We start from the raw sequence: 57428 nt of genomic DNA, 5'->3' as shown, positions 1-57428 counted from the left end.
GTGCTGCAGGACGTGCTCGACAAGATCGCGGCGCGGTCGGGCAACCGGATCAAGACGGGCGTCAATCCGGGTGAGGGCACGTTCTACGGGCCGAAGTTCGAATATGTGCTGAAGGACGCCATCGGCCGCGACTGGCAATGCGGCACGACGCAGGTTGATTTCAACCTGCCGGAACGGTTCGGCGCCTTTTATATCGGCTCGGATTCGGAAAAGAAGCAGCCGGTGATGGTGCATCGCGCCATCTGCGGCTCAATGGAGCGTTTTCTCGGCATCCTGATCGAGAATTATTCCGGCCATTTCCCGCTCTGGTTCGCACCGCTGCAGGTGGTGGTGGCGACGATCACTTCCGATGCCGACGATTACGCGCGAAAGGTCGTCGCGCAATTGAAAGCGGCCGGGCTGATCGCCGAAGCCGACCTGCGCAACGAGAAGATCAACTACAAGGTCCGTGAGCACAGCCTGGCCAAGGTCCCGGTCATCCTTGTCTGTGGCAAGCGCGAGGCCGAGGAAGAAACGGTCAATGTCCGCCGTCTCGGGTCGCGCGACCAGGAATCGCTCGGCCTCGCAGCCGCCGTAAAGCTGCTTGCCGACGAGGCGGTGACACCCGACCGCAAGCGCCGCGCGGCCTGAACCAGCCGACCTGCAATGAATGGCGGTGGAGCGATCCACCGCCATTTTTCATGTGCCCGTCACGCCGCGCGCAGTTGTTGGCGCAACGCATGCGCAAGGCAGCTTAGACAGGCAGCGCTCAGTCGGCGCTTTCCTCGGAATCGATGGCCGAAGCCTCGGTGGCCAGGACCTCGATATCCTGGTTGTGCCCGGCCACCACCGTAAAATCCTTCTGGTAGATGCGGTCGCGGTTCTTGGCGATGATGGTGTAGTCGCCCTCGGCCAGCACCATCGAGGCAAAGGCGCCGACGGTTTCCTTGATCGGATCGCCGGATTCGTTGAGCAGCGACCAGGAGGTGTCGGCGATTGCCTCGCCGCCAGGCTCGCGCACCAGCTTCATGGTCATCTCGGCGGCACGGTGCTCGACCGTCGCTTCGGTGAGCTTGCCGGCCTCGACGCGGATGTCGGAGCGGATGACCGCGTTCACCGCACCATAGGTCGACACGACATGGTAGGTGCCGGCATTGAGCCGCACGACGCTGTTCGGCTCGACATCGGGTATGATCAGGGCGCGATCGCCATCGGCCGCGGCGTGGCTCTCATAGATCGAAAAGCGCAGCTTCTTCGGCGGTATGCGCACCCCGCCCGACAGCACGGCATCGAGCTTGAGGCCGCCGGCATCGAGCACGAGGCTCTCACGCTTGGCTTCCTTGCCGACGGTGATGCGCTTGGTGGCGCCGGCACGCCCGTAGGAGGCGTGGACCAGATACGAACCCGGCTCGAGCTGGAATACGGCGGTGCCGCCATGAGCCGAGGCGACCATCGGCAGCTTGCCGTCGCTGGCCGATTCGGGCTTGAAGACGCGCCAGACGATGCCGCGCGTGATGTCGGCGCCTTTGTCGGTCAATTGCGCCGACAGCGTGATTGGCCCGCTGCTCCCCAACGCCAGCGATGTCTCGCTTTTCGGAGGCGCATAGCCCGAAATTCCGGGAAGTTTCAGCTCGCCGAGGCCGTCCACATCCTGGGCGACGGCGAGCGAAACCGGCACCATCAACAGTGCGGCAGCGAGCGATATCAGGAAAAGACGCAATGTCCCCTCAAACATGCCTTGCGTTGAAGCCCAAGGCGGTGGCAATTTCAAGGCTTAAGAGTCCGGTTGGCTTCTGCTACAGGGCTCTTTGTCCGGCGCGCCGCGCCAATGCCCAAGCCGCCCGATGTCCCGATGGTGCGCTTCAGCTCAAATTCCAGGAGACTTGCGCCCATGGCGTCGCCGATCATCGATCTTCTGCTGACCCGAAATTCCGCGCCGATCCCGGATTTGAAAGAACCGGCACCGAGCGATGCGGAGATCGCGACGATGATCGCCGCAGCCTCGCGGGTGCCGGACCATGGCCGGCTGGAGCCCTGGCGTTTCATCCTGTATCGCGGCAAGGCTCGCATCGAGATCGGCAAGAAGCTGGCGGCACTTGCCGAACAGCGCGAAGGGCCTCTGCCGGAAGGCCGCCGCAACCAGGAATTGGCGCGCTTTTCACGCGCGCCGCTGGTCATCGGCGTGATCTCGATCCCCAGGGAAAATCCAAAGATCCCGCAATGGGAGATGTTCCTGTCCGGCGGCATGGCAGCGATGAACCTGATGCTTGCCGCCAGTGCGCTGGGCTACGGCACCAACATGATCAGCAACTGGTATTCCGACGTGCCCGAGGGCAGGGCGATCCTCGGTCTGGCGCCGCATGAGCGGGTCGTCGGCTTCGTCCATATCGGCTCCTACCGCGGGCCGGCACCGGAGCGGCCACGGCCCGATCCGGCAAAGCTCTATGCCGATTATTCGGGGCCGTGGGCGGGATAGTTTTCGGCGCGGAACAGGCTTAAGCGCCAAGCCCAGCCACCCCGGCCCGCGCCAGGAGCCGCTCGGCGAGCTTGAGATGCGGCCGGTCGTACATCTTGCCGTTGATGCCGACGACGCCCGGATTCCCTGCCGCCTTAAACGCCTCGACGATCGCCAGCGCGCTTCTCACCGCTTGCGCCGAAGGCGTGAAAGCAGCGTTGATGACCGGCACCTGCACCGGATGGATCGCCATCTTGCCGGTGAAGCCGTCGCGCTCGGCCTCCGCGCATTCGGCCTCGAAGCCTGCCATGTCACGAAAGTCCGGAAAGACTGTGTCGATCGCCGCGACCTCCGCGGCACTTGCGGCGAGGATGGTCATGGTGCGGGCGAGGCGGAACACATCCGTGTAGCGGCCGTTCGCGTCGCGCGCGGCGCGCGCGCCGATTGCCGCCGACAGATCTTCCGCGCCCCAGGTGACGCCGACAAGCCGCGCGCTTGCATGGGCGTAGGTCGCTGCGGCCAGAACGCCGGCGGCGGTTTCAGTGATGATCGGCAGGATCTTTATAGCTCCATCCGGCAGGCCGCTTTCAGCTTCGTGCACCCTGAGCTTGGCCGAGAGATGCTGGACATCCAGTCCGCTGTTCGACTTAGGCAGCATGATGCCGTCTGGTTTTGCTGGCACGAGCGCCGCCAGATCGTCGTCGGTCAGTCCGGTCGAAAGATCGTTGACGCGAACATAGATCGCGGGGCTGGTCCGGTGCCTGTGCCCGGCGATGAAACGCGCCGCTGTGTCGCGCGCCAGATCCTTGTCTTGCGCGGCAATCGAATCCTCGAGATCGACGATGACCACGTCGGCGCCCACGCCAAAGCCCTTCTCCAGCTTCTTTTCCGAATCGCCGGGAACGAAGAGAAGAGAACGCATCGGCTATCCCTTTTTCATCATCATGGCTTGCCTCGTGCATTTGGCAACCAGCACGTCGTTCTGGTTATAGGCGCGATGCTCGAGCTCGACGATGCCGCGGTCCGGCTTCGACCTGGATTCACGCACCGAGACGACAGTGGTCTCGACGCGAATTGTGTCGCCATGGAAGACAGGATGCGGAAATACCGTCTCCTTCATGCCGAGATTGGCGATGGTGGTGCCGACGGTGATGTCGTTGACTGAAATGCCGATCATCAGGCCAAGCGTGAACAGCGAATTGACCAGCGGCTTGCCCCATTCGCTCTTCGCCGCGAAGTCGAAGTCAATGTGCAGCGGCTGCGGGTTCAGCGTCATCACCGAAAACAGCATGTTGTCGCTTTCGGTCACGGTTTTGCGCAGCGTGTGCTTGAACACATGGCCGACGACGAACTCGTCCAAATAAAGTCCGGCCATTGTCGATCTCCTCCGCCGCTTAAGGGTTGATAGGCGTTGCATACCGGGCTCGCAAGCCAGTTAACGAACATGGTGAACCGTTCGTAAACCATTTGTGCCTACGGTCTCGACAGGGGCCAGAAGCGTTCTGGCAAAGGGCGTAAGCAGGCGACATGGTCGTTTCGCATTTCCTGAAATGGATCCACACGGCGAAGGTGTCGGAGCGCGCTGCGGCGGCAAGCGCGCTGGCTCGCGCCTATGTCGACTCGGACTTGCCTTTCGAGGACCGCTGCGCTGCCGAGGCGGCGCTGACATTGCTGCTCGATGACGCGTCGTCGAAGGTGCGGCTGGCAATCGCCGACGCGCTTTCCATGAGCCACCACGCGCCGCCGCAGATCGTCAGCGCGCTGGCTTCGGACCAGCCCGAGGTGGCCGCTTTGGTATTGGCGCGGTCGCCGCTGCTTACCGATGCCGACCTGATCGACCGGGTTGCCGGCGGCCAGAAGGCGACGCAGAAGGTGATCGCCAACCGGCCACGCGTCTCGATGTCGGTTGCGGCGGCGATCGCCGAGATCGGCGAGCCGGAAGCCTGCGCCACGCTGCTCGCCAACAGCGGCGCCGACATCGCATCGATCAGCTTTCGCCGCATGGCCGAGCGGCACGGCCATCTGCCTCTGGTGCGCGAGGCGCTGATTGCCGACGCACGCCTGCCCGCCGATTGCCGGCATTTGCTGCTGGTCAAAGTGGGCGAGACGCTCAAAGGTTCGCCGCTGGTGCTGGCGTTGATGGGCGCCGCCAGGGCCGAGCGCGTCACCCGCGATGCCTGCGTCAAAGCTTCCGTGACATTGATCGAAGGCACGCGTGCCGAGGAACATACAGCGCTTGTCGAACATCTGCGCCTGCGCGGCGACCTGACCGCAAGCTTCGTCATCCGCACCATCGCCCACGGCAAGGTCGACTTCTTTGGTTCGGCGCTGGTCGCGCTCAGCCAGCAGTCCGAACAACGGGTGAGCGCACTGCTGGCCGGGGGGCATGACATAGCGTTGCAGGCACTGTTCCGCAGCGCCGGGCTTACCGCCGCCACCCACGCAATCATCCTGCGCGCGCTGAAGGTCTGGCGCGAGGTCGCCAATGGCAAACGCCTCGCCGGCGTCCAGGAAGTCAGCTGGCTGATGCTGAAGGAATTGGGCGGGCAGTCCGCCGAAGGCGATCTCGCCGGGCTGGTCAAATCGATCCACCTCGATGCGCTGCGCGTGAACGCGCGCGGCCACGCGCTGGCGATCGCCGCTGCTTAAACCCGGTCCTTCGCGAAAAAATCCGGAAAATCCTCGATAGCGGCGGCGATGATGCGCAGCGAGGCGGCGATCTGCAGCATTTCGGCTGCTTCGCTTCGCTCCGCGATGCCTGCTGCATATTGCCTGGCGACGGCGACGGTCGCCGTCGGCGGCTCGCCGGGCCGCCTGAACAGCAGTTCGCGCGCCACACCGCGCAGGAAATTGGCGATGGAAAGTGCTGTTTCAGGCGGGATCGCGGAACTCTGTTGCGCGTTGCGCAGCCGCAGGATTTCGAGGCCGACAGTAACGGCAGCAATGCCGCCGGCGAGAACGGCGTCGCCTTTCTCGCCGGCGTTCTGCAGCAGCGGCATCAACTGATTGACCCGATCATAGGCAAGGCTCTCGAAAGCCAGCCGCCGCGGCATACGCTCATGTAGACAGAGGCGGGCAAGATCTTCGCGCATGGCTTGCAGGATGCGATTGACGGTGACCCAGGGGTCGGCGGGCAGCACGATGGCGAAGACGCCGATCGCCAGAAGAATGCCGACCAGGACCGATGCCGAATTGGCGAAGAACGGAAACGGATCGTAGGTCATCGCCTGATGTGGGCTGAGGAAGGCGAGGAAATTGATGGCAAAGGCCGTTGCCACGCCGACATAGCGCGGATTGGCCATGCCCAGTGCCGCTGGTACCAGGATCGGGACGACAAAGACCATGAACCATCCGAAGCCTGGCAAAGCCGGAAGCGCCAACTGGCCGATGAGAAACGCAAAGGGCAGGGCGAGCAACGTGCCCTCGAAGAAGTTCCATGCCGACCGGATCGGATCGGGGCGAGCGGCAAACAGGCTGGAGACGACGGCGACCAGAATGACCGTGCCCGTCGCGTCCGACCATTTCGTAGCCAGCCAGAAGCCGGCGACCAGGAGCGTGGCGATTGCTGCGCGCACGGCATTGCGCGATGCCGCACGGTAATCGCGGTGCACCACCAGCGCCGGCTGCCGCCGTTCGCGACTGGCACGAGACGGGGGAGAGCGGAGTGCATCCAGGCCGCGCAGCACTTGCTGCATGGCCTCGGCGAAGTCGGCGGCAATGGTTAGGCGGGTGACAGTGCCAGCCCAGTCAGTGTCTTGCCCGGCCGCGATGTCAGGCATCTGCCGCGCCTTGCCGGCGATTGCGTCGAGCCGCGCCACCCAGGGCGCCGTATCGTCCAGCGCGCCCGACTTGGCTACCAGTTCGCCGACAACGGCCTGCAACTCGGCGCGAACGGGGATGAGGGCTGCATTCTTCGGAGCGGCATGGGCATGCAGCGCACGCGCCGCTGACAGGGCCGACAGAAGCTGACCGATGGTACGCCGGACCGGATAGGCGCGGGTGGCGAGGCTGGGCCCCTCCAGCCTTGCGTAGGTGCGCATCTCGCCGAGCGTCTGGACATCGCCGATCAGCTTGCTGTGCAGCCCGGCAAGCTTTTCCGTATCGCCGCCGGAAAAAGCGCCGTCCGCGTAGGCCGCCAGGTCGAGAATGCTGCGTTTCAGTCTTGAAATGATGGCGTCGGCGGCCAGTTTCGGCAGGATCAGCCGGCTGGTAAGCGCAGCGCAGAAGATACCAAGCACGATTTCCGCGCAGCGCGCCACGGCGAGATCGATGACGAGGTGCGGCTGGCCGAAAGCCGGCAGGCCGATGATCATCGCGGTGTAGCCGGCAAGCGCCGCGCCATAGGCCTCCGGATTGCGTAGCAGCGACGAGACCAGCGTGCAGATGCCGATCCAGACGGCAAGAACTGCAACCAGCAACCACGAGTTGGCACCGAAGACAGTGGTAATGCCGATCGCCGCCAGCGCGCCGGCAAGCGTGCCGAGGAGACGATAAAACCCCTTCGCCAGCACCATGCCGGCGACCGGCTGTGCGACGATGAACACCGTCATCATCGCCCATTGCGGGTGGTCGAGCTTCAGCGCATAGGCGGCCAAAAGCGCGATGAGGCCGGCCGAAACGGTGCGCAGGGCAAAGATCCAGTCCGAGCGCGTCGGCCGCGTCAGGCCAGCGATCCGCGTGCCGATATCGTCCTTCAGCCGCGCCCAGGTCAAGTGCTCGTCTCCAGCTCAGAAGGCCAAGCTAGCGGCGGGAGCTCAGATATCCAGCACTTCCGTCTCGGCGAATTCCGCGCGTTCCTGGATGAAGCGGAAGCGGGCCTCGGGCTTGGTGCCCATCAGGGCGTCGACAGCATCCTTTGTCGCCGCCTCGGCGTCGATCACATCGACCCGCAGCAGCGTGCGCTTTTTCGGGTCCATGGTGGTTTCCTTGAGCTGAGCAGCCATCATTTCGCCCAGCCCCTTGAAGCGGCCGATTTCGACCTTGCCGCGCCCGGTGAATTCGGTGCGCAGGAGTTCGTCCTTATGCGCATCGTTGCGGGCATAGGCGACCTTGCCGCCTTGCCGGATCGAATACAGCGGCGGCACCGCCAGATAGAGATGGCCGCCGCGGACCAGGCTTGGCATCTCCTGGTAGAAGAAGGTGATCAGCAGCGAGGCGATATGGGCGCCGTCGACGTCGGCATCGGTCATGATGATAACCCGATCGTAACGCAGGTCCTCGTCGCGATATCTCGAGCGCGTACCGCAGCCAAGCGCCTGGATGAGGTCGGATATCTGCTGGTTGCCGGCCAGCTTGTCGCTGCCGGCGCTGGCGACGTTGAGGATCTTGCCGCGCAGCGGCAGCACCGCCTGGCTGGCGCGGTCGCGCGCCTGCTTTGCCGAACCGCCGGCCGAATCGCCCTCGACGATGAAGAGCTCGGCACCGGCGGCGGCATTCTGCGTGCAGTCGGCGAGCTTGCCGGGCAGGCGCAGCTTGCGCACCGCACTCTTGCGCGACACTTCCTTTTCCTGGCGGCGGCGCACCCGCTCGTCGGCGCGCGCGATCACCCATTCGAGCAGTTTCGACGCTTCCTGCGGATTATCGGCCAGCCAGTGGTCGAACGGGTCGCGGATAGCGCTTTCGACGATGCGGATCGCCTCGATCGTCGCCAGCCTGTCCTTGGTCTGGCCGACGAATTCCGGCTCGCGGATGAACACCGATAGCATGCCCGCTGCAGAGATCATCACATCCTCGGAAGTGACGATCGAGGCGCGCTTGTTGCCGACTAGATCGGCGTAGGCGCGCAAGCCGCGCGTCAGGACGTTGCGGAAGCCGGCCTCATGCGTGCCGCCTTCGGCGGTCGGAATGGTGTTGCAATAGGAATTGATAAAACCGTCGCCGCCGAACCAGGTCACGGCCCATTCGAGCGAGCCGTGACCGCCCTGCTTCTCGCTCTTGCCGGCGAACATTTCACGGGTCACCTGGAATTCGTCGCCGAGCGAGGCTTTCAGATAGTCCTTGAGGCCGCCCGGAAAATGGAATTCTGCCTTGGCCGGCGTCGTGTCCTTTTCCTTGATCAGCGAGGGATCGCAGGTCCAGCGGATTTCGACACCGCCGAACAGGTAGGCCTTTGACCGCGCCATGCGGTAGAGCCGGGCCGGCTCGAACGCAGCACCCTTGCCGAAAATCTGCTCGTCTGGATGGAAGCGGATCTTCGTGCCGCGGCGATTGTGCACCTCGCCGAGCTGCTCAAGGCCGGTCACCGGAACGCCTCGCGAGAAGCGCTGGCGATAGAGCTTGCGCCCAATCGCGACCTCGACCTCGAGATGGTCGGACAGTGCGTTGACCACGGAAACGCCGACACCGTGCAGACCTCCCGAAGTTTCGTAGACCTTGCTGTCGAACTTGCCGCCTGAATGCAGCGTCGTCATGATGAGTTCGAGCGCCGGCTTCTTGAATTTCGGGTGCGGATCGACCGGAATGCCGCGGCCATTGTCGGTAACGGACAGGTATCCATCGGCGGAAAGCTCGACATCGATGAAGGTCGCATGGCCGGCGACCGCCTCGTCCATCGAATTGTCGATGACCTCGGCAAACAGATGGTGCATCGCCTTGTCGTCGGTGCCGCCAATGTACATGCCCGGGCGCCGTCGCACCGGCTCCAGCCCCTCCAGCACCTCGATGTCGGCGGCACTGTAGCTCTCGCTGGCGTCGCGGGGCGCCGGCCGCTTCGCCGCCTGCACCAGCGGGTCGGCCGGGCGCGCGGCGGCGCGAGCCGGTTGCGGCTGCTTGTCCAATTTGGCGAAAAGATCGTTGTTGTCGTCCATGCCGGTCCTGGATTCCGATGCTGCGAATCACCACCCGATACTGCCACGCTTTTCGCGGGCAGGCGACGGAGGTTCCTGTTACGTTCGAGGATAGAGCCTCTTACTGCAAAACCATTCGACAACCAAGCGGCGGAAATGGGGTCGAAGCCTAGAGCATCGACGCTTTATAAACCTTGTCCGAAGGTTACGCCGCAAGGTTGGCTGAAAAACGAGATCCGCGAACTGTCGCTGACCTAGAATGCAGCGGAACCCTCAAGAGGCTGTCGCTTAAGCATGTTGGATTACAGTTCGCTCCTGCTCGCGGCGGCGCTGTCGGGCACGTGCCTCAGCATCACCATGTTTGCGATCTGGTTCACCGCGCCACAGGCACGCTTTGTGCTGACGGTGGCGTGCGGCATTCTCGTGCTCGTCGCACATGTAGTGTTGTTCTGGCATTACACCAGGGATCCAAGCGCCTGGCTTTGCCAGATCGTGCTTGCGCTTCTCAGCCTCGGTTTTCTGATTATCTGCCTGTCGGCCATGCAATATCTCGGCATGCGCGACTACAGGCGCGCCATCTTGCCGACCTTGCTTGCGATGGCTGTTTGCGCGGGCGCGACATATCTTGGGTTTGATGGCGTCGGATTTATTGTCACCTACGCGACGGTAACGGCGCTGCTCTCGCTCATCGGAGCGATGTTCTGGATTGAGGGTGGTCACGATCGCCGGATATTGCTGGTCGTCTCGTTCCTGAGCGGCGTCTGTGCCCTGTCGTTCGGACTTTGCGGCGCGGTCTTGTTGGTCAAGGGCCAATGGGTGCTCGGTGTAGCACCGGACAATTGGGCCGAGCGGGTGAATTCCGTCGTAGCCGTCGCCTGCATGACCGGGCTCGGCGCATTGACGCTCTCCCTGCACCATTTGCAGGCGCAGATCGAATTGAAGGCCGAAACGATGACCGATCCATTGACCGGGCTGATGAACCGGCGGGCGTTGACGGCACTCTACGGCGAGCGGGTCTTCGGTCCGTTCATGTCCGTCGCCATGTTCGACCTCGACCATTTCAAGAGGACGAACGACGTATTCGGTCACCCGGTCGGCGACCAGGTTCTGCGCCGCTTTGCCGCCGTCATCAGGAAATACGCCAGAACCGGCGTCGACGCCTTCCGGTTGGGCGGCGAGGAATTCGTCCTCGTCATGTCGCGGATGACGGAAGAGAAGGCCTATGATGTTGCGAGCAAGATCAGCGTCGCCTTCGGCACGGAAGTCGTGGCCACCCAACTTGGTCCGTTGCGAAGCACAGTCAGCGGCGGCATCGGCTTTGGCGGAACAAGCGGCACCGGTCTCGACGATGTGCTGGCCGAAGCCGACGCAGCACTCTATGCGGCAAAGCGCGCCGGGCGAAATCGCGTCGTCGCCCGGGACCGCGCGAGCAAGGCCGACGAGCCGGCCTTGCGTTCTGCCTGATTGGGATTTCTATCTTCTTGTTAGACCCATGATCTTGTCCGAAAACCGGATTGCCTTTTCGGAATCATGATCTACTCCGCTGCGCCCAGATATTCCGACAGCGGCGGACAGGAGCAGACAAGGTTGCGGTCGCCGGCGACGTTGTCGATGCGTGACACCGGCGGCCAGTATTTTGCCGCCGTATCGGCATCGCCGGCGGGGTAGGCCGCTTCCAGACGGGAATAGGGATGGGTCCACTGGCCGGCCAATGCCTCGGCGGCGGTGTGCGGGGCGTTGACCAGAGGATTGTCGGCCAACGGCCATTCGCCCCTCGCCACCTTGGCTGCCTCGCCGGCTATGGCGATCATCGCCTCGCAGAAGCGATCCAGCTCGCGCTTGGGCTCGGACTCGGTCGGCTCGACCATCAGCGTGCCGGCCACCGGGAATGACATGGTCGGCGCGTGGAAGCCATAGTCGATCAGCCGCTTGGCGATGTCGTCGACGCTGATGCCGGCGCTGTCCTTGAGCACGCGGGTGTCGAGGATGCATTCATGCGCGACGCGTCCGTTGCGCCCCTTGTAAAGCAGGGGGAAATACTCGCCAAGCCGGGTCGCCACATAGTTGGCGGAGATGATCGCCGTCTCGGTCGCTTGCTTCAGGCCGGAAGCGCCCATCATGCGAATATACATCCAGGTGATCGGCAGGATGCAGGCACTGCCGAACGGTGCCGCCGCCACGGCATGGGCCGAGCCTTCGGTGACGTGGCCGGGCAGATATGGCTTCAGGTGCGCCTTGACGCCGATCGGTCCGACGCCAGGGCCGCCGCCGCCATGCGGGATGCAGAAAGTCTTGTGCAGGTTCATGTGGCAGACGTCGGCGCCGATATCGCCGGGACGGGCGAGACCGACCAGCGCGTTCAGGTTGGCGCCGTCGAAATAGACCTGGCCGCCATGGCTGTGGACGAGGGCACAAAGGTCGCGCGCGCCTTCCTCGAAGACGCCATGCGTCGAAGGATAGGTGAACATCAGCGCCGCAAGGTTGTGCGCATGCTCGGCCGCTTTGGCTTGCAGGTCGGCCATGTCGATATTGCCGTCTTCGGTGCAGCGCACGACGACGACGCTCATGCCGGCCATGGCCGCGCTTGCCGGATTGGTGCCATGCGCCGAGGACGGGATCAGGCAGACGGTGCGATGGCCTTCGCCGCGCGACAGATGATAGCCGCGAATGGCGAGCAGCCCGGCATATTCGCCCTGGCTGCCGGCATTGGGCTGCAGGGTCACCGCGTCGAAGCCAGTGATCTCCGCCAGCCAGCCTTCCAGCTCCTCGATCATGGCGCGATAGCCTATCGAATGGTTTGCCGGGGCGAAGGGATGCAGGTTGGCGACATCAGGCCAACTCACCGGCATCATTTCGGCGGCGGCGTTGAGCTTCATGGTGCAGGAGCCGAGCGGGATCATGGCGCGGTCAAGCGCCAGGTCCTTGTCGGCCAGCCGGCGCAGGAAGCGCATCATGTCGGTTTCCGAGTGGTTTTCGCGGAAGACGGGCTGGGTGAGGAACTCCTTGCCACGCGGTTTTCCTGGCATGGAACTGCCGGCGGCAACGCCGGCCTTGGCGCCGAAAAGTGCTGCGATTGCCTCCAGATCGGCTTCGGTGGAGGTCTCGTCAAAGCTGATGCCGACATGGTCGGCGTCGATGACGCGCAGCAGCCGGCCCGTCTTTTCTGCGGCGGCGGCAATCGCGCCGGCTCTGCCCTCCACTTCCACGGTCACCGTGTCGAAGCGGCTGTCGCCGAGCACCGAAACGCCCGCTGCCTTGAGGCCGGCAGCCAGGCGGTTGGCCAGCGTGTGGACGCGGCCGGCAATCGCCTGCAGCCCGGCAGGGCCGTGCCAGATCGCATAGGCCGTCGCCATATTGGCGAGCAGCGCCTGTGCGGTGCAGATGTTGGAGGTCGCCCTGTCGCGGCGGATATGCTGTTCGCGTGTCTGCAAAGCGAGGCGGTAACCGGGACGGCCCTTGCTATCCGTCGACTGGCCAACGAGCCGGCCGGGCATCAGCCGAGTCAGCCTGTCGGAGACGGCGCAATAGGCGGCGTGCGGCCCGCCAAAGCCCATCGGCACGCCAAAACGCTGCATCGGGCCGACGGCGATGTCGGCGCCAAGCCTGGCCGGCGCATCGGTCAGCGTCAGGCCGAGCGGGTCGGCGATGAAGACGACCAGCGCGCCGGCAGCACGGGCCTTGTCGATCGCTGCCTTGTGATTGCCGTACACGCCGAATGTATCGGGCCAGGAGACCAGCAGGGCGGCGGTGTTGTCGTCGATCACCTCGCCGTCCACCTCGATGCCAAGCGGCTCGGCACGGGTGCGCACGACGTCCAGCGTCTGCGGGTGCGGCGTGCCGGCCAGTGCCACCTTGGTGCGCTTGTCGCGATGATGGCGCAGCGCGATGCCGACAGCTTCGGCCACCGCCGTCGCCTCGTCGAGCAGCGAGGCCGACGCCACCGGCAGGCCGGTCAGTTCCGTCACCAGCGTCTGGAAATTGAACAGCATTTCCAGCCGGCCCTGGCTGATCTCGGCCTGGTAAGGCGTGTAAGCGGTATACCAGGCCGGGTTCTCGAACAGGTTGCGCTGGATCACCGGCGGCACATGGACGCCATGATAGCCGGTACCGATGAAGCTCTTCAGCACCGTGTTCTTTGCCATCGTCGCCGCGAGCTCGGTCAGCGCTTCCGCTTCGCTTGCGGGCGCGGGCAGGGCCAGCGGCCGGTCGAGCCGGATCGACTTCGGCACTGCCTGGCTGATCAGCGTCTCGACCGAAGGAACGCCGATCGTCGCCAGCATGGCTCTGACGTCATGGAGGCCCGGGCCGATATGGCGAGCCGAGAAGGGATAGGGTGCTGCGGTCATCTTCCTGGTCCTGCTATCAACCAATATGGGCTTTGTAAGCGGCTTCATCGAGGAGCCCGTCGAGCTGGCTTTCATTGGCCAGCTTCATCTTCCACAGCCAGCCGTCGCCGGTTGCCGCCGAATTGACGAGCGAAGGATCCGATGACAGCGCGGTGTTGGCCTCGGTGATCTCGCCGTCGACCGGCGCGTAGACATCCGATGCGGCCTTGACCGATTCGACCACTACGGCGGTGTCACCCTTGGCCAGTTTTCTGCCCAATTCCGGCAGCTCGACAAAGACGAGGTCGCCGAGCTGCTGCTGTGCGTAGTCGGTGATACCGACCGTGGCGATGCCGCCCTCGACGCGCAGCCATTCGTGATCTTCGGTGAAATAGGTCTTTGCCATTGAAATCATCCTTTGCGGTAGCGATGGGGCGTGAAGGGCAAGGGGTGGATGTCGACCGGGATTTTCGTCCCGCGGACATCGGCGAACAGTTTTGCGCCGGATTTGGCAAGCGGCGTCTGGACGTAGCCCATTGCGACCGGATGACCGGCCGAGGGGCCGAAGCCGCCTGAGGTGACATGGCCGGCAGGGTTGCCGTCAGTATCGAAAAGGGCAGCGCCGGCGCGCACCGGCTGGCGGCCTTCCGGCTTCAGGCCGACGCGTTTTTGCGCCGGGCCGCGCTCCAGGATGGCGCGCAGCGCATCGGCGCCGATGAAGGCGCCAGAGGCGCGCACCTCCTTGGGAATGGCCCACATCAGCCCGGCGCTGGCCGGATCGATCTCCGGCGTAATGTCCAGCCCATGCAGGCACAGTCCGGCTTCCAGCCGCAGGCTGTCGCGGGCGGCAAGGCCGACCCATATCACGCGCTCGTCCTCGAGCAGCTTGGCGACGAGGTTTCTTGCATCTGCTTCCGGCAGGCCGATCTCGAAGCCGTCTTCGCCGGTATAGCCGGACCGGCTCATGAACCATTTTTCGCGCGGCTCGATGCCGTGCATGAACACCAGCGAACCGGTCTCGATGCCGGCGCGGGAAAGGGCAGCCCACGCCTCGGGGCCCTGGATAGCCAGGAAGACGCGGTCGAGTGCGTCCACCTTCACGTCGAAATCGCCCTCTGCATCGAAATCCCCGGCCAGTGCGCGCAGATGTTTTTCGTCGGCGGCGGCGTTGCCGGCATTGGCGACCATCATGAAGCGCTCGGCGCCGAGCCTGGTGACGATCAGATCGTCGAGTATCCCGGCCGCCTCATTGAGGAAGAACGTGTATTTGGACTGGGAAACCTCAAGCGCGCCGGCGTCGAACGGGCAGGCGCGGTTCAGAAGCGCTGCTGCCCCCGGACCGCTGATTTCGAACAGCTTCATGTGCGAGATGTCGAACAGGCCGGCATGCTCGCGGCTGTGCAGATGCTCTTTCATCACACCGGCCGGATAGGTCAGCGGCATCGACCAGCCGGCGAAGGCGCCAAAGCGCGCACCGGCTGCCATGTGCAGATCTTCGAGGGGAAGGTGTTTGGTGTCGTCGCCCGTCATGTCATCTCCAGAGTCGCACGCAAGCGGCCGCGAATAGCGACCAGTCCGTGCCCCTCTGTCTGAAGCCTGAGAGACTCGCGCCCCGTAACTCTGTCGGCAGCGCTTACACCTTCGGCGCGGGGGCAAGCCCCGACTTTCCAGAGTGTCTTTCCCGTCTACGGTTCTTTTGCCTGAGAGATTTCGGGCGATTTCCCCTTCGGCGGCAGCTCTCGCTGCTCTCTCCCGCAAACAGGTAGGACTCGATCAAGAGCCCTCGACTCGTCATCCATAGCCCGTGGACGACACCTTGTCACCTGCCAGCGACGTTTTTACTGGCAAGTCTTCTGCGGGCCTTCTTTAGAGGCAAGACAGGCAAGCCTTCGCTAACCACGCCGCTTGCCGGTTTCTCAAGACCTTGCCGATATACCGGATAGGGGCCGGCAATTACCGGCGGCGGGCGGGGAAGAAAATGGGCGAATTGATCATGAGCGCGCCGGTGGCCGGGCTGACTTCGAAAAATCGGATCACGGCGGAAGACGTGGTCATGCTGCGCCGCGAAGTGTTCGGCGACGGCGTGGTAACGCGCGGCGAGGCCGAGGCGCTGTTTGCGCTGGATGCAACGGCGAGGGACAAATGCGCGGAATGGCTCGAGTTTTTCGTCGAGGCCGTCACCGATTTCATCGTCCACCAGGAAAAGCCGGCGGGCTATGTTTCGCAGGACAATGCCGACTGGCTGATCCGGACGATTTCGCGCGACGGCATGGTCGACAGCCAGACCGAACTCGAGCTGCTGGTGCATGTGCTGGAAGTTGCCAAATCATCGCCGAGCACGCTTTCCGGCTATGCGCTGGAGCAGGTCGCTCATGCGGTCGTGGACGGCAAGGGGCCGCTAATGGCCGGCGGCAGGCTTATCCCTGGGTCGATTGCCAAGGCTGAGGTCGAGCTGTTGCGCCGCATTCTTTACGCCTATGGCGGCGATGGCAACATCGCCATCAGCCGCGCCGAGGCCGAAGTGCTGTTCGAGATCAACGAGCGGACAGCGGCGGGTGACAACGATCCGTCCTGGAACGATCTGTTCGTCAAGGCGATCGCCAATTTCGTCATGTGTTCGGCCGGCTACGAACCGCCGGTGCGCGACGTGGCGCTGCGCCGGGATTCGTTCTTCGAGCAGGCCGATCCGGAGATCGGCGGTTTCTTCAGCCGTATGGTGTCGGGCGGCCTGTCCGGCATCATGGAGGCCTATCGTTCACCGGGCGACGTCGAGGCCGAATGGGAATCGAGGAACAAGGCAGCCGAGGCTCTGGCCCGCCGCGCCGAGACGGTCGACGCCGGCGAGGCCAAATGGCTCGCTGAACACATCGGCGACCGGCCGCTGCATGAGAACGAGCGCGCGTTGCTGACGCTGATCAAGCACGCCTCGCCGGAAATCCATCCGGCGCTCAAACCGCTGATCGACAAGGTCGCCTGAACAAAAGCCACTAATTCGTCGGTCGTCAGATGCCGCCGTACCAGTCGTAGCCATTGTCCTCCCAATAGCCGCCTCTGCCGCCGCCGATATTGGCAAAGCCGTCGACCAGCTCGATCTTGTAGAGATATTTCGGCATCTTGTAGCCGAGTTGGCGCTCGACGCGGACGCGCAGCGGCGCGCCGTTCTCGACCGGCAACGGCTTGCCGTTGAGGCCATAGGCAAGGATCGTCTGCGGATGACGGGCATCGATCAGGTCGATCGAGCCGTAATATTTGATATCGCCGGCAAGGCTGCGGTCGATCGTATCGAGGCAGTGGAACATGACATAGCGCGCCTGCGGCTTGACCACGGCCTGGTCGAGCACCAGCGACAGCGGCGTGCCGGTCCATTTGGCAATGCAGCTCCAGCCTTCGACGCAGTCGTGGCGGGTGATCTGCGTGCGGCTCGGCATGGCCATCAGCTGCTCGCGGCTCAGCGACAGCGGTTTTTCGACGAGGCCTGAAACCTCCAGCCGCCAGTCGGCGAAATCGCTGGCGAGGAGGCCCTTGTAGTAGTCGTCGTCCGGTGCGGTGACACCGTTCGGCCGCTGCGGCTGGCGAATGTCGGCCTCGGTGAACTCCGGCGCCAGCGCATCACGGCCGGCAAGCAACCGCTGCGCCCGCCAGGTCAGGCCATTGGCGCTTTCGAGGCAGCTACGCAGGCTGTCGCCGACGCCAAGCTGGCCGTCGAAGGCGTCGCAGCCCGACAGCATGATGCCGGAAAGGCCGAGGCTGGCCGAAGTCAGGAATTTTCTTCGGCTTATCTGTAGCTTGGGGCTGATCTCGAATTTCGCCATGTCAGGCACTCCTCTCTGGCGCATTGTCGCCATGTGCCGGCGGGTCGGTTCGGTACCAGCCGGTGATGATGGAGCGCAGCTCGTTGATCGGGCCGGCGGCCAGGATCATCAGGATGTGGATAATGAAGAAAGCGACGAGCAGCAGCATCACCGTGAAGTGGATGGTGCGCGCCGTCTGTCGGCCGCCGAGCACGTCGTTGAGGAACGGCAGCACCGAATCCATGCTCGGCGACATGGCAAGGCCCGTGATGATCATCAGCGGCAGCAGCACGAACAGCACGCCGCCATAGGCCATCTTCTGCAACGTGTTGTAGTCGCGCGTGTGATGGAATCTGAACCTGGCGTGCTCGACAATGTCTCGCGGCAGGCGCTTGAAATCGTCGAGGCGCGGAGCAAGATCGCGGCGCAGATGGCCGTTGATCAGGCTGGCGACCAGCCAGACCAGTAGCGTGGTGGTCAGCACCCAGGCGAAGAAGAAATGGACGACGCGCGCGGTGCCGAGATCGTAGTAGGAAGGGATCGTCGCCCAGGACGGGAAGGCGCGGGAGGTCTCCTGGCCGGCCGGACCCGACCAGCCGAGCACGCCAGTGGTATCGAGGCGCTTGCCGAAGATGTCGGTGTAGCCGCGCGGGCCGCTTGCGGTGTTCTCGGCGCCGATGGCGAAGATGGTGTTGTTGTAGCCAAAGCCCGACTCCTTGCCGACGTAGAGCTGCGGGCGGGCGTTGAAGATCTGCAAGCCGGAAAGCAGCATGAAGAACAGCGCGATCGCCCACAGCCAATGCGTCAGCCGCGTCCAGCGCGACTGGCGATAGATCAGCGTCGCATCGCTCGGCGCGGCGGTATCTGCTCCGGCGGCTTGGTTTCTGGCAAGCGATTCCATCTGTTGTTCCCTCCGGCCGCGTGTTCGCCGCGGCCTGTCAGATCTCTTCTCCTCCCAATACGTCGCCAGCTTAAGCGATGTTTCACCCGATCACGGATTTATTACGGATTGCCGAGGCTGACGGCGAGATTGACCGCGGCTGCCACGATGACCGTGTTGAAGAAGAACGACAGGATCGAATGCACAAGCACGACACGGCGCATTTGCGAGCTCGTGATGTTGGTGTCGGCGGTTTGCGCTGTCATGCCGATCACTGTCGCAAAATAAAGGAAATCCGAGCCTTGCGGCCGTTTGCCGCCCGGGAAGTCGAGGCCGCCGACCGGAATCCTCTTTTTGGTGTCGCCATCCATCGCATCGCCGTCCATCCAGTAGAGATGCGCGTAGTGAAGTGCGGCCATGGCGTGGATGGTCAACCAGCCAAGCGGGATAGACAGCAGCGCCACCGTAAGCTCGACGGCGTCCACGCCCTTCTCCCTGTTGATCAATTGAAACAACGAAATGATGGCAATAGCCACGACAACCAGAGTGACCGCGAAGATGGCCAGTACCGGCAGGTCGGTGTCGCCTGCATTCTTGCGCAGATAGCTGCCGGTAAGCCGCGGCATGTGGGCGATGACAAGAACGAGATAGGCGGCAAAGAACACGTTGGCGCCGATCGAATAGGCAAGCGGCGCGCGCCAGATCAGCGCCGCGCCAAAGGCTGCCACGCCGATGCATGCCGACAGCGCGAACAGCGTGTGGCGTTGCATGGGCATTTTGGTCGGGGTGCCGGTCGTCATGGTTCTCAGTCCGCTGAGGCCGATTTCAGCGCTCGCCGCAAGATGCGGTCAAGCTCGCCAAGGAACCGCGAGCGGTCCTGCGGGGCGAAGCTCGAATTGTAGCCCTTACTTTCGCCGGTCTCGCGCAGATGCTGCTTGAGGTCGCGCATCGCCACCGCCATGCCGATCGTTTCCGGCGTAAATGGGCGTCCCGTCGGGCCGAGCACATGGGCGCCAAGCGCCACCGCACGGGCGGCAAGCGGGATGTCGGCGGTCACCACAATGTCGTTGGACCGGGCATTTTCGACGATCCAGTCGTCGGCGGCGTCCGCACCCTTGGAGACGACGACATTGCGGATCATCGGGTCGCGCGATGGACGCAAGCCGCCATTGGAGACGAAGGTGACGATGATGCCGTGCCGCTCGGCGACTTTTTCGACCTCGGCCTTCACCGGGCAGGCATCGGCATCGACGAGAATGGCGGGTGCGGGCATCGTTGTTCCAAATGTGAAAGAGCCGGGCGATGTCGCCCGGCTCGATCGATGATATCCGAGCGGCTACTAGGCCGGCAACGCGCCGGATCTCTTGGCCGTCCAGGTGGCGATATAGTCCATCAGGCCGGGATTGAGGCAATCATAAGGTTCGAGCCCGATCGACTTCAGCTGTGACCTTATGCCGTCCATGCGGCTCGGATCGACACCGGATTCAATGATCGAGGAAACAAAAGCGGTGAAGCCCGGCGGCGACCAGCCGTCTTCCTGGAAGCGTTCGGGATGGATGAAGGACAGCCCCTTGAAAGCGTGGTCGCGCTCGACCGGGCCGTGCATGTGGACGCCGCAGCCGGTGCAGGCATGGCGCAGGATCAGCGCGCCCGGATCGACCACCTTCAGCTTGTCGCCGTTTTCGGTCACCGTCACGTCGTTTGTAGCGGCAACCGCCACGACCGAGAACAGTGCGCCTTCCGGCTTCCAGCATTTGGTGCAGCCGCAGGCATGGTTGTGGGCGATCTGGCCCTTGACCTTCACCTTGACCGGGTTGCTGGTGCAGGCGCAGACCAGCGTGCCGCCGGCAAAATCGGCCTTTTCCCGTGGCAGTCCATTGTCGATTTTAGGATGCAGTTTTTCCGGCATTTTTGTCTCCTCCCGTTTTGAACATCTGCATTTTTCGGCCGCTGGCTGGTTAGCCGGCGGCTTTCTCCTCCTCAGTAAACCACCACGCTCCTGATCGACTTGCCTTCATGCATCAGGTCAAAACCCTTGTTGATGTCCTCGAGCTTCAGCGTGTGGGTGATCATCGGATCGATTTCGATCTTGCCGGCCATGTACCAGTCGACGATCTTCGGCACGTCGGTGCGGCCGCGCGCGCCACCGAAGGCGGTGCCCATCCAGGTGCGGCCCGTGACCAGCTGGAACGGCCGCGTCGAGATCTCCTGGCCGGCGCCGGCAACGCCGATGATGACCGACTTGCCCCAGCCGCGATGCGACGATTCAAGTGCCTGGCGCATGACTTTGGTGTTGCCGGTGCAGTCGAACGTGTAGTCGGCGCCGCCGATCTGGTCGGCGCCGCGCTTGGTCATGTTGACGAGATGAGCCACGACATCGCCGTCGATCTCCTTCGGATTGACGAAATGCGTCATGCCGAATTTCTCGCCCCATGCCTTCTTGTCGTTGTTCAGGTCGACGCCGATGATCATGTCGGCGCCGGCCAGGCGCAGGCCCTGGATGACGTTGAGACCGATGCCGCCGAGGCCGAAGACGACGGCCGTCGCGCCTTGCTCGACCTTGGCCGTGTTGATCACAGCGCCGATGCCGGTGGTGACGCCGCAGCCGATGTAGCAGATCTTGTCGAAAGGGGCGTCGGCATTGACCTTGGCCACCGCGATCTCGGGCAGCACGGTGAAGTTGGAAAAGGTCGAGCAGCCCATATAGTGGAACAGCTTGTCCTTGCCGATCGAGAAGCGCGAGGTGCCGTCGGGCATCAAGCCCTGTCCCTGCGTGGCGCGGATGGCGGTGCAGAGGTTGGTCTTGCGCGACAGGCAGGACGGGCACTGCCGGCATTCCGGCGTATAGAGCGGGATGACGTGGTCGCCCTTCCTGACCGAGGTGACGCCCTTGCCGACGTCGACGACGATGCCTGCGCCCTCATGGCCGAGGATCGCCGGAAACAGGCCTTCCGGGTCGGCACCCGACAGCGTGAACTCGTCGGTGTGGCAGATGCCGGTTGCCTTGATCTCGACCAGCACCTCGCCATCGCGGGGACCTTCGAGGTCGACCTCCATGATCTCCAGCGGCTTTCCGGCGGCGACGGCGACAGCGGCGCGCGTTTTCATCAGGCAATCCTCCCAAGACAGTCTGCAATCCAGGTTAGATTTAACTTACCATTCAGCTCTGCGCTATGCACGAAGCGACGTTCTGACTCCGGATTTTCGTCAGCGCCGGCCGATTTGCATCCGGGATAGGCTCCGACTTGCCTTGACCGGCCCCCTGAAGCCCATAAAACGGGAAGCCCGTAAAAGACGGGCAGTCGAGGGACGAGGCCTGCATGTTCTCAAAGATCCTGGTCGCCAACCGTGGCGAGATCGCCTGCCGCGTGATCAAGACGGCGCGCAAGATGGGCGTCGCCACCGTCGCGGTCTATTCCGACGCCGACCGCGACGCCATGCATGTCGAAATGGCCGACGAGGCGGTGCATATCGGGCCTTCGCCTGCTGCGCAAAGCTATCTGGTCCCGGAAAAGATCATCGCCGCCTGCAAGGCTACAGGAGCCGAGGCCGTGCATCCCGGCTACGGCTTCCTGTCGGAGCGGGCATCCTTCTGCGAAGCGCTGGAGCAGGAAGGCATCGTCTTCATCGGCCCGAAGCCCAAGGCCATCAAGGCGATGGGCGATAAGATCGAATCGAAGAAGTTCGCCAATGCGGCCAAGGTGTCGACGGTGCCCGGCTGGCTCGGCGTCGTCGAAAACGCCGCCCATGCCGAAAGGATAGCCGGCGAAATCGGCTATCCCGTGATGATCAAGGCCTCGGCCGGCGGCGGCGGCAAGGGCATGCGCATCGCCTGGAGCAAGGCAGAGGTGCGCGACGGCTTCGACCGGGCGCGGTCGGAAGCCAAAAGCTCGTTCGGCGATGACCGCGTCTTCATCGAAAAATTCATCGTCGACCCGCGCCATATCGAAATCCAGGTGCTCGCCGACGCGCATGGCAACACGCTCTATCTCGGCGAGCGGGAATGCTCGATCCAGCGCCGCAACCAGAAGGTCGTAGAGGAGGCGCCGTCGCCCTTCCTCGATGCCAAGACCCGCAAAGCCATGGGCGAGCAGTCGGTGGCGTTGGCCAAGGCGGTCGACTACCAGAGCGCCGGAACGGTCGAATTCATCGTCGATAGCGACAAGAACTTCTATTTCCTGGAAATGAACACGCGGCTGCAGGTCGAGCATCCGGTGACGGAACTGGTCACCGGCATCGACCTGGTCGAGCAGATGATCCGCGTGGCAGCCGGCGAAAAGCTCGCCATCAAGCAGAGCGACGTCAAGTTGAACGGCTGGGCGGTGGAAAGCCGCCTCTATGCCGAAGACCCGTATCGCAACTTTCTGCCGTCGATCGGCCGGCTGACAAAATACCGGCCGCCGGAAGAGGGAAAATTCGGCGAAATCGTCATCCGCAACGATACCGGCGTCACCGAAGGCTCGGAAATCTCGATGTTCTACGACCCGATGGTCGCCAAGCTGTGCACCTGGGCGCCGACACGGCTGGCGGCGATAGACGCGATGTCGGAAGCGCTGGACAGTTTCGTCGTCGACGGCATCGAGCACAACATACCGTTCCTGGCGGCGCTGATGCAGCATCCGCGCTGGCGGGAAGGTCGGCTATCGACCGGGTTCATCGCCGAGGAATACCCCGACGGCTTCGCGCCGATCGTGCCAGACGCCGAGGAGAAGTCGGTGCTGGCCGCGATTGCCACCGCGGTCGAACTTCTGCGCCGCGACCGGCTCGACCGGCTGGGCGGGCGGCTGGCGCCGCATTCGGGCGCTTTGAAACGTGATTGGGTGGTGAAGATCGGCCGGGATTATCTTTCGCTCGCCATCGTCGAAGGCATGATTTCCGTTCCGATGGAGCTCGATCTCACAATCGACGGCGGCAAACCGCTGACCGTGGCATCCGACTGGCGGCCGGGCGATCTCATCTGGCGCGGCACGGTCGGCGGTCGCAAGGTCGCGGCGCAGGTCAGGCCGGTACTGAACGGGTTCCGCATCGCCTGGAAAGGCATGTCGGTGACAGCCCGCGCCATGCTGCCGCGCACTGCCGAACTCGAAAGGCTGATGCCTGAAAAAATCGCGCCGGACACTTCGAAGATGCTGCTCTGCCCAATGCCCGGGCTCGTCGTGTCGATCGCCGTTGTCGAGGGGCAGGAGGTCAAGGCCGGCGAGACGCTTGCAGTGGTCGAAGCGATGAAGATGGAAAACGTGCTGCGCGCCGAGCGCGACCTCATCGTCTCGAAGCTCAACGCCAAGCCCGGCGACAGCCTTGCCGTCGATGCGGTGATCATGGAATTCGCGTGAGGGTGAAAAAAACCGCCTGAGGCTAGCCTGGGACGTTGGAGATTAGCGAAAGCCGAGGTGACGGCCAATCTCCCCCCTCGTGGGGGAGATGTCCGGCAGGACAGAGAGGGGCGCGAAGAAACGCGACCAGACAATTCGTTGGGCAACGAGACAGAATTCGCATTTTTTTGCCGCCACAACGTATTTTGTTCTTGCTTTGTGCCGGCAGCTATGCTACTAATTTGGGTATGGTGCTAATTGGCTCCAACGACCCGCCTTTGAGGCGGGTTTTGTGTTTCCTGGCCCGAGGTTGGCGGGACAGCGCCCCTCTCTGTCCTGCCGGACATCTCCCCCACGAGGGGGGAGATCGGCAGTTGCGGCGGCTGCTCTAAACGTCCAAAGCTCCAATCGCTACCGCTGGACTCGTGTTACCCGGTGCCGGACAATACATCTTCATCAACTGAGTCCTTGTGAGGCGGCGCGAAAAAACCATGGCGGATGAGAGACTTCCACGCGATCCCTTGCTGCGCGAGGCCTATGCAAAGGCGTCACGGGCGGAGGCGGCGGCGCGTCGGTTCATTCATCTGCGCGTGCATTCGGCCTATTCGCTGCTCGAAGGCGCCTTGCAGCTCGGCAAGATCGTCGGCCATGCAGTGCAGGACGAGTGCCCGGCAATCGCCGTCACCGACACCAACAATCTGTTCGGCGCACTGGAATTCGCCCAGAAGGCGGTAAAGGACGGTATCCAGCCGATCATCGGCTGCCAGATCGACCTCGCCTTTTCCGGCGAGGCGAGCGACAGCCAGCGCGACCGCAGGCGGCAAGGGCCGGAGATGCGGCCGGTCGTCCTGATCGCCGCCACCGAGGCCGGCTACGGCAATCTGGTCAGGCTGGTCAGCCGCGTCTACCTCGAGACACCGCCCGGCGAAGCGGTGCATCTGACGACCGAGATGCTGCAGGGCCACTCCGACGGTCTGATCTGCCTTACGGGCGGGCCGCGCGGTCCGATCGGCACTGCCTTGAAAGAGGATCGCCGCGAACTCGCCGAGACCCGGCTCCTGGCGCTCAAGGGCCTGTTCGGCGACCGGCTCTATGTCGAGCTTGAGCGGGTGTCCGGCTACGACCGCGCGATCGAGCAGTCGTCGGTCGATCTCGCCTACCGCCATGATCTGCCGTTGGTTGCCACCAACGAGGCGTTTTTCTTCTCTCGTGAAGACTATGACGCGCATGATGCGTTGATCGCCATCGCCGAAGGCTCCGTGGTTGCGGCCGACAATCGCCGCCGCCTTTCGCCCGACCACTTCCTGAGAAGCCAGGCCGACATGGCGAGGCTGTTCGCCGACCTGCCGGAAGCAATCGACAACACCGTCGAGATCGCGCTGCGCTGCTCGTATTACCCGAAGACACGCAATCCGATCCTGCCGCGCTTTGCCGGCCGCGATGTCGCCGACGCCGATGCTGCGGTCAAGGCGGAGGCGCACGAGCTTGCCAGGCAGGCGCATGAAGGGCTGGAGGCGCGGCTGGCGGCGCACGGGCCGACGCCCGGCTATACCGTCGAGCAATATCGCGAGAGGCTGGATTTCGAGCTCGGCGTCATCGAGAAGATGAAATATCCGGGCTATTTCCTGATCGTCGCCGACTTCATCAAATGGGCCAAGGCGCAAGACATTCCGGTCGGGCCGGGCCGCGGTTCGGGCGCCGGCTCGCTGGTTGCCTATGCCACGACCATCACCGACATCGATCCGCTGCGCTTTTCGCTGCTGTTCGAGCGCTTCCTCAATCCCGACCGCGTGTCGATGCCCGACTTCGACATCGACTTCTGCCAGGACCGGCGCGAGGAGGTCATCCGCTACGTCCAGCAGAAATACGGCCGCGACCAGGTCGGCCAGATCATCACCTTCGGCACACTGCAGGCACGCGCGGTGCTGCGTGACGTCGGCCGCGTGCTGCAGATGCCTTACGGGCAGGTCGACAAGCTGAGCAAGATGGTGCCGTCGAACCCGGCCAATCCCGTCAAGCTTGCCGATGCCATCGCCAACGAGCCGCGCTTTGCCGAAGAGGCGGAGCGTGAGCCGATCGTGCAGACGCTGCTCGATACGGCGCAGAAACTGGAAGGTCTTTATCGGCACGCCTCTACGCACGCGGCCGGTATCGTCATCGGCGACCGGCCGCTGTCGGAGCTGGTGCCGATGTACCGCGATCCGCGATCGGACATGCCCGTCACCCAGTTCAACATGAAGTATGTCGAGCAGGCCGGGCTGGTGAAATTCGACTTCCTTGGCCTGAAGACGCTGACGGTGCTGGACAGGGCGGTCAAGCTGATCCGCCGCCGCGGCATCGAGATCGATCTCGCCCACATTCCGCTCGACGACCCGGAAACCTACGCCATGCTGTCGCGCGGCGAGGTGGTCGGCGTGTTCCAGGTGGAAAGTGCCGGCATGCGCAAGGCGCTGATCGGCATGCGGCCCGACTGTATCGAGGACATTATCGCGCTGGTCGCGCTCTACCGGCCGGGGCCGATGGAGAACATACCGACCTACAATGCCAGAAAGCACGGCGAAGAGGAGATGGCGTCGATCCACCCGAAGATCGACCATCTCGTCAAGGAGACGCAAGGCGTCATCGTCTACCAGGAACAGGTGATGCAGATCGCGCAGGAGCTCTCCGGCTATTCGCTGGGCGAAGCCGATCTGCTGCGCCGCGCCATGGGCAAGAAGATCCGCGCCGAGATGGACAAGCAGCGCGAGCGCTTTGTTTCGGGTGCGGTCGAGCGCGGCGTCGGCAAGCCGCAAGCCGACTTCATCTTCGACCTGCTGGCAAAGTTTGCCGACTACGGTTTCAACAAATCGCATGCCGCCGCCTATGCCGTCGTCTCCTACCAGACCGCGTATCTGAAGGCGCATTACCCGGTCGAATTCCTGGCCGCGTCGATGACGCTCGACATGGGCAATACGGACAAGCTCGCCGATTTCCGCCAGGATGCGCTGCGCCTCGGCATCGAAGTGGTGGCGCCGTCGGTGATGACGTCGTTCCGGGATTTCGAGATCGGCGAGAACCGCATTTTCTATTCGCTGGCCGCGCTCAAGGGCGTTGGCGATGCGGCGGTCGAGCACATCGTCGCCACGCGCGGCGAAAAACCGTTCAAGAGCCTCGCCGATTTCTGTGAAAGGGTCGATCCGAAGATCGTCGGCAAACGTGTTTTCGAAAGCCTGATCATGGCCGGCGCGCTCGACTGCTTCGGTCATGACCGCGCGGCGATGATGGCCGGCGTCGAGCGGATGATGGGGCTGGCGTCCTTGGCGCAGCAGAACGCCGTCACCGGCCAGCACGACATCTTTGGCGCCTCGCTCGGCGCACAGTCGCAGGCACTCAACCTGCCGGCGACCGAGCCCTGGCTCGCCGCCGACCGCCTGCACCGCGAATTCCAGGTGGTCGGGTTCTATCTCTCGGCACATCCGCTCGACGAATACAAGGCGGCGCTGCAGAAAATGCGGGTGCAGACCTGGGGCGAGTTTTCGGCCGCCGTCAAACGCGGTGCTGCCGCCGGCCGGCTCGCCGGTACCGTCACCACCAAGCAGGAGCGCAAGACGCGCACCGGCAACAAGATGGGCGTCGTGCAGTTTTCCGACACGTCAGGCCAGTATGAAGCGGTGCTGTTTTCCGAGGGGCTGGCGCAATACCGCGACCTGCTCGAACCCGGCCGCTCGGTGGTGATCACCGTTTCGGCCGAGGACAGGCCTGAAGGCGTCAATCTGCGCATCCAGACCGTGCAGTCGTTGGAGGACGAGGCAAGCCGTATCCAGAAAGCGTTGCGCATCTTCGTCAGAAATGACGCTCCGGCATCGACAATCCAATCGCAGCTTGGCCAACGTGGCGACAGTCAGGTGAGCATCATCGTCATCAAGGAAGGCGGCGAGGGCGAGGTCGAGATCGAGTTGCCCAACCGCTACCGCGTATCGCCGCAGATAGCGTCGGCGATGCGGGCGGTGCCGGGCGTGGTCGAGGTGGAACTGGTCTAAGAGTTAGCGCACGCTTATGAAGCGGCGATCTCCGCCGGTTGCGGTGCTCTCCGCTGCAGGTTGAGCAGATTGCCGAGCAGGATCAGCAGGGCGCCACCAGCGGTGAAGGCGTCGATCTGCTCGTGATAGAGCAGCCATCCGATCACCGCCGACAGCGGCACGCGCAAAAAGTCCATTGGCGAGATGACCGTCGCATCGGCATAAACAAGTGCACGGGCCATGCAGAAATGCGACGACATGCCGGTGAAGGCGATGAGCAGGATCCACGGCCAGAGTTCGAGCGGCGGGTTGCGCCATTCGTATAGCGCCGGGACGAGGCCAAGCAGCGACTGGATGATCAGCATCCAGAAGATAATGCGCACGACGCTGTCCGTCCGCGTCAGCGACTTGACGAGGACCACCGAGATGCCGAAGCAGACCGCGGCTCCCAGCACGATAACATGCCCCGGATTGACCGCGCCGACGCCCGGACGCACGATGATCACAACGCCGACCAGCCCGAGCACGATCGCCGCGAGCCGTGGCCGGGAGAGCCTTTCGCCGAGGAAAGCGACCGCCAGCAAAGCGGTCCAGATCGGCGTCGTGAATTCGATCGAGATCAGTACCGCAAGCGGGATCAGCGTCAGGGCGTAGAGCCAGGCAGCCTGGCCCGTATAGTGGACGACGTTGCGGGCGATATGGGCCAGCGGACGCCCGGTGCGCATCGCCGCAAAACCGCCTGACATCATGACCGGCGGCAGCAGGATGAAAAAGCCGATCACCGAGCGCAGCTCGAGCACCTGGAAGACGTTGAGTTCGGCCGTCGTGGCCCGGCCGGCCACCGACATCGCCAGGAACGAGGCGATCGACAGCGCCATCCAGAACGCGGCCTTGGGGATCGAGGGTGCGGGTGCCATGCGGCTATGTCGCAAGCCGGAGCGCTCATCGCAACCGCTAGCCGGCGCATTCGGCTGGGCCAGCCGTGCAGCGTTGCACAGTGATGTTGAAGCCGGAACCCGCCGCTGTGGGAAGCGTTGGTCCTTCAGTGTTTGCGTGCTGTGTTTTGGATACCAACGAGGAGCGGTCCGATGAAATCACTTGCACGATTTGTACTTGCCGGCTGCCTGACGGCCGGGGCTGGCGTAGCGCATGCCGACGATCCGGATTTTCTTCGCTCATTCCAGGGGAATTTCGCCGGTAAAGGCATCGTCAAGGTGACCACCGATGCGCCGACGGTGAATGTCTCATGCCGCTTCAATTCCGACGCGACGTCGAGCTCGTTGTCGCTCGACGGCAGTTGCCGCGGTCTTATCGTGGTAACGCGCGCCATCAGCGCGGATCTCAGGTCCAACGGGACGAAATACAGCGGTACCTATGTCGGATCGCGCACCGGGCCGGCGCAATTGAGCGGCAGCCGCTCCGGCAACGCGATCAATCTCGGCATCCGTTGGGCCAAGGAGGTCAATGGCGATCGCACGGCGCAAATGACGGTCGAGAAGAACGGCGAGGACGGCATGCGGCTGACCGTTATCGACGTCGACCCGAAAACCGGCGAGCGCGTGATTACCACCCGGATCGATCTGCGGCGCACCTGACTATCACTCCTCGACCGGTTCGGGCGGATGGGCATCGCGGCCCTTGCCGAAGGTATAGCCGGTCTCCACCGCCCTGCGGCCGAACTTGCCGCGCAGCGTGTCGATGGCGCCTTCGGCCATGGCGCGCTTGCGTGACTGGACGTCGACCAGGTCGGGCGGGTCCGCCCTGTCATCGTCGGAGAGATCGCTGACGCCAATGCCGAGCAGCCGGTATTTCGTGCCATCCGCTTCCTTGCGCAGCAGCTCGAGCCCGGTCGAGAAAATGCGGTCGGCCAGCCGGGTCGGATCGCCGAGCTGGCGATTGCGCGTGCGGATCTTGAAATCCTGGGTCTTCAGCTTGAGGACGACGGTGCGTCCGGCAATGCCGGATTTTTTCAGCCGGGCGGAGACTTTTTCCGACAGCGCCCTCAGCACCGAAACCAGTTCGTCGACGGAGGCGATGTCGGTGTCGAAAGTGGTTTCCGCCGAGACGCTTTTCGCGTCCTGGTCGGGAACGACGCGACGGTCGTCCTCGCCGCGCGAAAGCCGGTAGAGCCGGTCGCCCATCACGCCGTAGCGGCGCATCAGGTCACCGTGTTCCAGGCGCTGCAGCTGGCCGATGGTGCGGATGCCGTCGCGCTCGAGCGTGGCGGCAAAGGCCTTGCCGACCCCCCAGATCAGCGTTACCGGCTGCTCGGCCAGGAAGCCGATAGCCTCGGCCTCGCCGATCACCGAAAAGCCGCGCGGCTTGCGGAAGTCCGACGCCACCTTGGCCAGGAACTTGCAGTAGGAAAGGCCGGCAGAAACGGTGATGCCGATCTCCTTTTCGACGCTGAGCGCGAAGCGCGCCAACACCACCGCGGGCGGCAGGCCATGCAGGCGCTCGGTGCCGGCGAGGTCGAGAAAGGCCTCGTCGATCGAGAGCGGCTCGACCAGCGGCGTCAGCGCCTGCATCATGGCGCGCACCTCGCGGCCGACGCGCACGTATTTCTCCATGTCCGGCGGGAGGACCACCGCGTCCGGGCAGGCTTCGAGCGCCTTGAACATCGGCATTGCCGAGCGCACGCCATGGATGCGGGCGATGTAGCATGCGGTGGAGACGACGCCGCGCTTGCCGCCGCCGATGATCAATGGCCGGTCCTTCAGCGCCGGGTTGTCGCGCTTTTCGACCGCCGCGTAAAACGCGTCGCAATCGATATGGGCAAGGCGCAGCCGGTAAAGCTCGGGATGGCGGGCGAGCCGTGGACTGCCGCAGCGCTCGCAACGGCGTGCCTCGCTGCGCTGAAAACTCAGGCAGTCGCGGCAAAAACCGTGTTCGGGATTGTTGACAGGAGCCGCCATCGCTGCGAACATAAAGAGAACAAATGCAATGGTACGTCACGACGGACGCCACGACAAGGCGGTGGGCCGGGAGAGAGCTCATGAATACGACCATAGCGCCGCTAGTGCCCGAGCTTTGGGCGGATTTCGAAGATCTTTTCGGTAAGCAAGGCGCCTGCTACGGCTGCTGGTGCACACATTTCCGGCTGTCGCCGGCAGCGCGCCGCGCGAGCAACCGGGAGCGGAACAAGGACCACATCAAAGCCCGGATCGAGGCCGGACCGCCACCTGGCCTGCTGGCCTTCGAGGACGGCAAGGCGGTCGGCTGGATGCAGATCGGCCCGCGCGCCGACGTGCCCGAGTGGAATAACCAGGGCCGGGGGTCGGCGCCGCTCGACCCCGCCGATGCCAGCGATCCAGACGTCTGGGCGATCTCCTGCTTTTTCATCCGCGCCAAGGCACGCGGCAGGGGCCTGTCGCACCGCCTGGTCCAAGGCGGCATCGACTTCGCACGGGAAAATGGCGCGCGGCTGCTCGAGGCCTGCCCGATCGACCTGTCGAAGGATTCGCGCTCGATCGGGCTGTTCGTCGGCTCGTCGCGGGTCTTCGAAAAGGCCGGGTTCCAGCGATTGATCGAACGCAAGCCGGGCCGGCCGCTGGTGCGGCTGGTGCTTTAGCTGGTCGTGTCGTGGCTGTAACAGTATCTTGCGATCAATCTCGAAGCGACTTTGAGTTCAGTGGTCGAAAATGGGGGTTAACATGAAGCGTGTTTTGCCATTTGTTTTGCTGCTTGCATTCGGTACGCCAAGCTGGGGGCAGGCCATCGATAGTCAGGGTGCGAAGCAACTTTCGGATGATCTGTCGCGTTACATTGGCAAGAAGGCGCTCGACAGCGGTATTTTGAAGATCTCGACCGACGGCGATGCCTATCGGATAGCCTTCGATTTCAACGCCCTCATTAGGGCAAATCGCAACAATGACCCTCTGACATTCAATCTCGCGCCCTTTGCGATGCTGGTCAAACCGCGCAGTGACGGAAGCTGGAGTGTGTCGTCAGATCTGGCATCCAACGCTTTTGTCGATCTCCAGGGACCGCAAGGGGTGCGTTTCTCCGTCTCCGGCTCCGCGTTCAGCGGCATCTACGATCCGGGGCTGACGGCGTTCACCAGCGGAGCCGGCTCGATGGCCGGCATGCAAGTGACGTCCAGAGATCCCAAGGAGCCGATGGACCTCAGCATTGGCGCCGGCACGTCGACCTTGAACGCTAGCAAATCCGCAGGCGGCGGCGTCGATTTTGCCATGACACAGACGATCGCTGATTTCGTCGAAACGGCCATTGTCGATGAAGGCGGGACGGGGCTGAAAGTGCCAGTCACGATGAAGTCACCGAGGGTGTCGGCCGAGATTACCGGAAATGGCGTGCGTACGAAGGCGTTCCTCGATCTTCTCGGTTTTGCCATCGCCAATCAGGACGAAGCTTCACTGAAGGCAAACCAGGCTGAGCTCAAATCTCTACTGACAAGCGCATTGCCCCTTTGGGAACGATTGGAAGAGTCCTACCGCTTTGAGGGCCTGACCTTTGCAACGGCTGTGGGTGATTTCCGGCTCAGTGATTTGAGCGCAACGACCAGCATCGGCGGCATCTCCAGCCATGGAAAGATTGACTACAGCATCACGGCGGCAGGGCTGACTGTTCCTCAGCAGCTCTTACCAAGCTGGAGCGCCGCCTTGCTGCCAACCGATCTCGAATTGAACATCGGAGGCGACAACATTGATCTCGACACGATGGCGAAAAAAGCGATCGAAGCCTTTGATCTCAATAAGGATCCGCCGCTGTCGGACGAGTTTGGCGATGCCCTGGTCGCCGATTTCATGGCCAACAACCCGAAGATCGTGCTCGAGCACAGCATAGCCAAGAATGGCAACGTCGAAGTTGCCGTGGAAGGGGAGATGACGTTCCCGGGCATGAAGCCGGAGGCGACGATGACAGTACATGTCGCGGGCTATGACAAGATCGTGGAGTCCCTGCAGACGGCGGCCAAGACCGAACCGGAAGCGGCACAGTATTTCCCGTTCGCACTCGCCGTCAAAGGATTCGGCAAGGAACTGCCGGATGGTCGACTGGAATGGGTCGTCAACGCCAAGGCAGACGGTTCGGTCACGGTCAACGGCGCCATGCTGAAGCCGGCCGATGCCGTTCAGGACAACCCCATCATGGACCCAAGCGATGTTACCGTTCCGGATCATGGCTCGGGCGAGAATGACAATGGCGGGGCAGGGGCGAAGTTGAAACCCTAAGCGCCGAGCTTGGAGCGGTTCATCGTTTCACGGAAACGCCGAACCGCTCCATGTCTTTGTTTTTGCACAATTCCGGACGGAAAACCGTTTCACACTTTTCCTGGAATTGCTCTAGAACCGGCTGGCGTTAACGCCCGAGTGCGCTCGCGGTTTTCGCCGCGGCGATCTGTCCGCTGTCTCGGGATCGTTCCTTATATCGAATGCTCATGATTGTCGTCGCCGAGCGGCAGCGCCCGCAATGCCTTGCCGACTGCGACGGGCGGCGTTCCGGTCTCCTCGGAAAAACGCATCAGGGTCGGCTCGTGGGCAAGGATGAACTGCAGCACGCCGGCCAGGAATCCCGGCTCGCCGGCCGCCCTGCGGATGGAATGGGCTTCGATGCCGGTGATCGCCAGGAAGCGGGGCAGAAGTTCCGGATCGGCGGCGACGAAGCCCAACGCCTTTACGGCGATCGTTTCCGCTTCCTCGCGCATTGACGCTGCGTTTGCCATCGCTACCTTCCTTCATGGGCGGAATCGTTCTGTTTTCGCAGTAGTGGCAAGTGTCGCCGGCAGCAAGCTCGCCGACCTGGAATCCGAACGCTTTTCGGGCGGCCGGTTTCCGTTTCGTCAATCATATTGCCGTATAGTGGGAACAGGTTTGGTGCGTGCCGACAAGGGGCGCATGACGGCACCCTTCGAGTGGAAGGTCAGCCGGGACGGGAAATCGATGCCAAAGAAGGTTATGATCGTCGAAGACAACGAGCTCAACATGAAGCTCTTTCGCGACCTCATCGAAGCGAGCGGCTACGAGACGGTGCGCACACGCAACGGCCTGGAAGCGCTGGATCTGGCGCGGAAGCACAGGCCGGACCTCATCCTGATGGACATCCAGCTGCCCGAAGTGTCGGGCCTCGAGGTGACCAAATGGCTGAAGGAGGACGATGATCTCCACGTCATCCCGGTCATCGCCGTCACCGCCTTCGCGATGAAGGGCGACGAGGAGCGCATCCGCCAGGGCGGCTGCGAGGCATATATCTCCAAGCCGATCTCGGTGCCGCGTTTCATCGAAACCATCAAATCCTACCTGGGCGATGCCTGATGTATCTTTCCAGCCGAGCCGGAGCTTTGTGAAATGACCGCGCGGATCCTCGTCGTCGACGACATCCCAGCCAATGTCAGGCTGCTGGAGGTTCGGCTGCTCGCCGAATATTTCGAGGTCCTGACCGCCACCAACGGGCCGGATGCGATCGAGATCTGCGAGAACGGCAAGGTCGACGTCGTGCTGCTCGACGTGATGATGCCCGACATGGACGGGTTCGAGGTCTGCCGGCGGCTGAAGGGCGACCCGGCGACATCGCACATCCCGGTCGTGATGATCACCGCTCTCGACCAGGTTTCGGATCGGGTGCGCGGCCTCGAGGCCGGCGCTGACGATTTTTTGACCAAGCCGGTCAACGATCTGCAGCTGATGACGCGCGTCAAGAGCCTGGTCAGGCTGAAGTCGCTGACCGACGAGCTGCGGCTGCGCGCCTCGACGACACGCAATATCGGCATCGAGGAGCTTTTGAGCCGCAACTTCGCTACTGACGATGCGGTGCCCAAGGTGCTGCTGGTCGACGAGCGCAAATCCTCGTTCGAGCGCATCCAGAAGATGCTGCGCGGCAGTGCCGATCTCGACGTCGCCACCGATCCGCATGCCGGCTTCTTCCAGGCCGCCGAGCTGCCCTACGAATGCGTGATGATCTCGACGGCCTTTGCCGATTTCGACCCGCTGAGGCTCTGCTCGCAATTGCGCTCGCTTGATCGCACCCGTTTCCTGCCAATCATCCTTCTGGCGGACGAGGGCGAGGAGGGGCGTATCATCCGCGGCCTCGAACTCGGCATCAACGATTATCTGATGCGGCCGATCGACCAGCAGGAGCTGACGGCGCGGCTGCGCACGCAGGTGCGTCGCAAGCGCTACAACGACCAGCTTCGCGCCAGCGTCACCCAGACCATCGAGATGGCGGTGACCGATGCCCTGACCGGCCTGCACAACCGCCGCTATCTCGACAGCCATTTGCAGACGCTGTTCGACCGCGCCGTGGCACGGCGCCGGCCGCTGTCGGTGATGATCACCGATCTGGACCGCTTCAAGAGCATCAACGACGCGCATGGCCATGACGGCGGCGACGACGTGCTGCGCGAATTCGCGCGGCGGCTGCGCAAGAATGTGCGCGGCATCGACCTGGCCTGCCGCTTCGGCGGTGAGGAGTTCGTCGTGGTGATGCCGGACACCGACGGCGCGGTAGCCGAAAAGGTCGCCGAGCGCATTCGCGCCGAAATCGCCCAGCTGCCGTTTGCCGTCGGCACCGAAGGCAAGGCCGTCGAAGTCACCGTCAGCGTTGGCGTGTCGTCGGTGCTGAAAGGGGTAGACACGGTCTCGGCGCTGATGAAACGCGCCGACCTCGCGCTCTACGAAGCCAAGAGCGGCGGCCGCAATCGCGTCGTCGCCAAGGCGGCTTAGCACCGAACAGCAATTGCCCGGTCAACGCGACAAGGTTACGAATTTACCTTAATCCAAGCGATTTGCGAGGCTTGGTTAAGAAACGGTTGATTTCTATAAGTTGTTGCGCAAATGTGCAGCCCTTAGACGTAACCGGCACGAGGCTAGATCGCCGGTTCGACCCGAAGAATACCCCATGATGCTCAGGTCCGCCGCATCTCCTGGGTCCGTGGGGTCGGCCGGCCGGCGCTGGCACATAGTGGCCTCCTCGTACCGCTGCCAAACGCCGGCCGGCCCCCAATTTTCAAAACACATCAGGATTCTGCGTCAACATCCCGAAGATGCTGGGTTTTTGCCGCGGCAGCGACAGCGCCCTTTGAAATAGCCGGCTGGGCAGAGCGTATGCGCCCGCAGTCGGTTGACAGGGTCTGTCTTCTATGCAGAAATTGGTTGGACCATTGAGCCATTTGGTGACCCGTTGGCATGACCGAATTCGGCCTTTCCCCCATACAGGCAACTGCTCGTGACGACGCGGTGCTCAAGGCGCTGGCCGGCTTTGTGATGCGGGAAGCTCTCGGGCCCGGCCAGAGACTGCCGACCGAACGCATCCTTGCCGAGCGCCTCAAGGTGAGCCGCAACACCGTGCGCGAGGCGCTGACGCGCTGGGAAGGGCTCGGCCTGGTCGAACGGCGGCAAGGCAGCGGCACCTATCTCAAGGGAGTGGTCTCGCTGGACATGCTGCACATGCCGCTGACGCTGGCCGGCGGCAATGATTTCACCAGCCTGATGCAGACGCTGGAAATCCGCCGGGCACTGGAAGCGGAAGCAGCAGCCCTTTGCGCCGTCCGCGCGGGCCAGGCCGAGATCGCCGAGATCGCGCGCAAGCTCGACGTCATGGAGCAGGCCTTTCACACGCGCGCCGGCATGTCGGCGGAGGAGGACTGGGAATTCCACCAGTCGATCTATCGCACGTCCGGCAATCCACTGTTCGAGCAGATCATCGCCGCCATGCACGAACTGTTCCATCGTTTCTGGGAGCATCCGCTTGGCGTGCGCGACTTCGGCCACGCCAGCTTTCCTTACCACCGCACGATCTACGAACGCATCGCCACGCACGATCCGGAGGGAGCCCGGGCCGAGGCGCTCAAGCTGATCGCCACCGTCGAGGACGATCTGAAGCGCGGTGCGGCCAAACTCAAACTTTCGGGCCAGAAATGAGCGACCATCCCGCCGATTTCGAAAACGACTATCTCGCCGAGGCGGCGACGCTTCTCGCCCATGACGAGCCTTTCCCCGGCGGCGCGGTGGTACCGCCGATCTACCAGACTTCGCTCTTCACCTTCGCCAATTATGCCGAGATGGCCGACACATTCGCGGGCAGGCGACGCCAGCCGATCTATTCGCGTGGCGACAACCCGACGGTCATGGAGTTCGAGGCGCGCGTCGCCGCTCTCGAAGGGGCGGAGGCCGCGCGCGGCTTTTCCAGCGGCATGGCGGCGATCAGCGCCACGGTGCTTGCTTTCGTCGGTGCCGGCGAGCGCATGGTCGTCGTGCGCAATTGCTACGGCGATGCCTACCGGCTGTTCGAGCGGCTTTTGCCACGGCTCAACATCAAGGTCGACTATGTCGACGGTTCCGATCCGGACACGGTCGCCGCGGCACTTCCCGGCGCCAAGCTGCTCTACCTGGAAAGCCCGACGTCGATGATGTTCGAGCTTCAGGACATAACGCATCTGGCGCGGCTGGCCAAAGAGCAGGGCATCATCACCTCGATCGACAATTCCTGGGCGACCCCGGTGTTCCAGAAGCCGATTTCGCACGGTGTCGACCTGGTGCTGCATTCGGCTTCGAAATATCTCGGCGGCCACAGCGATACCGTCGCCGGTGTGGTGGCCGGTTCGGCGGCCCATATCCGACATATCAACGAGCAGACCTATTCCTATCTCGGCGGCAAACTTTCGCCTTTCGAGGCCTGGCTGTTGCTGCGCGGCCTGCGCACATTGCCGCTGCGGTTGCCGCATCACATGAAGAGCGGGCTGACCATCGCCGAACGGCTGAAGGCGCATGGCCATGTCGAGCGGGTCAACCACCCGGCCTATTCCAACCATCCAGGCAAGGCGACGCTTGCCGGCTATGCCGGGCTGTTCTCGTTCGAAGTGACGGAAGACATCGACATCCCGGCTTTCGTCGATGCGCTGAAGCTCTTTCGAATCGGCGTCAGCTGGGGCGGCCATGAGAGCCTGGTCGTTCCGGCAAAGGCCTCGCTCGAGCAGACGCCGGGCCTGAATTCGATGGCGCGCTTCGGCGTCAGCCCCCGAACCATCCGCTTCAGTGTCGGATTGGAAAGTGTCGAAGACCTGTGGGCGGATGTTGCCCAGGCCTTCGACAGAGCAAAAAGATAAAGGAGCCGTTCAAAATGGGAGTGCTGAACATGAAAAAACTGAGCATCCTTCTTGGTGCCGTCGCGGGTCTGGCGATTTCCGCCGGCAGCGTGCTGGCCGATTCCACGGTCAAGATGGTCGAGGTCATCACCAGCCCGCCGCGTACCGAATTCCTCAAGAAGCAGATCGCCGAATTCGAGGCGGCCAATCCGGGTGTCAAGGTCGAGCTGGTATCGCTGCCCTGGGGCCAGGCGTTCGAGAAGTTCCTCACCATGGTGCAGGCCGGCGACACGCCCGACATCGTCGAGATGCCGGAACGCTGGATGGGCCTCTATGCGACCAACGGCCAACTCGAGGATCTCGGGCCATACATGGCCAAATGGGACGATGCCAAAACGCTGGGCGAGCGTGCCAAGCAGTTCGGCTCGACGGTCGACAACAAGCAGTACATGATCCCTTACGGCTACTACCTGAACGCGCTGTTCTGGAACAAGAAGCTGTTCAAGGAGGCCGGTCTGGACGGCCCGCCGGCGACGCTCGATGAATTCGTCGAGGACTCCAAGAAGATCTCTGCGATACCGGGCAAATACGGCTACTGCCTGCGCGGCGGCCCGGGCGCCTTCAACGGCATGCATATGTTCATGAACATCGCCGCCGGCAAGGGCGGCTATTTCAACGAGGACGGCACCTCGACGATCAACGAGGAAGGCTCGGTAAAGGGCCTGCAGATGCTCGCCGACATGTACAAGAACGGCCTGGCGCCGAAAGATGCGGTGAGCTGGGGCTTTAACGAGACCGTCACCGGCTTCTATTCCGGCACCTGCGCCATGCTGAACCAGGATCCTGACGCGCTGCTCGGCATCGCCGATAAGATGAGCGCCGACGACTTCGCCGTGGCGCCGATGCCGGTCGGGCCGAGCGGCAAATCCTACCCGACGCTCGGTTATGCCGGCTGGGCGATGTTCGCCAATTCCCAGCACAAGGACGATGCCTGGAAGCTGATGGCAACGCTTTTGTCGCCCAAGGATAATCTGGAATGGGCAAAGGAAGTCGGCGTCATTCCAATCCACAACGGCGCCGACCAGGACGCTCACTTCAGGACCGAGCAGTTCAAAGGCTGGTTCGAGGAACTGAACAACGGCGACAAATACGAGATGGTGACGCCTCCGACGCATCTGGAAAATCTCGGCAATTTCGTCGACCAGGTGGCGATCAAGAATTTTCAGGAAGTGCTGCTTGGCCAGAAAGCGGCCAAGGACGTGGCTGACGAATGGGCCAAGTTCCTGACCAAGGAACAGCAGGACTGGATGGCCAAGAACAAGAAATAGCTTTTGTTCCTTCACCCGTTCAAGGGGAGGGGGTGTCACGACGTAACGGATGAGGGGCGGCGCCAACCTGTCGTGGCTCGTGTTGCCTCTCATCTGCCTGCACGCATCTTTTCACCGTAACGGGAGAAGCGCGCTGTCCTCGACGCTGCTTCAGGAGACAGTCCAGCACCAAATGACCTATGCCGTGTCCGAAATACGATCCGCCGGCAGGCCGCGAAAGAAGCGGCTATCCCATGCCGCGATCGAGCCCTGGCTCTATCTCAGCCCGGCGATCGTGCTGCTGGTCGTCGTGCTGCTGGTGCCGCTGGTCATCGGCATCGGCTACTCGTTCCGCAGATTCTCCGCTTTCAAATCCGAATATGTCGGGCTTGGGCAGTATCAGGCGATGCTGTCAGATCCCGTGCTCGGGCAGGCGCTCGTCAACACGCTGTGGTGGACGGCAGCCAGCCTGTTCTTCCAATTTTTCCTTGGACTTGGCCTGGCGCTGCTGCTCGACACACCGTTCCGGGGCAGAAAGATCGTGCAAGCGGTGGTGTTCCTGCCCTGGGCGGTGCCGTCCTTCCTCTCCGGCCTGACCTGGGCCTGGCTGTTCAACCCAATCATCGGACCGCTGCCGCACTGGCTCTATGCATTGGGACTGAAAGCCGAGCCAACCAACGTGCTCTCCGATCCCGCGACAGCCATGTGGGGACCGATTGTCGCCAATGTCTGGTTCGGCATTCCCTTTTTTGCCATCACGCTTTTGGCGGCGTTGAAGTCGATCCCGTCGGAACTGCATGAGGCGGCGGCGATCGACGGCGCCTCGCCCTGGCAGCGCTTCACCAAGGTGACGCTGCCGTTCCTGGCGCCGACCATCGTCATCACCGTCATGCTGCGCACGATATGGATCGCCACATTCGCCGACCTGATCTTCGTCATGACCGAAGGCGGGCCTGCCGGTTCGACGGCCACAGTGCCGGTCTATATCTACGTCAGCGCGTTCAAGTCGCTGGACAAGGGCTATGCCTCGGCGGTGGCGGTGCTGCTGCTTGTGCTGCTCATCGTCTATGCGATTGCGCTGATAGGCATCCGCCGCTCGCTGGTGAGGCACGTCTGATGATTGCCGGACGCTCCGTCTCCTCGCGCATTCTCGGCGGCATCGGCCTTTACGGCGCCATCGGTGCCTATATGGCCTTCGCGCTGTTCCCGATCTTCTGGACGTTGAAGATCTCGGTCACGCCGGAGCGGCTGCTCTATTCCGAAGGCATCAGTTTCTGGCCGTCGCAAACGACGCTGCAGAACTTCGTCACCGTGCTCGAAGCCACTGATTTTCCGCGCTATTTCCTGAACAGCGTTATCGTTTCGGTGTCAACGGCAGCCTTCGTAACCGTCATCGCCACGCTTGCCGGCTACGCCATGTCGCGATTTTCCTTCCGCGGCAAGGCAACCTTGGCCATCCTGCTTTTGCTCACCCAGACTTTTCCGCTGGTGATGGTCATTCCGCCGATCTACCGCATCATGGGACAGATCGGCCTCATCAACAGCCTGACCGGCCTCGTCGTCATCTACACCGCGTTCAATACGGCCTTTGCGACCTTCCTGATGCAATCCTTCTTCGACGGCATCCCGCGAGACCTGGAAGAGGCAGCCATGATCGACGGCTGCACGCGCCTGCAGGCGATGCGCAAGGTGATCGTGCCGCTGACGCTGCCTGGTATGGGCGCGACGCTCGGCTTCGTCTTTACCGCCGCCTGGAGCGAGTTGCTGTTTGCGCTGATGCTGATTTCCAGCGACGACCAGAAGACTTTCGCGGTCGGCTTGCTCACCTATATCGGCAAATTCGCGGTCGACTGGGGGCAGATGATGGCTGCTTCCATCCTGGCGCTGATCCCGGTCTGCGTCTTCTTTGCCTTCCTGCAACGCTACCTCGTCACCGGCCTTACCGCCGGTGCCGTCAAGGGATAGATCGATGGCCTCCGTCACACTCGACAAAGTCCGCAAAGACTATGGAGCCGTGCGCGTCCTGCACGCGGTCGATCTCGAAATCGCAGACGGCGAGTTCGTCGTTCTGGTCGGCCCGTCCGGCTGCGGGAAATCGACACTGCTGCGCATGATCGCCGGGCTGGAGGAGGTCTCCGACGGGGAGATCCATATTGGCGAGCGCCTGGTCAACGACATCGCGCCAAAGGACCGCGACATTGCCATGGTGTTCCAGTCCTACGCACTCTATCCGCACATGGACGTGTCGAAGAACATGGGTTTCAGCCTGATGCTGAGAAAGGCCGGCAAGCCGGCGATCGATGCAAGGGTGGACGGTGCCGCCAGGCGGCTCGGGCTCGATGCGCTTCTGCAGCGCCTGCCGCGGCAATTGTCCGGCGGCCAGCGTCAGCGCGTCGCCATGGGACGGGCCATCGTGCGCGACCCGAAGGTCTTTCTCTTCGACGAGCCGCTTTCGAACCTCGACGCCAAGCTGCGCGTCCACATGCGTGCCGAGATCAAGGCGCTGCACCAGCAATTGAAGACCACTTCTGTCTATGTCACCCACGACCAGACCGAAGCGATGACAATGGCCGACCGCATCGTCGTCATGCATGACGGCCTCGTCCAGCAGGTCGGTGCGCCGCTCGATCTGTATGACCGGCCGGTCAACACGTTCGTTGCCGGTTTCATCGGCTCGCCCGGCATGAATTTTCTGCCTGCGGTGGTTGAAAAGGGCGCCAAGCCGGATGCCATCCTGGCCGACGGCCAGAAGCTGAGGCTGCCGGACGGCATGCCGCTAAGGGATGGCGATGCGATCACCGTCGGCTTGCGGCCCGAGCATATCCGGCTCGCCGACAATGGTGCGCTGAAAGGCGAGGTGGGCGTGGTGGAGCCGCTCGGCCTGTCGACCCAGTTCTATGCCAGGCTTGCCGGCCAGCAGGTCTGCGTGTTTGCCATGGGCCGGGCCAGCGTGAAGCCGGGTGAGGCCGTGCGCCTGTCGGCTAATCCGGCGTCGCTGCATCTGTTCGATCCGGCAAGCGGCGATCGCATCGGCTAGTCCTGCACCCCCGAAACGAAAAACGCCGCCCGGAAGGCGGCGTTTCGGTACTGCGAGAGAAAACCCGATTACTTGATCTTGGTTTCCTTGAATTCCACGTGCTTCTTGGCGACCGGGTCGTATTTGCGGAACGACAGCTTGTCCGTCTTGGTGCGGCTGTTCTTGCTGGTCACGTAGAAGAAACCGGTGTCGGCGGTCGACAGAAGCTTGATCTTGATGTTTGCGGCTTTGGCCATGATGTTCGTCCGTTAATGTTCGTGGAGTTTTGGCCGCTGGAGCACGGGGAAACACCCGGACGCGGGAAACTTGCCGCGACACATAAAGAACGCACCCGGAAAGTCAACCCTTGTCCAGGTTCTGTGTCGCAGGCAGATGAGTTGTCCGGATTAGGTAGCACATGAGCTTGTCCGGGTTTATTGCCAGCCGATGGAGGCTGGGGATGAAGCGGACAATTGATGTGCTACCAGAACCCGACAACTTGATTGGCTGCCGACGGCCGCGGGAGGCTCCTGTGTGCCTCCGGCCGTCCTAAGCAGGCTCGGGGTGGCGTCTCAGTTTGAATGCTGGCTATGAGTATCGAGCGATGGACGGCTGATCGATCACCCAAAGCCAGTTCCCGTCACCTTGCCGGCGAGCGATTTCCGCAGTCACCGTACCATCGGCAAGGCGCGTGGAAGTGAGCGCCAAATCCCCGTTGATGATAGCCGGACGCTGATCTCCGAGATCAAACGTTCGTCCCGCTGCCACCAACTTGGCGTAAAATCGGCTGATGGCGTCTCTGCCGCAGGCCAACTGTCCGTTGCCGGTATCGAGGATGGCACCGGGTTCGTAAAGAGCAGCCATTCCTTCCGCGTCTCCCGCTTGCTCGCGAGAAACCAACAGCCGCGCCAGGTCCTGGGGATCGCTTGCCGGTTTGCGGTTTGCTTCATCATCCATTGGCAGGCTTCCTGACAGCCAAATTCAAACCGAGATACGACCAGGTTCCGGTCACTCCGCCGCGACGGTTTCCGGTTGCAACGCCTTCTTCCAGTCCCCCGTCGTGTTCCACCAGCGGTTCGGATTGGCGCGGTCGTCGAGGCCCTTGGAGCGGCTGGCAAGCAGTGGCTGAATGCGGATCACCGGCTCCTGATAGCTGTGAACCTGGTAAATCGCTTCGACGACGCGAGCGGCGAGCTTCTGGTCGTCAGGCAGTTCGAACGACACTTCGACAGTGCCCGGCCGCCTGCGCAATTCCGTCTCGGCGCCGGCGGCGGCACCTTCAAGGGGCCGGTAACGTTCGATGCCGTCCGCCGACTGAAACGCATTGCTATCATATTTGCCCATTCTGAGCGGCGCGATCGCGACCACCGCTGCCATGATGCGGTCGACATCGGCTGCCGGTGCCTGAAAGGTCACCAGCAGCAGCAATTCCATCCGCAGCGATTTTGTTTCAAAGCCACTATCGATCATCCGAGGTCTCCCTGCTTATGCACTTTGGGGGAGCATATACTCGAGCCCTCCTGACATGGTTGTGTCAGGAGTTGGTCAGCAGTGGGAGCGATGTCGGCAGCTGAGCCGACTCAGAGGATTTTGCGGAGCAGCCTGGTGCCGACCAGCACGATATAGCAGGCGAAGAACAGGCCGAGCGCCCAACCGAAGCCCGACGGCCCGAAAGCGTCCATGCCGATGCCGATTGCCTGCGGGCCAAGCACCATGCCGACGCCGTAGCAAAGCACGAAGGCGGCGTTGGCGGAGGCCAGTTCGTGGCCGGAAAGTTGCGAGCCAAGATGCGCCAGACCGATTGTGTACATGGCAGCGACCACACCGCCCCAGACGAACAGAAGCGCTGCCATCAAATGCCAGTTCTGCGCGAAGAACGGCATGAAGACCGTGCCGGCAAGTCCGACGGTGGCACAGGCCATCAGCAGATAGCGGCGGTCGCTGACGCGGTCGCTGATCATGCCGATAGGGATCTGCAACAGCACGTTGCCAAGCCCGATCATGGTGAGCAAAAGGGCGGCGTCCGCCTCCGAGTAGCCGATGCGGTTACCGTAGACCGGGAACAGGGCAAAGCCGCCGGTCTCGACCGCGCCGAACACCAACACGGCCGCGGTCGCCGTCGGCACCAGCCAGATGTAACGCAGGAAATTGCTGGTTTCGCCGTCCGAGACGATCGTCGGGCTCTCGTTGCGTGCCGCCAGGACCGGTATGGCAGCGAGCGTAACCAAGGCGATGGTAACGCCGAAGGGCAGGAAGCCACTGCTGCCGAGATGGGCGAACAGCCAAGGCCCGGCGGCAAAGCCGAGAGACAGCACAGTGGCATAGATGCCGAGGACCAGTCCGCGCCGGTGTGGCGGCGCCGAGGTGCTGATCCAGAATTCCGACAGGATGAACAGCACCGTCAGCGCGATATGCAGCAGCACGCGCAACGGAAACCACATCCAGAAGGCTGGTGCGAAATGGAAACCGACAAAGGCCAGCGCCCCGGCCGCAATCATGGCAAGCATCGTCCAGGCGACCCCGAACCGCATGGCGAGCGGGGTGGCGAGCGGCGCGCCGGCGATCGAGGCGAGGCCGGCGACCGCGGTGTTGAGCCCGATCATCGACGCGGAGTGGCCACGCGTTTCCAGGATCACGCTGAGCAGTGGCATGCCGAGGCCGATGGCAATGCCGACGACGCTGATCGACGAGATCGCCGCGACCATCGGCAGCCAGTGTACGCGTTCCTCGACCTCTCGCTGGGTATCCACTGTCATGAAATGCCTGGCTGCTCTAGAGAATTTCGCGGACGAAGCGATTGCGGACAAGCCGGTAGAACGGCACGGGACCGCCGGGGCTCAGCAGCGGATCCCGGGCGAGCCGCTTTTCCAGCTCCTCCAGGACCGTGCGCGTGATGTCTGGAATATCGGCTTGCCTGGCCCTGGCCAATGGCAACCAAACGACGTCTTCCAACTCATCGGTCGGACCGCCATCCGGCAGTTGCACCGCGACATCGTCGCGCCATGCCGCGAGAAAGCGCGTATCGAAGCGGCGCACCCGGTTGGGCGGGGTGATGGCGCGTGCGACGAAGTGTAGCGCTCGCAGTGATGGTATGACGCCGTGCTCGACAAAGCCCTGCCAGTCGCTCTTGGCGGTCGCGAAGGCGCCTTTTTGGCCGATCAGCAGGCCGGCCTCCTCGTAGGTTTCGCGGATTGCCGACATGGCAATGGCGCGGGCGCGGGCCGGGCTGGTGCGGCCGATGCCGGCGGTCAATCTCGCTTCTTCCTCAGGATGAAGTGCGGTGGCTGTCGGAATGCGGCTGTCGGCCGGATCTGTGCGGCCGCCGGGAAACACGAATTTTCCCGGCATGAAGGCATGATCGGCGTGGCGCCGGCCCATCAGCACCAGGAACTCGTCGCCCTTGCGGTCAAGCAGGATCAGCGTCGCGGCGTCACGCGGGCGTATAGGCTTGGCATCGAGCGCGATCCGCTCAACCTTGTCGATTTCCGCCTTGGTCATAACGTCCATGCGCTCGACCTAGCGGAATCTTCTCCGATGCGAAAGTGGCGTCCAGCCATGCCGATTGCGCCAGCCTCGGTTTCAAGCCTCGGGATGCGACTCGATCAGATCTTCTTCACCGCCAAAGCCGTGCATATAAAAGGCCCATTGCAGGCCGATGACAGCGCCCTTGACTGGCTGCAGCAGGACGACGGCGAGAATGATGGTCAATGGCACCCAGATGGCGATGTGCTGCCAGGTCGACAGCGTCGAGGTCGCCTCGACACCCATGAAGGCGCCGAGCACGATGTGGCCGACAATGACGACCACGAGATAGGCCGGCAGGTCGTCGGCGCGATGGTGGTGGAGCTCCTCGCCGCAACGATCGCATTTATCGACGGTCTTGACGAAGGCGCGAAACAGCTTGCCCTCGCCGCAATGCGGGCAGCGGCCGAGCATGCCGCGCTTCATTGCCGTCCATAGCGGCCGGGCGGTCCGGCCCGAGTGATGTTCGCCGCCGAAAACCCGTTCTTCCACCTGCAGTTCTGTTGGCATTACCGTCTCCTGCCGCGCGTGCCTGGACGCGATTGCGACGCCCGGGCGCGGCCTTTGGCCTTGTGGAACGACCGTTTGGAGCCGGGCAGCGGCTTTGGCTCGGTCAGCATCTCGAAACGCATCGCGCCGGCCATCGGCGCCACCTCGATCAGGCGAACCTCGACGCGATCAGCAAGCTGATAGCCCTTGCCGGTGCGTTCTCCGAAAAGCGATCGAGCAGTTTCGTCGTATATATAGTAGTCGCCGCCCAGGGTTGAAACCGGAATGAAGCCATCCGCGCCATACTGCGGCAATTGGACAAACAGGCCCGATTTGGTGACGCCCGAGATGCGGGCGTCGAAACGGTCGTCGATGCGCTCGGCGAGATAGGCGGCGATCAGCCGGTCGACCGTGTCGCGCTCGGCGGCCATAGCGCGCCGCTCGGTCGCGGAAATCAGTGCCGAGACCTCTTCCAGCCGCTCCGCCTCGTCCTGCGTCAGGCCCCCCGGACCAAGGCCGAGTGCGGCAATCAGCCCGCGATGCACGATCAGGTCGGCATATCTGCGGATCGGCGAGGTGAAATGCGCATAGCGCTTCAGGTTGAGGCCGAAATGGCCGATATTGGCAGGCGAATATTCGGCTTGGCTCTGCGAGCGCAGCACCACTTCGTTGACTAGCCCCTCATTGTCGGCGCCGCGCACGCGAGCGAGGATGCCGTTGAACTGGTTCGGCCGCATCTGCGCGCCGCGCGCCAGCGACAGGCCTAGCGTCTGCAGGAATTCACGCAGCGAATCCTGCTTGGCGAGCGAAGGCGCATCGTGGATGCGGTAGACCAGCGCCTGCCGCTTCGCCTCGAGTGTCTCGGCGGCGGCGACATTGGCCTGGATCATGAACTCTTCGATCAGTTTGTGCGCGTCGAGCCGCTCCGGCACGACGACCTTGTCGACGGTGCCGTCCTGCTTGAGCAGGATCTTGCGCTCGGGCAGATCGAGCTCAAGCGGCTGGCGCGTGTCGCGGCCGCGCTTCAGGATCGCGTAGGCGTCCCATAGCGGCTTCAGCACCGCATCGAGGATCGGGCCAGTCGTGTCGTCCGGTGCGCCGTCGATCGCCGCTTGCGCCTGCTGATAGGCAAGTTTCGCGGCCGACTTCATCATGACGCGATGGAACGAGTGTCTGAGTTTGTGGCCATCGGCCGAGAAAGTCATACGCACCGCTATCGCCGGACGATCCTGGCCCTCGCGCAGTGAGCAGAGGTCGTTCGAGATGCGCTCCGGCAGCATCGGCACGACGCGGTCGGGGAAATAGACCGAATTGCCGCGCTTCAGCGCTTCGCGATCGAGTGCCGTGCCGTAACGCACGTATGCAGCGACATCGGCAATGGCGACGGTGACAACCACGCAGCCGGCGTTCTTCTCGTCGGTGTCGGGCATGGCGAACACCGCGTCGTCATGATCCTTGGCGTCGGCCGGATCGATGGTGAGCAGCGGCAGCTCGCGCCAATCCTCGCGGCCGGCAAGCGTCGCCGGCTTGACCGCCTCCGCCTCGGCGATAACGTCGGCGGGAAAAATATGTGGAATGTCGTGTGCATGGATGGCGATCATCGAGACCGCCTTTTCGCTGGCCAGCGACCCCAACACCGCCAGAACCTTGGCTCGCGGCAGCCCGTAGCGGGAGGCCCGCGCCGGCTCGACCTCGACCAGATCGCCGTTCTTGGCGCCGTTCTGGAATTCCTTGTCGACGACCAGCTCCGGCTGGCGCCTTTCCACCGGCTCGATGCGGAGCGTGCCGTCCTTCAGCACACGGAAAACGCCGAGAACCGAATCGGTGCGCTTCTCGAATATCTTCATCACCCGGCCGGTATAGGCCGGGCCTGCCGGATCGTCGGTCGGAAAGGTCTTGGCCAGCACGCGGTCGCCGATGCCCGGCGTCGGGCCATTGCCGCCGCGCGACACGCGGATCGCTATGACCGGAGGTTCGCCATTGCCAATCGCTTCGGTCGGGTGCGCCAGCAGCACACCGTCGGCGTCACGGCCGAAGATGTCGAGCACCGCGACGTGGGGCAGGGCGCCGACACGGGCAAGCCGCTTGCGCTCCTTGGTCAGCAGGCCTTCGTCCTGCAGGTCGCGCAAGACGTCCTTCAGCCAGATACGGTCTTCGCCGCGCAGCGCAAACGCCTTGGCGATGTCGCGTTTTCCGGCGCGGTCCGGATTTTCGGCGATGTAACGCAGTATCTCGTCGCGTGAAGGCCGGTAATTGTCCCTGACCTTGGCGCGGGTATCGGCGGTGCGCAGATCGCCGTGGCTTCTTCCGGAGACTTTGTGCGCCAACCCGTCCTATCCCTTTTTCCTGGCCGCCGGTTTTTTGGCCGCAGCCGGTTTCTTGGCAGGCGCGGCCGCTTTGCGGAAGGGCTTCCTGGCGCCATTGCCGCCCTTGGCTTCCTTTTCCGCAATGAGCGCAACCGCATCCTCGATAGTCACCGATTGCGGATCCTTGCCCTTCGGCAGCGTCGCATTGACCTTGCCGAAATTCACATAAGGCCCGTATTTGCCGTCGCGCACGACGATCTTGCCGCCGCCGGCAGGATGATCGCCAAGTTCCTTGAGCGCAGCGGCTGTGCCGCCATTGCGGCCGCCTTTGCCCTTCAATTGCTTCTCGGCGATCACCGAGACGGCGCGATTGAGGCCGATCGAGAACACGTCCTCGATGCTGTCGAGATTGGCGTAGGTGCCGTCATGCAGCACGAACGGCCCGTAGCGCCCCAGCCCGGCCGAAATCATCTTGCCGGATTCCGGATGCTTGCCGACGTCGCGCGGCAGCGACAAGAGGGCGAGCGCCTTTTCATGATCGATCGAATCGACAGTCCAGCCCTTGGGCAGGCTGGAGCGCTTGGCATCCTTGCCGTCGCCGCGCTGGATATAGGGGCCGAACCGGCCATTGCGCAGCGTGATCTCCTCGGCGGTATAGGGGTCCTTGCCGAGCACCTTGGTGCCGTCTTCGCCATTGCCGTTCTCGCCATTGGGATTGGCGGCGTCGCCGAGCTGGCGGGTGAAGGAGCATTCGGGATAGTTCGAACAGCCGACGAAGGCGCCGAACTTGCCGAGCTTCAGCGACAGGTTGCCGGTGCCGCATTTCGGACAGATGCGCGGGTTCGAACCGTCTTCGCGCGCGGGAAACACCAGCGGCGCCAGTTCCTCGTTCAACGCATCGAGAACGTCGGTGACGCGCAACTCCTTGATGTCGGCGACGGCGCCGGAAAAATCCTTCCAGAAATCGCGCAGCACGTCCTTCCAGGCGAGCTTGCCGTCAGAGATTTCGTCGAGTTTCTCCTCGAGCGAAGCGGTGAAGTCGTACTCGACATAACGCTCGAAGAAGCTTTCGAGGAAGGCTGACAATAGCCGGCCCTTGGCCTGTGGCACCAGCTTGCGCTTGTCGATGGTGACGTAATCGCGATCCTCGAGCGTCTTCAGGATCGCCGTATAGGTCGACGGCCGGCCGATGCCCAGCTCCTCCAGCTTCTTGATCAGCGAAGCTTCCGAATAACGCGGCGGCGGCTCGGTGGTGTGTTGGGTAGCGTTGATCGCCTCGCGTGTGAGCTGCTCGCCGGCACGGATCTCGGGCAGGCGGCGGCTTTCCTCGTCTTCCGAATCTTCTTCCTTCTGCTCGATGTAGGCGGCAAGGAAGCCGTCGAAGCGAACAACCGAGCCGACAGCACGAAGCTCGGCGGTGCGCGGGCCGTTGATGGCCTCGATCTCGACCGTGGTGCGCTCGATCTCGGCCGGCTGCATCTGGCTGGCGATGGCGCGTTTCCAGATCATCTCGTAAAGCCGCGCCTGGTCGGCGTCGAGATACTGCCTGACGGAAGCCGGCGTGCGCATGAAATCGGTCGGACGGATCGCTTCGTGCGCCTCCTGGGCATTCTTGGCCTTGGCGGAATAGACGCGCGGCTTTTCAGGCAGGTACTTGGCACCGAATTCCTTGGCGATCGCATCGCGTGCGGCAGAGATCGCCTCCGGTGCCATCTGCACGCCGTCGGTTCGCATATAGGTGATCAGGCCGGTGGTCTCGCCGCCGATCTCCATGCCCTCATAGAGCCGCTGCGCCACCTGCATGGTGCGGTTGGCCGAAAAGCCGAGACCCGATGAGGCTGCCTGCTGCAGCGTCGAGGTGGTGAAGGGCGGCCCGGGATTGCGCTTGGTCGGCTTGGCTTCGACCGACGCCGCCTTGAAGCTTGCGCCTTCGAGCATCGCCTTGATGTCGTCGGCCTGCGCCTTGTTGGAAATGTCGAGCTTTTGCAGCTTCTTGCGCTCGAAGGCGGTCAGCCGCGCCTCGAAATTTTCCTTGCGCGGCGTGCCGAGGATGGCGGCGACCTGCCAGTATTCCTCGCGGATGAAGCGCTCGATTTCGGATTCGCGGTCGCAGACCAGACGCAGCGCCACCGACTGGACGCGGCCGGCGGAGCGGGCGCCGGGCAGCTTGCGCCACAGCACGGGCGACAGCGTGAAGCCGACCAGATAGTCGAGCGCGCGGCGGGCCAGATAGGCATCGACCAGCGGCGCATCGATCTGGCGCGGATTGGCCATCGCCTCCAGCACCGACGCCTTGGTGATAGCGTTGAAGACGACGCGGCTGACCGGCTTGTCCTTCAACGCGCGCTTTTGCTTCAGCACTTCGAGGACATGCCAGGAGATCGCCTCGCCCTCGCGGTCCGGATCGGTGGCGAGGATCAGCCCGTCGGCGTCCTTGACCGCCTTGGCGATATCGGCGAGACGCTTTCCAGACGCGGTGTCGACGGCCCAGGACATGGCAAAGTCTTCATCCGGACGCACCGAGCCATCCTTGGCCGGGAGATCGCGGACATGGCCAAACGAGGCCAGAACCTTGTAGTTCTTGCCGAGGTATTTGTTGATTGTCTTCGCCTTGGCCGGCGATTCGACGACGACGACGTCCATACGGTCTCATATCAGTTGTGATGCGGCAGAAGAATTCCGCTGCGCGCGACGAAATCTCGTTCAATGTGTCGCTCACATGGCCGCGCTTTTGCATCGGGTCAAGGCCAAGCAGTCAAAATGCGGCCCTGTACCGAATGCGCAACCCAACGGCGCGCCATGCGATTTCCGCAATCCTGGACAAGGGAAATGGGCAGCCCATCGCTGGACAAGCCCGGCAATTGATCCTGGAGAACGGGACAAACTCTCCCGCGGATATAAGAGAAACATCCAGCACGCGCCAGCCCTGCTTGAACAGATGCTGTGAAGCGCGTGATCGGTAGCCCGGCATTTTGCTCGGACAGTCGCAAGGAATTACCGTGCTGAAAAGCTGGCCGCCGGGGCGGTTGGGTCGAGTTCCCAGGGACCAGCCGTGTTACCGCCTGTTACAGCGGATCAGAAGCTCAAGGCTTAGTCGGCCTTGGCGATATGCCAAACGCCGCCGACACCCTCGCCGGTGACGTCCCCGGCCTTCTTGTCCTTGATGAACGTGTAGAGCGGCTTGCCTTCGTAGGCCCACATCCTGGTGCCGTCGGTGCGGTCGACGATCGTCCATTCGCCCTCGGCCTTGGCGTTGGCGTCAGCCTTCAGCGGCGGCCAATTGGCGGCGCATTTGTCGTAGCAGTTCGACTTGCCCGTCTCGTCCTTGTCGTAGGTGTAGAGCGTCATGCCGCTGGCGTCGGTGTAGATCTTGCTGCCGCCGAGTTCTGCTTCCTTCCACGCCTCGGCGGCCAAGGACGCCGTGGTGCCGAGCAAAAGCGCGGCCATGCCAATTGCGATCGTTTTCATGGACTTCTCCCTGGATCATTCGAAAAGCGCGCGGAACAACGCAGCTTCGTTTGATCAACGCTGCCTGGCTGCCCTTTCTTCCCGGGCGGGCGTCGGCATTGCTACCCAATGTGATGGGGCCACGCGATGGTGATTGGCGGACGGCCGTTGTCGTAGCTATATGGCTGCGCAGTCATCGGGAGACGGAAATGGCATTGGACGTCGGCTATGTCAGCGCGATCGGGGCGGGAGCAATTTCGTTCCTGTCACCCTGCGTGCTGCCGCTGGTGCCGCCTTACCTGTGCTATATGGCCGGCGTGTCGGTCGACGATTTCCGCGGCGAGGCCGGCATTACGGCAAAGGCCGGTGCGCGCGGCGCGCTGGTTAATTCCTCCATCGCCTTCGTGCTCGGCTTTTCGACCGTCTTCGTCGCGCTCGGCGCCGGCGCCTCGACCATCGGCCATCTGCTGCGAGTCTGGCAGGAGCCGCTGGCAATGGCGGCTGGCGTGCTGATCATCCTGATGGGGCTGAATTTCCTCGGTGTACTGCGCATCCCTTTGCTTTCACGCGAGGCGCGCTTCCAGTCACAAGGCAAGCCGGCCAGCCTGATCGCCGCTTATGTCATGGGCTTGGCCTTCGCCTTTGGCTGGACGCCCTGTATCGGCCCGGTGCTGGGGCCGATCCTGACGCTTGCCGGCGGCCGCGAGACGGTGGGCGAGGGCGCGCTGCTGCTTGCCGCCTACTCGCTCGGCCTCGGTATTCCCTTCCTCGTTGCGGCGCTGTTTTCCGGCGCCTTCATGCGCTTTCTCGGGAAATTCCGCGTCCATCTCGGCCGCGTCGAAAAGGCCATCGGCGGGTTGCTGGTGGTCGCCGGCGTGTTTTTCCTGACCGGCGGCGTGCAGGCGGTGTCATACTGGCTGCTTGAGAATTTTCCGGTGCTGGGGCAATTGGGATAGGTTCCCGCCCGGCCGAAGCGCGAGGCCGTAGCTGCGGTGCAAGGCACCGCAGCTACGTGGTCCGTTCAACCTTCGAAATAGCCCGGCTGGTTGATATCGGCGATGAGCTCGGGTCCGCTCGGCGCCCACCCCAGCAGCGCGCGAGTCCGTTCGCTTGAGGTCGGGACATCCATCGCCGCGAACATCGCGAACCAGCCAAAATGATCGGCGGCTTCTTCCCCGGACTTGGCGACGACCGGCACGTTCAGGCGACGGCCGATCACGCCGGCGATGTCCTTGAACGGCACTCCTTCTTCGGCGATCGCGTGATATCGCCCGCCACCGGCTCCATGCTCGAGCGCAAACCGGTAGACGCGGGCGGCATCGAACCGATGCACGGCAGGCCAGCGATTGAACCCTTCGCCGACATAGGCCGACACGCCCTTCTTGCGAGCAAGGTCGATGAGGATCGGAACAAAGGCGTGGTCGCCCTGGCCATGGACCGACGGAGGAAGGCGAACAACCGACGCGCGCACGCCGCGTGCCGCCAGCGCGGCGGCTGTCGCTTCGGAGGCGCGGGGATACGAGGCGGAAGAGGGGACAGGCGCATCTTCCTCCGTCGCGACACGGCCCCGCGCCTGGAGCGCGGTTCCGGAGGTGACGAGCAGGGGCCGCTCGGAGCCTTCGAGTGCTCCGCCCAAGGCCTCGATGGCGCGCCGGTCCATCTCGCAGTTTTGCGCGAATTTCGAGAAGTCGTGGTTGAAGCCGGTATGGATCACGCCATCGGCTGCCGCTGCGCCCCTACTGAGGCTTTCGAGGTCTTCGAGGTCACCTCGATGCACCTCGGCTCCGGTGGCTGCAAGCGACTTGGCCGACGCCGCCGAGCGGGCGAGGCCGAGCACCTGATGGCCGGCGCCGATGAGTTCTTGAACGACGGCAGAACCGACGAATCCGGTCGCTCCGGTAACGAAAACACGCATCACGACTTCTCCTTGTTCATTTCTGACCACGACCATGCTCGCGGCTCGGTTGTATCGTGATAGGCGCTTGAGAAAATACGATCTATGCGGTAGAGTCCGTATTATCTTCGCAATCGTCCGGAATGACCTGTGGATCCCCTTTCAGATGTGCTCTCGCTGCTGAAGCCGCGAAACTATATGTCGGCCGGTTTCGATGCTGGTGGTGAATGGTCGATCCAGTTCCCCGACCAGCAGCAAAGCATCAAGACCGGAGCGGTGGTCTCCGGCCGGTGCTGGCTATCTGTGGAGGGCGTTGCTGACGCAGTGCGCCTTGAGACGGGAGACTGCTTCCTGCTGCCGAGTGGACGGCCCTTCCGCCTTGCAAGCGACATGAGCTTGACGCCTGTTGAAGCCGTCAAGATTTTTCCGCCCGCGCGAGCCGGCGGTGTCGTGACCCACAATGGCGGTGGTGATTTCTTTCTGGTCAGCAGCCGCTTCGCGCTTGGCGGGAATCATGCCGGCATCCTGTTGCGGATGCTGCCAGCCATTGTGCATATCCGCAAAGAGTCGGACCAGTCGGCGCTGCGCTGGTCGGTGGAGCGGATGATGCAGGAGCTGCGCGAGCCGCAGCCGGGCGGCTTTCTGGTGATTCAGCACCTCGCCCACATGATGCTGGTTCAGGCGCTGCGGCTGCATCTTTCGGAAGGATTGAAAGGTGGCATCGGCTGGCTCTTTGCCCTGGCTGACAAACAGATCGGCGCGGCGATCAGCGCCATGCATGACGATCCTGCGCATGGCTGGACGTTACAGGAACTGGCGGAACGGACCGGCATGTCGCGATCGACCTTTGCGCTCAGATTCAAGGAGACGGTTGGCGCGTCGCCGATGGACTATTTGACGCGCTGGCGAATGCTGCTGGCCGGCGACCGGCTGACGAATTCCAGCGATCCCGTCGCCATCATCGCGCTGTCGCTCGGCTACGAATCCGAAAGCGGCTTCAGCACAGCCTTCAAGCGGGTCATGAACTGTTCGCCACGGCAATACGGCCGTGGCCGAGCCCCCAGCTTCGCATCACGCAACGAGGCGGAAGCCGCCTGAGCCGATCGGCTTGAGCGTGTCGCGGGTTGGAGGTTCTACCGTCTCACCGGAATTTAACCGCATTGGTGCAGCATGCCGCCGGTGCTACTAACGCTTCGATTCCAGACCCCTTTCAACGGTTGCTGTCCCCATGAGCCAGAGATCCTGCCTATCCATCATCCTCGCCGCTGGCGAAGGCACGCGCATGAAGAGTTCAGTGCCGAAAGTGCTGCACACAATCGCCGGCCTGCCGATGGTTGCCCATGTCGTCAAGGCGGCTGAAGCCGCCGGCAGCGGCGATCTGGCGCTGGTGATCGGCCATGGCGCCGATGAGATGCGCAAGGCCGCAGTCAAGTTTGCGCCGAAGGCCGAGGCTTTCGTCCAGGAAAAACGTCTTGGCACCGCGCACGCCGTGCTTGCCGCACGCGCAGCAATATCAAAGGGTTATGACGACATCTTGGTGATGTTTGGCGACACGCCGTTGATCGATCCGGAAGCGCTCGCGGCGGCGCGGCTGAAGCTGGCCGAAGGTGCGGCCGTCGTCGTGGTCGGCTTCCGTACAGAGAATCCTTCGGGCTACGGCCGGCTTATCGAAAAGGCCGGCAAGCTCGTGGCCATCCGCGAGGAGAAGGACTGCTCGGACGAGGAGAAGAAAATCACCTTCTGCAATGGCGGGCTGATGGCGGTCGCCGGCAAGCACGCGCTGAAGCTGCTCGATGAAGTCGGCAGCAAGAACGCCAAGGGCGAGTATTATCTCACCGATATCGTCGAGATCGCCGCTGCGCAGGGACTTGATGTCGTCGCCACCGAAGCCAGTTTCGAGAACGCGCTCGGCATCAACAACCGTGCCGAGCTTGCCCAGGCGGAAGGTATCTGGCAGACGCGCCGGCGGCGCGAGGCGATGCTTTCTGGCGTTACGCTGATTGCGCCCGAAACCGTGTTCTTCTCGCACGATACCGAGATCGGCGCCGACACGATTGTCGAACCCAATGTCTGGTTCGGGCCGGGCGTAAAAATCGCCACGGGCGCCAAGATCCATGCCTTCAGCCATATCGAAGGCGCCACCATTGCGTCGAACTGCGATGTCGGCCCGTTCGCGCGGCTGCGGCCAGGGGCCGATCTGAGAAACAAGGCCAAGGTCGGCAATTTCTGCGAGGTAAAGCAGGCGATCGTCGAGGAGGGCGCCAAGGTCAACCATCTGACCTATATCGGCGATGCCCGCATCGGCGCAGGCGCCAATATCGGCGCCGGCACTATCACCTGCAACTATGACGGCTATTCGAAATTCTTCACAGATATCGGCGAGGGCGCCTTCATCGGCTCGAACTCCTCGCTGGTGGCGCCAGTGTCGATCGGTAAGGGCGGCTACATCGCCTCGGGCAGCGTCATCACCGAAAGCGTACCCGACGATGCGCTGGCCTTCGGCCGCGCCCGCCAGCGGACTCTACCCGGCAAGGGCAAGGCGTTGCGGGAGCGTTTTTCTTCGGCCGCGGCTGTCCGCAAAAAAGGGTAGACTAGCGAACTCAGCGACAAGCTGGATTTCGCCAACGATTGCATCGTTGAAGGCCGACAGGTCTTCAGATGCGCCCGGCTGCCGGCATGCTGGACGCTGTAACGGTCCAGAAAGCTGCGACGCACCTCGAAACGCGTCACGAAACCTGATCTGCTCGCGGGCACATTCCAGTCCCGGGCGATCTGGGTGGCATAGGCCTCGCTGGTGACCGGATAGAAGATCGGCTGATCGGCAAGTCGAGGCGGAAAGGCGCGCATCCCTGCCTTCTGGATCAACTCCAGTTCGCCAACCGGACGCCAAAGCGTCACCGTGTCGATTCGTTCGTTCATAGCCGCATCATGTCTTTGACTGATTTCTGGAGCCGTTGAGCCGAGATAGGATACATAAGCGGAGAAACTGAGCAATTGCAGTAACCGGATTGCAAGTGCGCCCTGTCATGGTGCATCTGTGCAGGATAGTCCGGCTGATATCGGACGAAATGGAATGTGATTTTTCGCGACAGCCCGGCAGTCTCTAAATAGCGCCGGGTTTAAGGTCGGAATCGGGGGCAAGCGCCATGTGCGGTATCGTTGGAATTGTCGGTAACTCGCCGGTCGCGCCGCTTATCGTCGATGCGCTGAAAAGGCTCGAATATCGCGGCTATGACTCGGCCGGCATCGCCACGATCGAGCATGGCAGGCTTGACCGCCGCCGCGCCGAGGGCAAGCTGGTCAATCTCGAGCGCCGGCTGAAGGACGAACCACTCGACGGCATGATCGGCATCGGCCACACGCGCTGGGCCACGCATGGCGTTCCGAACGAGAGCAATGCGCATCCGCATTTTTCTGACGGCGTCGCCATCGTCCATAACGGCATCATCGAGAATTTCGCCGAATTGCGCGACGAGCTGATGCGCGACGGCTACAGCTTCACGTCGCAGACCGATACCGAAGTCGTCGCTCATCTGGTGGCGCGCGAACTGGCCAAGGGGCTGAAGCCGGTTGAGGCGGCGCACAAGGCGCTGAAGCGGCTGGAAGGCGCCTTTGCGCTCGCCATCATGTTCAAGGGCGACGAGGATCTGATCGTCGGCGCCCGCAACGGCCCACCGCTCGCGGTCGGTCATGGCGATGGCCAGATGTTCCTTGGCTCCGACGCCATTGCGCTTGCCCCTTTCACCAATTCGATCACCTATCTGGAAGACGGTGACTGGGCGGTGGTGCGCCGCAACGAGGTCGATATCTTCGACATGGGCGGCAACAAGGTCGACCGCAAACGCCAACAGTCGCTCAGCACGAGCTTCATGGTCGACAAAGG

Annotated in this window: 49 protein-coding genes and 1 riboswitch (1 of these 50 running past the window's edge); of the genes, 22 read left to right on the top strand and 27 right to left on the bottom strand. The window is 63.0% G+C overall.

Annotated features, from left to right (window positions below):
* Nucleotides 1-630 carry the 3' portion of a threonine--tRNA ligase gene (gene thrS, locus NKG60_RS26115; protein ID WP_352975924.1) on the top strand. The gene continues 1344 nt to the left of window position 1, outside the view, so only the last 630 of its 1974 coding nucleotides appear in the window; its start codon lies beyond the left edge, outside the window; the stop codon is at nucleotides 628-630.
* A gap of 118 nt (nucleotides 631-748) precedes the next feature.
* Here thrS and NKG60_RS26110 read toward each other — a convergent pair whose 3' ends face one another.
* Nucleotides 749-1714 carry an RgsD C-terminal domain-containing protein gene (locus tag NKG60_RS26110; RefSeq protein WP_352865103.1) on the bottom strand — a complete coding sequence of 322 codons (966 nt, stop codon included), beginning with the start codon at nucleotides 1712-1714 and terminating at the stop codon, nucleotides 749-751.
* Nucleotides 1715-1870: 156 nt separating this feature from the next.
* On the opposite strand from NKG60_RS26110, the gene NKG60_RS26105 reads away from it, so the two are divergent.
* Nucleotides 1871-2455 (top strand): nitroreductase family protein, encoded by a 585-nt coding sequence (locus NKG60_RS26105; RefSeq protein WP_352975921.1) that lies wholly within the window; start codon nucleotides 1871-1873, stop codon nucleotides 2453-2455.
* A 19-nt stretch (nucleotides 2456-2474) separates the two neighbouring features.
* On the opposite strand, the gene NKG60_RS26100 is transcribed toward NKG60_RS26105, so the two are convergent.
* Both NKG60_RS26100 and NKG60_RS26095 read right to left on the bottom strand, forming a co-directional pair.
* Nucleotides 2475-3356, bottom strand: a complete 882-nt coding sequence (locus NKG60_RS26100) for an HpcH/HpaI aldolase/citrate lyase family protein (RefSeq protein WP_352865100.1) — start codon at nucleotides 3354-3356, stop codon at nucleotides 2475-2477.
* Nucleotides 3357-3359: 3 nt separating this feature from the next.
* Entirely contained in the window at nucleotides 3360-3851 is a 492-nt protein-coding gene (locus tag NKG60_RS26095) for a MaoC family dehydratase (RefSeq protein WP_502903444.1), read from the bottom strand.
* A 110-nt stretch (nucleotides 3852-3961) separates the two neighbouring features.
* Here NKG60_RS26095 and NKG60_RS26090 point away from each other — a divergent pair, with 110 nt between their 5' ends.
* The gene (locus tag NKG60_RS26090; RefSeq protein ID WP_352667944.1) at nucleotides 3962-5083 is read left to right on the top strand and encodes a DUF2336 domain-containing protein; all 1122 of its coding nucleotides are present in this window, start codon (nucleotides 3962-3964) and stop codon (nucleotides 5081-5083) included.
* Here the strand turns inward: NKG60_RS26090 and NKG60_RS26085 are convergent.
* Nucleotides 5080-7146 (bottom strand): FUSC family protein, encoded by a 2067-nt coding sequence (locus NKG60_RS26085; protein WP_352865098.1) that lies wholly within the window; start codon nucleotides 7144-7146, stop codon nucleotides 5080-5082. The two genes, NKG60_RS26090 and NKG60_RS26085, sit on opposite strands and share 4 nt — an antisense overlap.
* 42 nt (nucleotides 7147-7188) lie before the next feature.
* Nucleotides 7189-9240 (bottom strand): DNA topoisomerase IV subunit B, encoded by a 2052-nt coding sequence (parE, locus tag NKG60_RS26080; RefSeq protein WP_352865096.1) that lies wholly within the window; start codon nucleotides 9238-9240, stop codon nucleotides 7189-7191.
* A 273-nt stretch (nucleotides 9241-9513) separates the two neighbouring features.
* Between parE and NKG60_RS26075 the strand changes: the two genes are divergently transcribed.
* On the top strand, nucleotides 9514-10683 hold the full coding sequence (locus tag NKG60_RS26075) for a GGDEF domain-containing protein (RefSeq protein ID WP_352865093.1): 1170 nt from the start codon (nucleotides 9514-9516) through the stop codon (nucleotides 10681-10683).
* 71 nt (nucleotides 10684-10754) lie between these two features.
* Here the strand turns inward: NKG60_RS26075 and gcvP are convergent, their stop codons facing one another.
* Genes gcvP through gcvT form a run of 3 tightly spaced genes read right to left on the bottom strand, consistent with a single transcriptional unit; the run spans nucleotide 10755 to nucleotide 15074 of the window.
* Complete coding sequence (gene gcvP / locus NKG60_RS26070; protein ID WP_352975919.1) at nucleotides 10755-13565, bottom strand: aminomethyl-transferring glycine dehydrogenase; 2811 nt, start codon at nucleotides 13563-13565, stop codon at nucleotides 10755-10757.
* 16 nt (nucleotides 13566-13581) lie between these two features.
* Nucleotides 13582-13950, bottom strand: coding sequence for a glycine cleavage system protein GcvH (gene gcvH, locus NKG60_RS26065; RefSeq protein WP_352865088.1), 369 nt, complete (start codon nucleotides 13948-13950; stop codon nucleotides 13582-13584).
* Between the two features lie 5 nt (nucleotides 13951-13955).
* Entirely contained in the window at nucleotides 13956-15074 is a 1119-nt protein-coding gene (gene gcvT / locus NKG60_RS26060) for a glycine cleavage system aminomethyltransferase GcvT (protein ID WP_352865085.1), read from the bottom strand.
* 148 nt (nucleotides 15075-15222) lie between these two features.
* Nucleotides 15223-15309, bottom strand: a riboswitch (glycine riboswitch).
* Nucleotides 15310-15522: 213 nt separating this feature from the next.
* On the opposite strand from gcvT, the gene NKG60_RS26055 reads away from it, so the two are divergent.
* Nucleotides 15523-16521, top strand: coding sequence for a hypothetical protein (locus tag NKG60_RS26055; RefSeq protein ID WP_352865082.1), 999 nt, complete (start codon nucleotides 15523-15525; stop codon nucleotides 16519-16521).
* A gap of 25 nt (nucleotides 16522-16546) precedes the next feature.
* On the opposite strand, the gene NKG60_RS26050 is transcribed toward NKG60_RS26055, so the two are convergent.
* The 6 genes from NKG60_RS26050 to NKG60_RS26025 form a co-directional block, all read right to left on the bottom strand.
* The gene (locus NKG60_RS26050) at nucleotides 16547-17356 is read right to left on the bottom strand and encodes a molybdopterin-binding protein (protein WP_352865079.1); all 810 of its coding nucleotides are present in this window, start codon (nucleotides 17354-17356) and stop codon (nucleotides 16547-16549) included.
* A 1-nt stretch (nucleotide 17357) separates the two neighbouring features.
* On the bottom strand, nucleotides 17358-18236 hold the full coding sequence (locus NKG60_RS26045; protein ID WP_352865077.1) for a cytochrome b/b6 domain-containing protein: 879 nt from the start codon (nucleotides 18234-18236) through the stop codon (nucleotides 17358-17360).
* 101 nt (nucleotides 18237-18337) lie between these two features.
* A complete protein-coding gene (locus NKG60_RS26040) occupies nucleotides 18338-19015 on the bottom strand; it encodes a DUF1345 domain-containing protein (RefSeq protein ID WP_352865075.1) in 678 nt (225 codons plus the stop codon).
* A gap of 5 nt (nucleotides 19016-19020) precedes the next feature.
* A complete protein-coding gene (locus tag NKG60_RS26035; protein WP_352865072.1) occupies nucleotides 19021-19488 on the bottom strand; it encodes a YaiI/YqxD family protein in 468 nt (155 codons plus the stop codon).
* A gap of 66 nt (nucleotides 19489-19554) precedes the next feature.
* A complete protein-coding gene (gfa, locus tag NKG60_RS26030; RefSeq protein ID WP_352492736.1) occupies nucleotides 19555-20124 on the bottom strand; it encodes an S-(hydroxymethyl)glutathione synthase in 570 nt (189 codons plus the stop codon).
* 71 nt (nucleotides 20125-20195) lie between these two features.
* Entirely contained in the window at nucleotides 20196-21323 is a 1128-nt protein-coding gene (locus NKG60_RS26025) for an S-(hydroxymethyl)glutathione dehydrogenase/class III alcohol dehydrogenase (RefSeq protein ID WP_352865070.1), read from the bottom strand.
* A 212-nt stretch (nucleotides 21324-21535) separates the two neighbouring features.
* Here NKG60_RS26025 and NKG60_RS26020 point away from each other — a divergent pair, with 212 nt between their 5' ends.
* On the top strand, nucleotides 21536-23548 hold the full coding sequence (locus NKG60_RS26020) for an acetyl-CoA carboxylase biotin carboxylase subunit (RefSeq protein ID WP_352865068.1): 2013 nt from the start codon (nucleotides 21536-21538) through the stop codon (nucleotides 23546-23548).
* A 470-nt stretch (nucleotides 23549-24018) separates the two neighbouring features.
* Nucleotides 24019-27546, top strand: coding sequence for a DNA polymerase III subunit alpha (gene dnaE / locus NKG60_RS26015; protein ID WP_352975915.1), 3528 nt, complete (start codon nucleotides 24019-24021; stop codon nucleotides 27544-27546).
* Between the two features lie 14 nt (nucleotides 27547-27560).
* On the opposite strand, the gene NKG60_RS26010 is transcribed toward dnaE, so the two are convergent.
* Complete coding sequence (locus NKG60_RS26010) at nucleotides 27561-28442, bottom strand: DMT family transporter (protein ID WP_352865064.1); 882 nt, start codon at nucleotides 28440-28442, stop codon at nucleotides 27561-27563.
* Between the two features lie 171 nt (nucleotides 28443-28613).
* Between NKG60_RS26010 and NKG60_RS26005 the strand changes: the two genes are divergently transcribed.
* Nucleotides 28614-29120 (top strand): hypothetical protein, encoded by a 507-nt coding sequence (locus NKG60_RS26005; protein ID WP_352865062.1) that lies wholly within the window; start codon nucleotides 28614-28616, stop codon nucleotides 29118-29120.
* A gap of 3 nt (nucleotides 29121-29123) precedes the next feature.
* Here NKG60_RS26005 and NKG60_RS26000 read toward each other — a convergent pair whose 3' ends face one another.
* Nucleotides 29124-30452, bottom strand: coding sequence for a DNA polymerase IV (locus NKG60_RS26000; protein WP_352865059.1), 1329 nt, complete (start codon nucleotides 30450-30452; stop codon nucleotides 29124-29126).
* A gap of 68 nt (nucleotides 30453-30520) precedes the next feature.
* Here NKG60_RS26000 and NKG60_RS25995 point away from each other — a divergent pair, with 68 nt between their 5' ends.
* Nucleotides 30521-31096, top strand: coding sequence for a GNAT family N-acetyltransferase (locus NKG60_RS25995; RefSeq protein ID WP_352667908.1), 576 nt, complete (start codon nucleotides 30521-30523; stop codon nucleotides 31094-31096).
* An 82-nt stretch (nucleotides 31097-31178) separates the two neighbouring features.
* The gene (locus NKG60_RS25990) at nucleotides 31179-32717 is read left to right on the top strand and encodes a hypothetical protein (protein WP_352865057.1); all 1539 of its coding nucleotides are present in this window, start codon (nucleotides 31179-31181) and stop codon (nucleotides 32715-32717) included.
* Between the two features lie 191 nt (nucleotides 32718-32908).
* Here NKG60_RS25990 and NKG60_RS25985 read toward each other — a convergent pair whose 3' ends face one another.
* Nucleotides 32909-33208 (bottom strand): DUF3572 domain-containing protein, encoded by a 300-nt coding sequence (locus NKG60_RS25985; RefSeq protein ID WP_352667903.1) that lies wholly within the window; start codon nucleotides 33206-33208, stop codon nucleotides 32909-32911.
* Between the two features lie 172 nt (nucleotides 33209-33380).
* On the opposite strand from NKG60_RS25985, the gene NKG60_RS25980 reads away from it, so the two are divergent.
* The 8 genes from NKG60_RS25980 (at nucleotide 33381) to NKG60_RS25945 (ending at nucleotide 41908) form a co-directional block, all read left to right on the top strand.
* Nucleotides 33381-33797 carry a response regulator gene (locus NKG60_RS25980; RefSeq protein WP_352493125.1) on the top strand — a complete coding sequence of 139 codons (417 nt, stop codon included), beginning with the start codon at nucleotides 33381-33383 and terminating at the stop codon, nucleotides 33795-33797.
* A gap of 33 nt (nucleotides 33798-33830) precedes the next feature.
* On the top strand, nucleotides 33831-35204 hold the full coding sequence (locus tag NKG60_RS25975; protein WP_352667901.1) for a PleD family two-component system response regulator: 1374 nt from the start codon (nucleotides 33831-33833) through the stop codon (nucleotides 35202-35204).
* 462 nt (nucleotides 35205-35666) lie between these two features.
* Entirely contained in the window at nucleotides 35667-36401 is a 735-nt protein-coding gene (locus tag NKG60_RS25970; protein WP_352865055.1) for a FadR/GntR family transcriptional regulator, read from the top strand.
* On the top strand, nucleotides 36398-37585 hold the full coding sequence (locus tag NKG60_RS25965) for a PLP-dependent transferase (protein WP_352667898.1): 1188 nt from the start codon (nucleotides 36398-36400) through the stop codon (nucleotides 37583-37585). Before NKG60_RS25970 ends, NKG60_RS25965 begins: the two co-directional genes overlap by 4 nt.
* A gap of 29 nt (nucleotides 37586-37614) precedes the next feature.
* Complete coding sequence (locus NKG60_RS25960) at nucleotides 37615-38892, top strand: ABC transporter substrate-binding protein (protein ID WP_254820140.1); 1278 nt, start codon at nucleotides 37615-37617, stop codon at nucleotides 38890-38892.
* A 172-nt stretch (nucleotides 38893-39064) separates the two neighbouring features.
* Nucleotides 39065-39988, top strand: coding sequence for a carbohydrate ABC transporter permease (locus NKG60_RS25955; protein WP_352667896.1), 924 nt, complete (start codon nucleotides 39065-39067; stop codon nucleotides 39986-39988).
* Nucleotides 39988-40836: a carbohydrate ABC transporter permease gene (locus NKG60_RS25950; protein ID WP_352667893.1), complete on the top strand. Its 849-nt coding sequence runs from the start codon at nucleotides 39988-39990 to the stop codon at nucleotides 40834-40836. Before NKG60_RS25955 ends, NKG60_RS25950 begins: the two co-directional genes overlap by 1 nt.
* Before the next feature lie 4 nt (nucleotides 40837-40840).
* On the top strand, nucleotides 40841-41908 hold the full coding sequence (locus NKG60_RS25945; RefSeq protein WP_352865050.1) for an ABC transporter ATP-binding protein: 1068 nt from the start codon (nucleotides 40841-40843) through the stop codon (nucleotides 41906-41908).
* 68 nt (nucleotides 41909-41976) lie between these two features.
* Here the strand turns inward: NKG60_RS25945 and rpmG are convergent, their stop codons facing one another.
* From rpmG to NKG60_RS25900, 9 genes are all read right to left on the bottom strand, one after another.
* A complete protein-coding gene (gene rpmG / locus NKG60_RS25940; protein WP_006201775.1) occupies nucleotides 41977-42144 on the bottom strand; it encodes a 50S ribosomal protein L33 in 168 nt (55 codons plus the stop codon).
* Between the two features lie 331 nt (nucleotides 42145-42475).
* Nucleotides 42476-42844, bottom strand: coding sequence for a YybH family protein (locus NKG60_RS25935; RefSeq protein WP_352667890.1), 369 nt, complete (start codon nucleotides 42842-42844; stop codon nucleotides 42476-42478).
* 51 nt (nucleotides 42845-42895) lie between these two features.
* A complete protein-coding gene (locus tag NKG60_RS25930) occupies nucleotides 42896-43357 on the bottom strand; it encodes a YqfO family protein (protein ID WP_352667887.1) in 462 nt (153 codons plus the stop codon).
* A 110-nt stretch (nucleotides 43358-43467) separates the two neighbouring features.
* Complete coding sequence (locus NKG60_RS25925) at nucleotides 43468-44643, bottom strand: MFS transporter (protein WP_352667885.1); 1176 nt, start codon at nucleotides 44641-44643, stop codon at nucleotides 43468-43470.
* A gap of 16 nt (nucleotides 44644-44659) precedes the next feature.
* Complete coding sequence (locus NKG60_RS25920) at nucleotides 44660-45394, bottom strand: NUDIX hydrolase (protein WP_352667883.1); 735 nt, start codon at nucleotides 45392-45394, stop codon at nucleotides 44660-44662.
* 72 nt (nucleotides 45395-45466) lie between these two features.
* A complete protein-coding gene (locus tag NKG60_RS25915; protein ID WP_352667881.1) occupies nucleotides 45467-45919 on the bottom strand; it encodes a DUF983 domain-containing protein in 453 nt (150 codons plus the stop codon).
* Entirely contained in the window at nucleotides 45919-48225 is a 2307-nt protein-coding gene (gene rnr / locus NKG60_RS25910; protein ID WP_502912334.1) for a ribonuclease R, read from the bottom strand. Before rnr ends, NKG60_RS25915 begins: the two co-directional genes overlap by 1 nt.
* A gap of 6 nt (nucleotides 48226-48231) precedes the next feature.
* On the bottom strand, nucleotides 48232-50847 hold the full coding sequence (topA, locus tag NKG60_RS25905) for a type I DNA topoisomerase (protein WP_352667878.1): 2616 nt from the start codon (nucleotides 50845-50847) through the stop codon (nucleotides 48232-48234).
* 447 nt (nucleotides 50848-51294) lie between these two features.
* Complete coding sequence (locus NKG60_RS25900; protein ID WP_352667876.1) at nucleotides 51295-51672, bottom strand: COG4315 family predicted lipoprotein; 378 nt, start codon at nucleotides 51670-51672, stop codon at nucleotides 51295-51297.
* 188 nt (nucleotides 51673-51860) lie between these two features.
* On the opposite strand from NKG60_RS25900, the gene NKG60_RS25895 reads away from it, so the two are divergent.
* Entirely contained in the window at nucleotides 51861-52607 is a 747-nt protein-coding gene (locus tag NKG60_RS25895; RefSeq protein WP_352667875.1) for a cytochrome c biogenesis CcdA family protein, read from the top strand.
* A 65-nt stretch (nucleotides 52608-52672) separates the two neighbouring features.
* On the opposite strand, the gene NKG60_RS25890 is transcribed toward NKG60_RS25895, so the two are convergent.
* The gene (locus NKG60_RS25890; RefSeq protein ID WP_352667872.1) at nucleotides 52673-53566 is read right to left on the bottom strand and encodes an SDR family oxidoreductase; all 894 of its coding nucleotides are present in this window, start codon (nucleotides 53564-53566) and stop codon (nucleotides 52673-52675) included.
* A 129-nt stretch (nucleotides 53567-53695) separates the two neighbouring features.
* Between NKG60_RS25890 and NKG60_RS25885 the strand changes: the two genes are divergently transcribed.
* From NKG60_RS25885 to NKG60_RS25870, 3 genes are all read left to right on the top strand, one after another.
* Entirely contained in the window at nucleotides 53696-54643 is a 948-nt protein-coding gene (locus NKG60_RS25885) for an AraC family transcriptional regulator (RefSeq protein WP_352975912.1), read from the top strand.
* 130 nt (nucleotides 54644-54773) lie between these two features.
* Complete coding sequence (gene glmU / locus NKG60_RS25880) at nucleotides 54774-56135, top strand: bifunctional UDP-N-acetylglucosamine diphosphorylase/glucosamine-1-phosphate N-acetyltransferase GlmU (protein ID WP_352667869.1); 1362 nt, start codon at nucleotides 54774-54776, stop codon at nucleotides 56133-56135.
* 556 nt (nucleotides 56136-56691) lie between these two features.
* Nucleotides 56692-57428 (top strand): glutamine--fructose-6-phosphate aminotransferase (locus NKG60_RS25870; protein ID WP_502912333.1); only part of this gene is annotated, 737 nt, incomplete at its 3' end.

Origin of the sequence: Mesorhizobium sp. M1428, from assembly GCF_040317515.1 — a bacterium.
In the GTDB taxonomy this organism is placed as follows: Bacteria; Pseudomonadota; Alphaproteobacteria; order Rhizobiales; family Rhizobiaceae; genus Mesorhizobium.
The sequence above is the reverse complement of the archived record's forward strand: the minus strand, read 5'-3'. Positions and strand labels throughout refer to the sequence as shown.

Excerpts from the sequence above, each read along its gene's own strand:
- NKG60_RS25990 (WP_352865057.1), top strand. The coding sequence starts at position 31,179 with ATGAAGCGTGTTTTGCCATTTGTTTTGCTGCTTGCATTCGGTACGCCA.
- NKG60_RS25925 (WP_352667885.1), bottom strand. The coding sequence starts at position 44,643 with ATGACAGTGGATACCCAGCGAGAGGTCGAGGAACGCGTACACTGGCTG.
- NKG60_RS25900 (WP_352667876.1), bottom strand. The coding sequence starts at position 51,672 with ATGAAAACGATCGCAATTGGCATGGCCGCGCTTTTGCTCGGCACCACG.
- NKG60_RS25970 (WP_352865055.1), top strand. The coding sequence starts at position 35,667 with ATGACCGAATTCGGCCTTTCCCCCATACAGGCAACTGCTCGTGACGAC.
- NKG60_RS26105 (WP_352975921.1), top strand. The coding sequence starts at position 1,871 with ATGGCGTCGCCGATCATCGATCTTCTGCTGACCCGAAATTCCGCGCCG.
- NKG60_RS25960 (WP_254820140.1), top strand. The coding sequence starts at position 37,615 with ATGAAAAAACTGAGCATCCTTCTTGGTGCCGTCGCGGGTCTGGCGATT.
- NKG60_RS25985 (WP_352667903.1), bottom strand. The coding sequence starts at position 33,208 with ATGGCAAACGCAGCGTCAATGCGCGAGGAAGCGGAAACGATCGCCGTA.
- parE (WP_352865096.1), bottom strand. The coding sequence starts at position 9,240 with ATGGACGACAACAACGATCTTTTCGCCAAATTGGACAAGCAGCCGCAA.
- gcvP (WP_352975919.1), bottom strand. The coding sequence starts at position 13,565 with ATGACCGCAGCACCCTATCCCTTCTCGGCTCGCCATATCGGCCCGGGC.
- NKG60_RS25955 (WP_352667896.1), top strand. The coding sequence starts at position 39,065 with ATGACCTATGCCGTGTCCGAAATACGATCCGCCGGCAGGCCGCGAAAG.
- NKG60_RS25980 (WP_352493125.1), top strand. The coding sequence starts at position 33,381 with ATGACGGCACCCTTCGAGTGGAAGGTCAGCCGGGACGGGAAATCGATG.
- NKG60_RS26055 (WP_352865082.1), top strand. The coding sequence starts at position 15,523 with ATGGGCGAATTGATCATGAGCGCGCCGGTGGCCGGGCTGACTTCGAAA.
- NKG60_RS25915 (WP_352667881.1), bottom strand. The coding sequence starts at position 45,919 with ATGCCAACAGAACTGCAGGTGGAAGAACGGGTTTTCGGCGGCGAACAT.
- NKG60_RS25945 (WP_352865050.1), top strand. The coding sequence starts at position 40,841 with ATGGCCTCCGTCACACTCGACAAAGTCCGCAAAGACTATGGAGCCGTG.
- NKG60_RS26110 (WP_352865103.1), bottom strand. The coding sequence starts at position 1,714 with ATGTTTGAGGGGACATTGCGTCTTTTCCTGATATCGCTCGCTGCCGCA.
- NKG60_RS26050 (WP_352865079.1), bottom strand. The coding sequence starts at position 17,356 with ATGGCGAAATTCGAGATCAGCCCCAAGCTACAGATAAGCCGAAGAAAA.
- dnaE (WP_352975915.1), top strand. The coding sequence starts at position 24,019 with ATGGCGGATGAGAGACTTCCACGCGATCCCTTGCTGCGCGAGGCCTAT.
- rpmG (WP_006201775.1), bottom strand. The coding sequence starts at position 42,144 with ATGGCCAAAGCCGCAAACATCAAGATCAAGCTTCTGTCGACCGCCGAC.
- gcvT (WP_352865085.1), bottom strand. The coding sequence starts at position 15,074 with ATGACGGGCGACGACACCAAACACCTTCCCCTCGAAGATCTGCACATG.
- NKG60_RS26000 (WP_352865059.1), bottom strand. The coding sequence starts at position 30,452 with ATGTTCGCAGCGATGGCGGCTCCTGTCAACAATCCCGAACACGGTTTT.
- NKG60_RS26020 (WP_352865068.1), top strand. The coding sequence starts at position 21,536 with ATGTTCTCAAAGATCCTGGTCGCCAACCGTGGCGAGATCGCCTGCCGC.
- NKG60_RS25995 (WP_352667908.1), top strand. The coding sequence starts at position 30,521 with ATGAATACGACCATAGCGCCGCTAGTGCCCGAGCTTTGGGCGGATTTC.
- NKG60_RS26100 (WP_352865100.1), bottom strand. The coding sequence starts at position 3,356 with ATGCGTTCTCTTCTCTTCGTTCCCGGCGATTCGGAAAAGAAGCTGGAG.
- NKG60_RS26040 (WP_352865075.1), bottom strand. The coding sequence starts at position 19,015 with ATGACGACCGGCACCCCGACCAAAATGCCCATGCAACGCCACACGCTG.
- NKG60_RS26075 (WP_352865093.1), top strand. The coding sequence starts at position 9,514 with ATGTTGGATTACAGTTCGCTCCTGCTCGCGGCGGCGCTGTCGGGCACG.
- NKG60_RS25935 (WP_352667890.1), bottom strand. The coding sequence starts at position 42,844 with ATGGATGATGAAGCAAACCGCAAACCGGCAAGCGATCCCCAGGACCTG.
- glmU (WP_352667869.1), top strand. The coding sequence starts at position 54,774 with ATGAGCCAGAGATCCTGCCTATCCATCATCCTCGCCGCTGGCGAAGGC.
- NKG60_RS25930 (WP_352667887.1), bottom strand. The coding sequence starts at position 43,357 with ATGATCGATAGTGGCTTTGAAACAAAATCGCTGCGGATGGAATTGCTG.
- gcvH (WP_352865088.1), bottom strand. The coding sequence starts at position 13,950 with ATGGCAAAGACCTATTTCACCGAAGATCACGAATGGCTGCGCGTCGAG.
- NKG60_RS26045 (WP_352865077.1), bottom strand. The coding sequence starts at position 18,236 with ATGGAATCGCTTGCCAGAAACCAAGCCGCCGGAGCAGATACCGCCGCG.
- NKG60_RS26005 (WP_352865062.1), top strand. The coding sequence starts at position 28,614 with ATGAAATCACTTGCACGATTTGTACTTGCCGGCTGCCTGACGGCCGGG.
- NKG60_RS25975 (WP_352667901.1), top strand. The coding sequence starts at position 33,831 with ATGACCGCGCGGATCCTCGTCGTCGACGACATCCCAGCCAATGTCAGG.
- NKG60_RS26090 (WP_352667944.1), top strand. The coding sequence starts at position 3,962 with ATGGTCGTTTCGCATTTCCTGAAATGGATCCACACGGCGAAGGTGTCG.
- NKG60_RS26025 (WP_352865070.1), bottom strand. The coding sequence starts at position 21,323 with ATGAAAACGCGCGCCGCTGTCGCCGTCGCCGCCGGAAAGCCGCTGGAG.
- NKG60_RS25950 (WP_352667893.1), top strand. The coding sequence starts at position 39,988 with ATGATTGCCGGACGCTCCGTCTCCTCGCGCATTCTCGGCGGCATCGGC.
- gfa (WP_352492736.1), bottom strand. The coding sequence starts at position 20,124 with ATGCCGGAAAAACTGCATCCTAAAATCGACAATGGACTGCCACGGGAA.
- topA (WP_352667878.1), bottom strand. The coding sequence starts at position 50,847 with ATGGACGTCGTCGTCGTCGAATCGCCGGCCAAGGCGAAGACAATCAAC.
- NKG60_RS25895 (WP_352667875.1), top strand. The coding sequence starts at position 51,861 with ATGGCATTGGACGTCGGCTATGTCAGCGCGATCGGGGCGGGAGCAATT.
- NKG60_RS26095 (WP_502903444.1), bottom strand. The coding sequence starts at position 3,851 with ATGCAACGCCTATCAACCCTTAAGCGGCGGAGGAGATCGACAATGGCC.
- NKG60_RS26035 (WP_352865072.1), bottom strand. The coding sequence starts at position 19,488 with ATGCCCGCACCCGCCATTCTCGTCGATGCCGATGCCTGCCCGGTGAAG.
- NKG60_RS25890 (WP_352667872.1), bottom strand. The coding sequence starts at position 53,566 with ATGCGTGTTTTCGTTACCGGAGCGACCGGATTCGTCGGTTCTGCCGTC.
- NKG60_RS25965 (WP_352667898.1), top strand. The coding sequence starts at position 36,398 with ATGAGCGACCATCCCGCCGATTTCGAAAACGACTATCTCGCCGAGGCG.
- NKG60_RS26010 (WP_352865064.1), bottom strand. The coding sequence starts at position 28,442 with ATGGCACCCGCACCCTCGATCCCCAAGGCCGCGTTCTGGATGGCGCTG.
- NKG60_RS25920 (WP_352667883.1), bottom strand. The coding sequence starts at position 45,394 with ATGGACGTTATGACCAAGGCGGAAATCGACAAGGTTGAGCGGATCGCG.